A 56,333-nucleotide genomic window follows, 5' to 3' on the forward strand; every position below is an offset into this window, starting at 1 on the left:
ATCACCGGAACATTCACTGCCGTGCGGATGCGCGCGATCCATTCCCAATGCGCGGGTGGACGATAACCCTCCCGGCGGGTGCGCGCATGCACCACCAGTTCACAGGCGCCACCCGCTTCGGCAGCGCGGGCACAGGCCAGCGCCATGCGACGGTCGTCGAAGCCCAGGCGTAGCTTGGCGCTGACCGCCGCTCCGTGGCGCGCGCCCACGTTCGCTACGGCGGCGACGGCGCGCTCCACGCGCGCGGGCGTGCGCAACAGCGAGGCGCCGCCGTCGTGACGATTGACGGTCTTGGCGGGACAGCCGAAGTTGAGATCCAGCCGGGTCGCCCCCAGCGCGATCGCCTGCTCGGCGTTGGCGGCCAGCGCCTCGGGATCGGAGCCCAGCAATTGCAACGTGACCGGCGTATCGCTCGGAGTCTTGGGTCCGTGGTCGCCGGCCGTGGCGAGCTCGGGGCAGTGGCGCAGAAACACCCGTGGCGGCAGCCGGGCATCCACCACGCGCACGAACTCGGTCACGCACCAGTCCAGCGCGCCATCGGCACTGAGCAGGGCACGGGTGTCGGCGTCGATGACGCCTTCCATCGGCGCCAGGCCGATACGACCGGCATCGAGAGCGCGAGTGTCGAGGGGCGTGCTGAGAGAAAAGTCGGGTTGTGCCATGACGAGCTCCGGAAGACGGTCGCCACGCTAGCACAGCTGTCGCTCGACGCGAACGGAAAAATGGGCGGCGGCCTTGCGCCACCGCCTGTCAGATCACGCCTGGGCCGCCATGCGCTTGCGCTGCCGCAGGATACGGCGAACGGTGAAGGCGACGGAAAGCACGGCAAGAACCAACAGCCCCGCCGAGATGGGGCGCGTGAAGAACAGCGTCCAGTCTTCGTCGGCCATCAGCGCCCGGCGCAGATTGGTCTCGGCGATCGGCCCTAGAATCACGCCCAGCACCAGCGGCGCCAGCGGGTAGTCGAGCTTGGCCAGCAGATAGCCGACCAGGCCGACGCCGATCAGCAGATAGAGGTCGGTGATGCGGTTGTTGAGCGCCAGCGCGCCCACGGCGCAGCAGACCAGCACCACCGGCACGATGATCGACTTCGGGATCGCGGTGATGCGCAGAAACCAGCGCATGCTGAGCAGGCAGAAGACCAGCACCATGACGGCGGCCAGGAACATCGCCAGGAACATGCCGTAGACCAGATCGGCGTTATCCATGATCAGTCTCGGGCCGACGCTGATGCCCTGGACCATCAGCGCCGCCATCAGCACGGCGTCGACGGCACTGCCAGGAATGCCCAGCGCGATCATCGGAATCAGACCGCCGCCGGCGGTGGCCGAATTGCCCGACTCCGAGGCCACCACGCCGTCGGCGATACCGGTGCCGAAACGCTCCGGCGTCTTGGAGGCGCGCTTGGCCTGGTCATAGGCGATCAGGTTGGCGATGCTGCCGCCGGCGCCGGGCACCGCGCCGATCACCACACCGACCATCGACGAGCGCAGCAGATTGAGAGGCCGGCTCAGGACCTCGCGCATGACCGCCAGCGGTTGGAAGTGCAGCGTGCCGCGGATCAGCGCCTGCCCTTGGTGAAGCTCGGCCGGGTTCTCGACCTCGCCGGCGAGTTGGCTGACGGCGAAGATGCCGATCAGCACCACCAGGAAGGGAAAGCCCGCCGCCAGCACATCGACCCCGAACGTGAAGCGTGGCACGCCCATCATCGGGTCCTGTCCCACGGTGGCGATGAATAGCCCCAGCAGGCTCATCATCAACCCTTTGAGGATCGATTTGCCGACCAGGCTGGCGACCACGGTGATGGCGAACAGGATCAGCGAAAAATACTCCCAGGGCCCCAGCTTGACCGCGATCAGCGCCAGCGGCGGCGCCGCGATGATCAGCACGATGGCGCTCACCAGGGCGCCGAAGAACGACGCCCAGATGCCCAGGCCGAGCGCGCGGCCGGGCTCGCCATTGCGCGCCATGGGGTAGGCGTCGAAGGTCGTCGCCACCGAAGAGGGAGTGCCGGGGATGCCCAGCAACGCGGCGCTGATCAGCCCGCCCGAACAGCCGCCGACATAGACTGCCAGCATCGTCGCCACGCCCTGCAGCGGCGGCATGGAAAAGGTCACCGGCAGCGTCAGCACGATCGCCATGGTTACCGTAAAACCGGGGATGGCTGCGGCAATCACGCCTGCCACTACACCGATCATCATGCTGACCAGGGTGGCCAGCGAAAACAGTTGTTCGACGCTGGAAAGCAGCGCATCGGTCATCGGCATGGAGAGTCTCTTGTCCGTTGGTCTTGTTTGGTTCGGACTACCGGAGCGGGGCTACCAGAGGCGCCCCGGGGGCAGCGAAATCAGGAACACATGGCTGAATAACGCATAGAGGCCGAGACTGCAGACCACGGCGACAATGACGGCAACCAGCAGTCGGCGTCCGCGACGGGCGCCCAGGATCACCTGCACGGCGAGCAGGAACACCAGAGAGGCCAGGGCGAATCCGATCCACGGCATCAACAGCGCATAGAGGGCGAATGCCGCCAGGGTCGCGAAGGCCAGACGGCGCTGCAGGAACCATCGACCGACGCCCACGCTCGCGGTGCGGTCGGCGCGACGGAACGCCGCCGTGGATTGCGCCATGATCGCCAGGTTGAACACCACCAGGGCGCCGAGAACCAGCCTAGGAAAGGAGCCGGCTCCCAGCGGCTCCCACATCGAAGAAGGCAGTTCGCCGGCCTGTATGAACAGGGTGACAAAGAACACGGCCAGCGCTGCGTTGAACATAACGTTGGCCAGCGCCCTGCCACGCTCGCTGCTGACCTCCCGTCCGGAATGGGAGGCCGCTTCGGACTGATCGCTCATCGCGCCAGCTTCCCGGAGAGCCGCTTGATGGTGGCGTCGACCTCAGACAGATAATCGGTGTAGTCTTGTGGCCCCATGAACTCGACCTGTGCTCCGGCCCGACGCGTCTTCTCGATGAAATCAGGATCTTGGGACATCGCCTCGAAGTCGTCCGCCAGTGTCTGGACCTTGTCCGCATCGGTGCCCTTGGGCGCGACGATGCCACGATTGACGCTCAGCTTGAGATTGTCGTAGCCGAGCTCCTTGAAGGTCGGCACGTCGGGCGTGGCATCGACGCGTGCGTTGCTGCCGACGGCGAGGAAGCGCAGATCGCCGTTCTTGACGAATTCGAGGCTGGAGGAAATATCGCCGATGGCGGCGTCGACATGACCGCCGACCAGGCCACGAATCCGCGCGCCGGTGCCCTCATAACCGACGTAGCGGAACTTCGCCCCGATGGCATCCTCGATCATCGCCGCATGCACGTGGGGAATGCCGCCGAGGGTCGCACCGACACGAATCTCGCCGGGGTGCGCCTTGGCGTACTCGGCAAATTCCTCGAAAGTCTGCCAGTCGCTGTCGGCATTGACCACGAGGTATTGCGGCGAGGACGCCAGCGAAGCGATCGGCTGGAAGTCGTCCCAGTTAAGCTGGGTCAGCCCGGTGGCGTTGGCTGCCATCAAGCCCTCATGGATCTGGCCGATGGTGTATCCGTCCGGATCACGCCGGGCCAGCTCCTTCAGTCCCAGCGTGCCGCTGACGCCGGGCATGTTGATCACCGGCAACGGCTGGCCGATGTGCTTCTCCGCCGCGTTGGAAATGATCCGCATCAGCGTGTCGCTGCCGCCGCCTGGCGACCACGGGACGATGAACTCGATGGCATGATCGGGGTAATCGTCTGCCTGCGCGGTCTGAGCGAATCCGCCCGCCGTGAGACCGGCGGCGAGCGACACGATAGCGCTAGCGGCGGTAAGCAGTCGGCCGAAACGGCCCGTGGTTGCCTTGGCTAGGTTGTGATTGCGCATCTGTTGTCCTTGTTGATTGATATTGGAAAAGACTTGCAGTTCGTCGGGTCATTGGTTTACTGGGGTCGCGGAACCGGCGATCAGCCGAGCAGCAGCCCGCCATAGACCAGCCCCAGCAATACCGCCCACACGGGGTGGAGTCTGAATCGCCACAGCATCAGCGCTGCCGCAATGCCGATGATGGCGGTGTGAATCCAGCCGGCGCTTGCGACGCCCTCGCTGAGAAACGACCAGGTCAGGTAGGCCATCAGCACCATGATCACCGGCCTGACCCACTGGCTCATCGACTTGACCTTGATCGAGTCGCGGTAGCGGTAGAGCGTGCCCAGCGCGGCCAGCATCAACAGCAGCGACGGTGCCACGGTGGCGAAACTGGCGATCAGGCTGCCGCCGATGCCGCCGACCTCGTAACCGATGTAACCGGCCATCTTGGTGGCGATCGGACTGGGCAGCGTATTGCCGAGCGCCAGGGTCTCGGCGAACTGCTGCGATGTCATCCAGCCGTAATGACCGACCACCTCGTTCTCGATCAGCGGAATGATCGCCGGGCCGCCGCCATAGCCGACGATATTGGGGATGAAGAAGGCGAGAAACAGCTCCCAGTAGATCATCCGTCCGCCTCCGTCCGCGCTCGACGAGAGCGGTCGGGACGCAGCAGCGCGGCGATCAGAATGGCGGCGATCACCAGTCCCGGATGCACGTCGAGCCAGTAGATCAGACCGCCTGCCACCAGGCCCATGACCAGGGTGGCGATCCACCCCAGCGCGGCGCGGGATTTCTGCCAGAAGTCCCAGGTCAACTGCGCCATCATGATCATCACCACGGGCATCACGCCCTCGCTCATGCCCTGGATCCAGCGCTGATCGCGATAACGGGTGAACAGTCCCAGCAACAGCACCATGGCGACGATACAGGGCAGGATGACCGCCAGTACCGCATTGATGCAGCCCACCACGCCACCGACCCGATAGCCGATGTAGCCCGCCATCTTGGTCGCGATCGGCCCCGGCAGGGTATTGCCGATCGCCAGCACGTCGCCGAACTCCTCGTCGTTCATCCAGGCATGGCGGGTCACCGCCTCGGCGTGCACCAGCGGGATCATCGACGGTCCGCCGCCGAAGCCGAGCAGGCCGATGCGCAGGAAGGCCAGGAACAGTTGCCCTTGCGTGTGTACGGAACGTGTCGGCATGGTTCAGAGCACCGCAATGCTGGAATCGGTGCGTGGCTCGGTACCGCCGCAGTACACGCCGTTGGCTGGATCGCGCAGGATGATCTGGCCGCGACCGTAGGCGGTACTGTCGACGGCCATGGTGATCTGATGGCCACGTGCCGCCATGTCGCGGACCAGGTGCAGCGGATAGCCGGGCTCGATGCCGATCTTGCGTCCGCCCATCCACTGCCAGCGCGGCGCATCCAGCGCTGCCTGCGGATTGAGCCCGTAATCGACCAGATTCATCACCACCTGCAGATGGCCCTGGGGCTGCATGAAGCCGCCCATCACGCCGAATGGCCCTAGCGGCGTATCGCCGTGGGTCAGAAAACCGGGGATGATGGTATGGAAAGTGCGCTTGCCGGGAGCGAGCACGTTGACGTGGCCGGGGTCGAGACTGAAACCGTGGCCGCGGTTCTGCAGCGAGATTCCGGTATCCGGCACCACCACACCGGAGCCGAAGCCGTGATAGTTGCTCTGGATGTAGGAGACCATGTTGCCGGCATCGTCCGCGGTGGCCAGATAGACCGTGCCGCCGGCCTGAGGCTGGCCGGGCTCCGGATCGATCGCCGTCTCCTTGATCAGCCGTCGGCGCGTCGCCGCATAGTCGTCGCTGAGCAACGATTCCACACTGACGCGCATGTGCTCGGACTGGGTGATGTGATAGTGGCCATCGGTGTAGGCCAGCTTCATCGCCTCCAGCTGGCGATGCACCAGCTGCGGGTCGTCGCGCACGCTGGGATCGAATCCTTCCATCAATCGCAGTGCCATCAGGGCGACCATGCCTTGGCCGTTGGGCGGAATCTCCCACACGTCGTAACCGCGATAGTTGACCGAGATCGGCGCCACCCATTCGGGCCGATAGGCGGCCAGATCGTCGGCGCGCAGGTAGCCGCCGGTTGCCTGCGAGAAGGCGTCGATCTTCGCCGCCAATTCGCCGCGATAGAAACTCTCGCAGCGGCTTTCGGCCAGCGCCTCCAGGGTTCTGGCCTGGGCTTCGTTGCGATAGAGCTCGCCGGGTGCGGGAGCGTGCCCGTCGGGGGCGAAGGCGTCGCACCAGGGTGCTAGGGCCGGATCGTCGGAGTTGGCGCGGAATTCGGCCTCGGCGCGCTGCCACAGCTGGCTGATGACCGGAGAGACCGGGAAGCCTTCGCGGGCGATGCGGATGGCCGGCGCGAGCAAGGTGGCGAAATCGAGTTTGCCGTACTGTTGCGACAGCTCCGCCCAGGCGGCCGGGATGCCCGGAACGGTGACCGGAGTCCAGCCGTGCAGCGGCATCTCGTCGTGTCCGGCCGCCCTGACCGCTTCCGGTGTCAGGCGCGAGGGAGCGTGGCCGCTGGCGTTGAGACCGTGCAATTTGCCCCGGCCGCCGTTGTCGTTGGCCAGCCAGACCAGCGCGAAAGCGTCGCCACCGATGCCGTTGCCGGTCGGCTCGACCACGGTCAGTACCGCCGCCGTGGCGATGGCGGCGTCGATGGCGTTGCCGCCCTGCGCCAGCATATCGCGGCCGGCCTGGCTGGCCAGCGGCTGCGAGGCGGCGACCATGCCACGGCGGGCATAGGTAGCGCTGCGACGGGAGGGATAGGGGTTGTTGTGACCGAAGGCGAGCGACATGGCGGTTTCTCTGTTGTTATGCTGCTGATCGATGGGAATCGGTTATGATGTGAAAAATCGATTTTTACTATGACGTCGGATTCCCTCACGGGTCAACACCCGCTTGTCTCCATCCTCAAGCGCGACCGGGAATGCGTCGATGAATGACAACAATCGAACGTAAACGGCAGGAAATTTCGAATTCATGGCACTGCAGGAGCCGGCGGGAATGACCGCTGCCAGCCAGATCTACGCGGCCTTGAAGCGCGACCTGATCAATGGGCGCTTCACCGCGGGAGAGAAGTTGGCGATCAACGCGCTGAAGCAGCATTACCGGGTAGGGTTGAGCCCATTGCGGGAGGCGCTCAATCGGCTATCGGCCTATGGGCTGCTGGAGCAGGAGAACCAGCGCGGCTTTCGCGTGCCGGCACTGGCCAGGGCCGAACTCGACGATATCGCCCAGTTGCGTCAGCGCTTCGAGGGCCAGGCGCTGGAGCAGGCGCTGGCACGCGGTGGCGAACGTTGGGAGGCGGAGCTGCTGGCGGCCTATCACCGGCTCAAGCGTGCCGACGAGACGCCGGGCGATCTCGAGCACTGGGAGCAGATGCATCTGCAGTTTCACCGCCACCTGCTGGAACCTTGCGGTTCGCGCTGGCTGTTGCGCTTCATCGAGCAGTTGCACGACCAGTTCGATCGCTATCGGCGTATGGCCCCGGCCAATCCGGCCATTCGTTCGACATTGAACACGCAGCATGCCGAGCTGGTGGAATTGGCGCTGGCACGGCGCATCGAGGCTGCGCGTGACCTGCTGCACGAGCATATTCGGCTATCCTACGAAGTCGCCAAGGAGGCCTGTCGCGACGGCTGATTTGGTGCCGCAGATCATGAAGGCTCAGCGCCGCACCAGGCCCCCGCGCAACCGCCGTTCCAGCGCTTCCAGAGAGACGCTGTCGTCGGTGGGCCAGCCCAGGATCAGGGTGACGCCCTGGCTGTCGTAGTCCGCCCTTTCGACCGGAATGTCGCGCTCGCTCAGCCAGTGTCGTGCTTCCGCCTCCTGACTGAAGTCGAACTGGATGGCGCAGGCCCGGCGTTCGGTGAAGTCACGCCGGGGCAGGCTTTCCAAAGCCTTCATCACGGCCTGGGTATAGGCGCGGACCAGACCGCCAGTGCCCAGCTTGGTACCGCCGAAGTAGCGCGTGACCACGGCGCCGATTTGGCCCAGGCCGCTGCCCTCCAGTGCCTGGAACATCGGCCGACCGGCGGTGCCGCCGGGTTCGCCGTCGTCGGAAAAACCGATCGCGAACTGCTCCCCCGGCGCCCCGGCAATGAACGCCGAACAGTGATGACTGGCGTCGGGATAGGTTTCGCGCGCCTCCTTCAGTAGCCAGTCGAAGGCGGCATTGTCGGGTACATGGCAGAGCCAGCAAATGAAGCGACTCTTTTCGATCTCGATGCTGCTGGCATGTATTTCATGTAAGGCGAGGTCGGGGACTGGATACCGCATCAGGCCGCCTGGGGAGGGTTGCGCATCACGCCCATCACCAGCCCCAACACCTGCACGTCCTCGTTCTTCAGATAGATCGGCGGCATGCTGTCGTTGGCGGGTTGCAGCCGTACGCCGGATTTCTCGATGAACAGCTTCTTCAGCGTGACCTCCTGATTATTGATCAGGACGACGGCCGTTTCGCCATTCTCGGCGGATTCGTAGCGTTCGATGATGATGACGTCGCCATCGAAGATGTTGCAGTCGATCATCGAATCGCCACGCACGCGAAGGGCATAGGTATTGCGCCGCACCAGCCGGGCCGGCACGTGCACGGTGGCGTTGTCGAGGCAGGCCTCCATCGGCAGCCCCGCGGCCACTTGCCCCAGCAGCGGGATCTCGACCAGATCGGTGGCGTCGATGGGCTCCCAGTTGCCGTCGATCAGCGGCAGATTGGGTTGGCGTTGCAGATAGCTCGGAGCGGAAATTGTCATCGTCTTCTCCCGAGTGGACGGCCACATCATAGCAAGGGATCGGCGTACGGCAACACGCCGCTGAATCGATGTCGCACCGATCCGCGCATCGGTGCGGAATGACGACGCCGGCGGAACACGATGTTAGAGTGACGCCTTTCATCGAGCTCTTAAGGAGTGGTGGTTCGTGAACGTCGCGCTGGATGCCCGCCAACTTGCCTGTGAGCGCGACGACCGCTGGCTCTTCGAATCGCTGGACCTGCATGTGGGGGACGGCGATATCCTGCGCATCGAGGGCGCCAACGGCAGCGGCAAGACCACGCTGCTGAAGATGCTCACCGCACAGTTGTCGCCACAGGCCGGGACGCTGACATGGCATGGCCGGCCGCTGGCCAGGGCCCGCGATGCCTTCTTTCGCGCGCTGCTGTATATCGGCCATGCGCCCGGCGTGGCCGCGGCGCTGACCGCCGAGGAGAATCTGTCATGGTCCGCGGCGATGGCGGGCATCAAGGCCTCGCCGGCGGAGATCGAACGCTCGCTCGCCGCCGTCGGCCTCGCCGGTTTCGAGAATCTTCCCGCGCAACAGCTCTCCGCCGGCCAACAGCGCCGCATCGCGCTGGCCAGGCTGGAACTGATGAAGCGCCCCCTGTGGATACTGGATGAGCCATTCACCGCCATCGATCGTGACGGCGTGGCCTGGCTGGAGCGGCGCATCGCGACGCACTGCGAGGAGGGCGGCGCCGTCATTCTGACGACGCATCATACTTTTCAGGCTAACGATCGTGTAACATCGGTTGTCCTGGGAGTGGCCGATTGATGCCGAGATCCACGACAGGCATGAAGTTCACAGACGAGGAGCGATCGCTGGCGCCGGTGGCTGGAACGACGATCGGTCTGTCCGCGGTGTGGCGCGCTCAGGTGAAGCGAGAGCTGGCACTGGCGCGCCGACGCGGTGGCGATCTATTGAATCCGCTGCTGTTCCTCGCCCTGGTGGTCGTGCTGTTCCCGCTGGGCATCTCGCCGCAGCCGGATCTGCTGGCCGAGATCGCCCCCGGGTTGCTTTGGGTGGCGGCGCTGCTGGCCATGCTGCTGTCGCTGGATGCGCTGTTTCGGACCGATTTCGCCGACGGCAGCCTCGAACAGCTGCTGTTGTCGCCGCAGCCGTTGCCGCTGCTCTGTTTGGCCAAGGTCTTCGTCCATTGGCTGCTCACCGGCATGCCGCTGGCGCTGTGCGCGCCGCTGATGGGTGTGCTGCTGTCGCTGCCGGGGACGGGCTACCTGACGCTGGCGGCATCGCTGGCACTGGGCACGGCGAGCCTGAGCCTGATCGGCGCCATCGGCGCCGCGCTGACCGTGGGGCTGCCGCGCGGCGGCGTGTTGCTCTCGCTGCTGGTGCTGCCGCTTTACATTCCGGTGCTGATCTTCGGCGCCGGTGCCGTTCAGGCGGCGATACAGGGCGGTGGCACCGCGCCGGCCCTGGCGCTGCTGGGCGCACTGCTGGCGCTGGCTGTCGCCGCTGCGCCCTTTGCCATCGCGGGGGCGCTGCGCATCAGCGTGAACGGATGACCGGTGGCGCCAGCGGCACCGGAGAAAACTGAGGTAGCGGTTAAGGCATGTGGACCTTCATACACAAGCTGGGCTCGCCCAAGTGGTGCTATACGCTGTGCGGTCGGCTTCAGCCCGGATTCTGGGCGGCGGCGGCACTGCTGCTGTGCGTGGGCTCGGTATGGGCGTTGGGCTACTCCCCGCGCGATTACCAGATGGGTGACAGCTACCGCATCATCTATGTTCATGTCCCCTCGGCGATTCTGGCCCAAAGCATATTCATCGCCATGGCCGTCGCCTCGGCGGTATTGCTGGTGTGGAAGATCAAGGTGGCCGACATGGCGGCCCGCGTGATGGCGCCATTCGGCGCGGCAATGACCTTTCTGGCGCTATTCAGCGGCTCGCTGTGGGGCGTGCCGACCTGGGGCACCTGGTGGACCTGGGACGCCCGGCTGACTTCGATGCTGATTCAGCTGTTTCTGTACCTGGGCGTGATCGCGCTGCGCGGCGCCTTCGGTAGCGCCGACCAGGGCGCCAAGGCCGTGGCGGTGCTGACGCTGGTGGGCGTGGTCAACATCCCGATCATCAAGTATTCGGTGGTGTGGTGGAACACGCTGCATCAGCCGGCCACTTTCACCCTGACGCAGCCTCCGGCGATGGTGGCGAGCATGTGGATGCCGCTGTTGGTCATGGTGCTGGGCTTTTACTGCTTCTTCATCGCCTTGACGCTCTACCGGCTGCGCAACGAGATATTGAGACGCGAGTCACGTACCCGTTGGGTGCAGGAACTCGCCGACTGAGGCGTGGCCGGGGTCGTGCCCGGCTGCGCCAGGAGAACCGTGACATGGCCTTCGATTCGTTTTCCGCCCTGCTGGCGATGGGCGGCTATGCCAAGTATGTGTGGCCGGCCTGGGGGCTGGCGGCGCTGCTGTTGCTCGGATTCGTGTGCTGGGCGCGACACGAGCGGCGCCAGCTGTTCGAGCAGTTGAGACGACGGCGTCGCCGCGAGGCGCGAGCGGCATGAGAGCGAACCGCAAACGTCGTCTCGTCATCGTCGTCGGCCTGGTCGCGCTGGTGGCGGTGGCCGTCGGGCTGACGCTCTATGCGTTGCGCGCCAACATCAACCTGTTCTTCACGCCATCGCAGATCGCCGCCGGAGAGGCGCCCCACGACCGCACGATGCGTATCGGAGGCGTGGTGAAGAAAGGCAGTGTCGAGCGCAGTGGCGATTCGCTGCAGGTCGCTTTTAGCGTGACCGATTTCGCCAGCGACGTGCGTGTCAGCTACGACGACATCCTTCCCGATCTGTTCCGCGAAGGTCAGGGCGTGGTGGTCATCGGTCGACTTCGTGACGACGGCGAGTTCATCGCCCAGCAGGTGCTGGCCAAACACGACGAAAACTACATGCCGCCCGAAGTGGCCGAAGCGCTGAAGGCGACCGGAAATCTGCCGGATGGCAGCGTGCCGTCTTCCTGAGACGGCATCTTGGTATAAGGTGCGGGTAATTGCATGTTGATCCGAATTCTCCCCGAATTGGGACATTTCGCGCTGATTCTGGCGCTGGGAATGGCACTGCTGCAGGCGCTGGTGCCGCTGGCCGGGGCGACGACGCGCCGACCGCTGTGGATGGCGTTTGCCAAGCCCATGGTCCGGGGGCAATTCGCCTTCCTGGTGATCGCCTACCTGTGCCTGACCGCGAGCTTCGCGCTCGACGACTTCAGCGTCGCCTACGTCGCCGACAACTCCAACTCGCTGTTGCCCTGGTACTACAAGTTGAGCGCGGTTTGGGGCAGCCATGAAGGCTCGGTGCTGCTGTGGGTGCTGATTCTGGGAGGCTGGAGTTTCGCCGTGAGCCTGTTCTCGCGGCGCCTGCCGCAAGACATGCTGGCCCGCGTGCTCGGCGTGATGGGCTGGATCAGCAGCGGTTTTCTGCTGTTCATCCTGCTCACCTCCAACCCGTTCGAACGCCTGCTGCCCAACGTGCCGAGCGATGGCGCCGATCTCAATCCGCTGCTGCAGGACTTCGGCCTGATCGTGCATCCACCGATGCTCTACATGGGCTATGTCGGCTTCTCGGTGGTCTTCGCCTTTGCCATCGCGGCGCTGCTCGGCGGTCGCCTGGATGCGGCCTGGACCCGCTGGGCGCGGCCCTGGACCAACGTCGCCTGGGCCTTTCTGACCGTCGGAATCGCCCTGGGCAGCTGGTGGGCCTACTACGAACTGGGCTGGGGCGGCTGGTGGTTCTGGGATCCGGTCGAGAACGCCTCGCTGCTGCCGTGGCTGGCGGGCACCGCGCTGATCCATTCGCTGGCGGTGACCGAGAAGCGCGGCACCTTCAAGAACTGGACCGTGCTGCTGGCGATCTTCACCTTCTCGCTGTCGCTGCTCGGTACCTTCCTGGTGCGCTCGGGCGTGCTGACCTCGGTGCACGCCTTCGCCAACGACCCCTCCCGGGGCACCTTCATCCTGATCCTGCTCGGTGTCACCGTCGGTCTGTCGCTGTTGATCTTCGCCCTGCGCGCGCCCAGGGTGCAGTCGCTGTCGGGATTCGGCTGGCTATCGCGGGATTCGCTGCTGCTGATCAACAATATCCTGCTGGTGGTGATGACCGTGACGGTGCTGCTGGGTACGGTCTACCCGCTGCTGCTGGATGCGCTCGACCTGGGCAAGATCAGCGTCGGCCCGCCGTACTTCAACGCGCTGTTCGTGCCGCTGACGGCGTTGCTGTGTCTGTTCATGGGATTGGGGCCGCTGGCGCGCTGGAAACGCATGCCGGGGCGCGAGCTGGTGCGTCGATTGGCGCTGTCGGCGTTGCTGGCGGTGGTCATCGCCGCCGCTCTGCCGCTGCTCTATGGCGGCAGCTGGAGCCTTGGCGTGACGCTCGGGCTGCTGCTGGCGCTGTGGCTGGTGCTGTCATTGGTGCGCGACGTGCTCGACAAGAGTCGCAGCGCCCAGGGGCGCATGGCTGGGCTCGGGAAGCTCCGCCCTGCCTATTGGGGCATGGTACTCGGCCATTGCGGTCTGGCGGTGACCATCGTCGGCGTGGCGATGGTGACCCACTACAACGTCGAGCGTAACGTGCGCCTGGCGCCGGGCAAGAGCGTCGAGGTTGGCGGCTACCGCTTCGCCATGACGGATTTCAACGAGCACCGCGGGCCCAATTACGTCGCCGATACCGCGACCATCGAGGTGACGCGGCCGGGACGCTCCAGTTTCGTCATGCAGCCGGAAAAGCGCTTCTACCTCGCCAGCGGCATGCCGATGTCGGATGTCGCCCTGCGTCCCGGTCTGCTGATGGATCTCTACGTCGCCCTCGGTGAAGAGCTGGACGGCGGCGACTGGTCGTTGCGTATCCAGCTCAAGCCGTTCGTGCGCTGGCTGTGGCTGGGTGGGCTGATCATGGCCGCCGGTGGCATCCTTGCGGTGATCGATCGGCGTTATCGGCGCGAGTCGAAACGCTCGACGGTCGTCCGGGAGGACGCCGGCTCGGAAGCGATGCTCATCACCGCTGCTGCAGGGAAGGGAGCGCAATGAAACGTCGTTTGTTGCTGCTGATTCCGCTGCTGCTGTTCGCGGTGCTGGCGGTGTTTCTCTACCGCGGCTTGTCGAAGGACCCCGCGGCGCGGGACTCGGCGCTGCTGGCCAAGGCATTTCCGGCCTTCGATCTCTCGACCCTGGCCGACCCGGACAGGCGCCTGGATCGCTCACTGCTGCAAGGCCAGGTGACGCTGGTCAACGTCTGGGGCGAGTGGTGCCCGACCTGCAAGCAGGAGATGCCGCAACTGCTGGAGCTGGCCGAGCGCGGCGTGCGTCTGGTCGGCGTCGACTACAAGGATACCCGGGAAAACGGTCGCCAGTTCCTCGACGAGTTCGGCAACCCGTTCGAGGTCTCGCTGTTCGATCCCGAAGGCAGCCTCGGCTTCGACCTCGGCGTCTACGGGGCGCCGGAGAGCTTCCTGGTCGATGCCGAGGGCATTATCCGCTATCACCATACCGGCTACATCACGCCGCAGGACGTGGAGCAGGTGATCCTGCCCAGGGTGGAACGATGGCAATGATCCGCTGGCTGCTGCTGACCTTGCTGCTCGCTGCGGGCATGGCCCAGGCAGCGATCGAGGTTCAGGATTTCGACGATCCGTCGCTGGCCCAGCGTTATCAGGAGCTGACCTCGCGGCTGCGCTGTCCCAAGTGCCAGAACGAATCGATCGGCGCCTCCAACTCGCCGATCGCCGCCGACATGCGCGCGCATGTGGCACAACAACTGAAACGAGGGGCTAGTGACGCCGAAATCGAAGGCGCCATGGTCGATCGCTTCGGCGACTATGTGCTCTACGATCCGCGGCTCGAATCGCGGACCTGGCTGCTGTGGGGACTGCCTTTCGCGCTGATCGCGGTCGGCGGTGGCGTGATCGCCGTCTTCGTACGGCGTCGACGCCGTGGCCGTACCGCCGAGCTCGACGACGAGGAGCGCCGTCGCCTGGCCGCGCTGGTCTCCCGCCACGCCGACCCCGACGCTAGCAACAGGAAGCCCTCATGACACCACTATGGATCGGCATCGGCCTGCTGTTGCTGCTTGCGCTGTGGCTGACGTGGCTGCCGCTGCGGCGTGCCGCTGGCGTGCGGGATGCGCTGACGGCCTTCGAGGCGGACGATCGCAACAATGCCGAGAACGTCGCCATCTACCGCCAGCGGTTGGCGGCACTGGAGGCTGCGTTGGCGGAAGGGGAGATCGACCGGGAACGGTTTGCCGAGGATCGGGCCGAACTCGACCGGCGTCTGCTGGAAGACGCCGGTGGTGGCGGTCGTCGCCCGCTGGCCGCGGCCACGGCCGGTCGCTGGCTGCCGCTGCTGGCGGCGGCGCTGCTGGTCGGCGGTTCGCTGACGTTTTATGGCCTGACCGGGAGCCGCGACGATCTGGCGCTCTATCAGGTCGTGCAGCGGCTTTCGCACGCACCGCAGGAAACCCGTATCGCCGGGCTGGCGGCGGAAGCGCGGCGCCAGGGCGACAATCCCAAGGCGTGGGCCGAACTGTTTCCGCTCTACCGCGACGACGGACGGTTCGACAAGGCGATCGACGTGCTCGATCGGCTGATCGAGCTACAGGGACGCCAGCCGGCGTTGCTGGCGCAGCTGGCGCAGATGAAGTTCTTCGCCGCCGACCGCACGCTGACCGATGAGGTGCAGGCACTGGTCGACGAGACGCTCACCGCCGATCCGCGTCAGCCCACCGTGCTCGGGATGCTCGGCATCGACGCCTTCGACCACGCCCGTTACGCGCAGGCGATCGACTACTGGCGACGCGCCATGGCGGGTTATCAGGACGCCGAATCCGGCAAGGCGCTGCGCCAGGCGATCGACGTCGCCCGGCAGCGGCTGGCGGCCCAGCAGGGCGAGCCTGTTCCTTCCCGATAACCTCCGGGCGACTATTCCCTTTCAAAGCCCGCTTGCGCCAATGCCTGGCGGACCAGCCCGATCTTCCGGTCGCTGAACTGGCGATAGTCGGGGTAGGGCGTCAGCAGCAGCTTGTGCTCGGTGTCGATGAAGAGATCGTCGCTGCCGGCCAGTGGCGTGATCGTGCTTGGCAAGTCGTCGAAGCGGGCTTGGTTCGCCTTGCCGCCGATCCAGTGCCAGGCATCGTTCGGTAGCAGGGCAGGCGTGAAGCACAGCGCAATCCGGTCGAAGAAATGCTTGTCGCGAAAGCCGCGCCAATCCGCGTCGGGTGCCGCGATCTTGGCGGCGATGGTGACGATCTTGCGCCAATGGTTGGAGTTGTGGGCAATCAGCCGCTCGGCGGTGGGCATCTGTCGGTACTGCTCGATACCCTGTGGAAGATGGGGCAGGTAGAGCACCAGCCTTGGCAGCGTACTGCCCAACGTGTCGCTCATGATGGGATAACGGTCCGATGACGAGAGGAATCGGCAGTCTAGGGTGTGTCGACCCTATGCGCCACGAGCCGCGTTGCTGCGCCGAATGCGTCCGCGCAAGGCGCGGGACGCCGATAAGCAGCGGGCCCGGCGTGGCCTGCGTGGGGATGGCTGCGGGGGCCCGCCGTCCTGCTCGTTCTCGCCGCCGTCTTGCTGAAGGCCACGTTCTTCCACTGGGACACTGGATATCGAACAAACGCTGCCGTAGGCTCTGCCGGAACCTGCTCGGCCGCGGCGTGGCTCATGCCCGCCCGGCCGGGTCGAATCGGTAGCAGGAGTGTTTCCGCCCGCATGCGTCTCAAGTCCATCAAACTGGCCGGCTTCAAGTCGTTCGTCGATCCGGTGACGGTGCCGTTCGATGGCAACATGACCGCCATCGTCGGACCCAACGGCTGCGGCAAGTCCAACGTCATCGATGCCGTGCGCTGGGTGATGGGCGAGTCCTCGGCCAAGACGTTGCGCGGCGAATCGATGACCGATGTCATCTTCAACGGCTCCACCGGCCGCGCGCCGGTCGGACAGGCCTCGATCGAACTCACCTTCGACAACCGCGACGGCGGCCTCGGCGGCGCCTACGCCGGCTATAACGAGATCGCGGTCAAGCGCCTGGTCACCCGCGATGCCCAGTCCACGTACTTCCTCAACGGCCAGAAATGCCGTCGTCGCGACATTGCCGATATCTTTCTCGGCACCGGGCTGGGGCCGCGCTCCTACGCGATCATCGGCCAGGGCATGATTTCGCGGCTGGTCGAGGCGCGCCCTGAAGAGCTGCGTCACACGCTGGAAGAGGCGGCCGGTATCTCCAAGTACAAGGAGCGCCGGCGCGAGACCGAAAATCGCCTGCGCCGCACCCAGGAGAACCTCGAACGCCTCGACGACATCCGCGAGGAACTCGACAAGCAGCTGGAGCGGCTCAAGCGTCAGGCCGAGGCGGCCAAGCGCTACCGCAACCTGAAGGAGGAGGAGCGCCGGCTGCGGGGCGAACTGGCGCTGTTGCGGGAGCGGGCGCTGCGTGCCCAGCAGGAGGAAGAGGCCGCGCGGGTGCGCGACTACGAAACCCAGGTCGAGCGCGAAGTGCTCGGCTTGCGCCAGTGCGAAACGCGCCTGGCCGAAGGGCGCGAGACTCACGACGAGGTCGCGGCCGAGCTGGAGCGGCATCAGGCCGCTTTCTACCAGACCGGCGCCGACATCGCCCGGCTCGAGCAGTCGCTGGAGCACGCTCGCCAGCGCGACCAGCAGCTCGGTGCCGATCTCGAGAGCGCCCGGCGCGAACGCGATGCCCTGGCCCAGCTGGCCGCGCAGGATGACGAACGCCGGGAGACGCTGGACGCACGTCTGGAAACCCTGCTGCCCGATGTCGAGATCGCCGACGAGACCGTGTTGACACTGGAGGCGGAACTCGAGACGGCAGAGTCCGAAGCCCGGGAACGTCAGGCACAGTGGGAGAATTTCAGCGGGCAGGAGCGAGATGCCCGGCATCGTGCCGAGCGCGAACAGGAGTCGATTCAGCACCTGGAACGTCAGCTCGAGACGCTGGGCCGCGAGATCGAGCGCTATCGACAACAACAGGCCGAGTTGCCGGACGTCAGCGCACTCGAAGCCGAGCGCGAGGCGTTGCGGGAGTCGCTGGCGGTGCTCGACGAGCGCCAGCAAACCCTGGAGATCCGGCGCGAGGAGCGCCAGCAAAGCCGCGAGGAAGCCCGTCGCTCGCTGCAGCAATGGCAGGCCGAGCGCGAAAGCCTGCGCGAACGCCATCATCGTTGCCAAGGCGAGATCGCCTCGCTCGAGGCGCTGATCGAAGCGGCATTGGAGGACGGTGAAGCCAGCCTGGCCGACCAACTGGGCGATCACCCGCTGGCATCGGCGCCTCGGGTGGCCGAGCGGCTGGATGTCGAGTCCGGCTGGGAGCGCACCGTGGCCTGGGTACTGGCACCGTGGCTCAAGGCACGGCTGATGGATCTCGATGCCGCACGCGAGCCGCTCCAGCATCTCAACAGCGGCGAGCTGCCGGTGGTCGAGGCCTCCGGGACGACCGAAGCCGCGCCGGCGGATTCCCTGGCCGCCAGGACCCGGGGCGCTGGCGCGCTCGCCGCGCTGCTGGCGACGATCCGCTGCGCCGAGGATGCCGATGACGCCTGGCGCCGGCAGCCGATGCTGGCGCCGGGAGAGAGCGTGATCACTGCCGAGGGCCTGTGGCTGGGCCCGGGGTGGGCGCGTCGCCTGGGCCGGGACGATGTCGACAGCGACAGCGTGCTGCTGCAGCGTCAGCGTCGCGACAACCTGCAGGAAGAGCTGGTGACCCTGGATCGACACCTGGCCGAGTTCGATGAGCGTTTGCGCCAGTGCGAGGAGGCGATCGAGAACAACGAAGCGGCGCTGGAGTCCTTGCGCCAGGACGAGGTTCAGCTTTCGCGACAACGTCAGCAGCAATCGACCCAACTGGCGACGCTGGATGGCCGGCTCGAACATGTCGCCTCGCGTGCCCGCGATCTCGACGAGGCGCTTGGCGAACGCCGGGAACGGATGGAGACGTCGCGGCTGGAACTGGAGAGCGCGCGCGAGCGTTGGCAACAGGCGCTGGAACAAGTCGAGACGCAGACCTCGCAGCGCGAGGATCTCGAGGCGGCGCGGCGTCAGGCGCAGGAGCGTGTGAGCGCGTTGCGCCAGCAGCAGCAGCAGGCGCGTCAGCGGCAGCAGGAACTGGCACTGGAACGCCAGCGTCTCGAGACCCAGCGCGGCGAGCTAGAACAGCAGTCCGAACGCAGCCGGACGCAACTGGCGAGTCTGGACGAGCGCTGTGAACTGCTGATGGCCCAGCGCGAAACGCTCAACGAGCCGGACGACGAACAGCGCGAACGACTCGAGGTACTGCTCGAGCAGCGCACCCACCAGGAAGCCACGCTCAACCGCTGCCGGGACCGAGCCAACCAGATCGGCGAAAGCCTGCGTCAGGCCGAGATCGAGCGTCAGCAGCACGAACGCAATCTGGAAGGATTGCGCCAGCGCCTGCAGGAGGCCCGCCTGCAGGTACAGGCGCTCACGCTCAAGGCCGACGCACAGAAGGAGCAGTTGGACGAGCAGCAGCACGATGTCGATGCGCTGCTCGCGGCGCTCGACCCCAACGCCACCGAATCGGCCTGGCAGACCCGGCTGGAGGAGACCGGCGAGCGCATCCGCCGGCTCGGTGCCATCAACCTGGCAGCGATCGAGGAGTACGAGCAGCAGGCCGAGCGACGCGACTACCTGGAAGCCCAGCACGCCGAACTGAGCGAGGCGATCGAAACCCTGGAGCGGGCGATCAAGCGTATCGACCAGGAGACACGGACCCGTTTCCGGCAGACTTTCGATGAAGTCAATCAGGGACTGATGACGCTTTTTCCGCGAGTCTTCGGCGGCGGGGCCGCATGGTTGACGCTGATGGGGGAGGATTTGCTGGAAACCGGCGTGGCGATCATGGCGCGTCCCCCTGGTAAGAAAAACAGCACCATTCATCTGCTGTCGGGAGGCGAAAAAGCCCTCACGGCACTTTCCTTGGTATTTGCCATCTTCCAACTCAATCCGGCACCTTTTTGCATGCTCGACGAGGTCGATGCGCCACTCGACGATGCCAATGTCGGCCGCTATGCGAAACTGGTTAAAGAGATGTCGGAGAGCGTGCAGTTCATCTTCATCACCCACAACAAGATCGCGATGGAAGCCGCCGAACGCTTGATGGGTGTCACCATGCAGGAGCCCGGAGTGTCCCGTCTGGTTTCGGTTGGTGTCGACGAGGCGGCATCGATGGCGGAGGCCTCCTGAACTTGTCGAAAATAGCCAAACCGGCTAGCGACGTAATAGGATGTCTCTCATTAGGGAAAATTGAAGGGCGATTGCTGGTGGCCAAAAACTTTACTTGACAAAGAAAAAAAGTGGCCCATTTTTGAAAAATCACGCTATGCTAGGGCCGACATGCCTTAGGCATGTTGTCCTCTTCTAGCACAGTGGCACCGCGAACAGGCAAGACGACCCATGGAACTAAGAGAGTGGCTGATCATCCTAGGGCTGGTTTTGGTGGCGACCATCGTGATCGATGGCTTCCGTCGCCTTCAGCGCCAACGTCGGGTTCCGCGCCTTGATCGGGCGATCGGAGAGAGCGGAACGGACGCCGGATCCGAGACGGATCCGGAAGAGGCGGCCCGTGAGGCCGAGATCAACTGGGAACTGCCCAATGGAGGGGCCCGTGTCGTTCGGCCGGCGACGTTCGAACGCAGCGGAAGCGGCTCGGAACCGGTCAGGCCCTCGGCGCCGAAGCGCCAGGAGCGAATCCCGGACGAGGAACTGCAGCGCAGCGTTCTCAACCGCAAGTCGCGTTCCTCCTTCGCCGGCATGCAGAAGAACGTCAAGAGCGCCATGCGCGCTGGCGCCAAGCGTGTCAGCGAATCGGCCCAGTGGCTGAACCACAAGCGCGACGAGCCGGAACGCGGCGGCGAAGAGGACCGTGCCCCGCAGGCGGCTCGCCGTGATACGCCCGCGGCCGGATATGAAACGCCCTTGGCTGGTCATGAAACGCCTGAGGCTAATCATGAAGAGCCGAAGCCGAGCTCTCGCCAGCCGCTCGGGGAAACTCGTGTGGAGCCGCGAGTCGAGGCGGATGCGGTTCCGGAAGGCCTGCAGATCACCACGCTGACGCCGCATGAGGAAGATGACTGGGCTCCGCAGGCAGAGAGCGAAGCGCATGGGGCGGCCGATCCGGGCTATGTCGAGCCGCCTTCCACCGAGTCCGTGGCTCAGGTCGAGTCCGAGGTGCCGGTGGAAGAGCCGGCGCCGCGCCACGACGTGGTCACGCAGCACCCAGCGGTCGAACGCGCCAAGCGCCATCATGTCAGCGCCGCGCGGGCTCGCGAGACGCTGGCGCACGCCGAGGAAGTCATCGTCATCAGCGTGCTGGCGCGTACCGAGGACGGTTTCGACGGTACCACCTTGCTCAACCTGATGCTCGCTTGCGGGCTGCGATTCAGCGAGATGGGTATCTTCCATCGCTACGAAACCGAATCGAGCGACAGCGAACTGCAGTTCTCGATGGTCAATGTGCTCAAACCCGGCGTATTCGATCTCGACAACATGCAGAACATCGTTACCCCGGGTGTCACCTTCCTGATGCCGTTGCCGGGTGCCAATGATACTTCGGCCGCCTTCGAAGCGATGCTGGAAACGGCCATGGTATTGGTGCGCAACCTCGGCGGCGAGCTGAAAGACGAGAACCACAGCGTGATGACCGCGCAGACCATCGAGTTCGCCCGCCAGCGCGTGCAGGAGTTCGAGCGTCGTCATCGACTGCATCGTTACCAAGCCAACTGAGCCTTCAGCATCCAACTGAGAGCCTTCAGCGTCCAACTGAGAGCCTTCAGCGTCCAATTAAGAGCCGTCAGCGTTCGGTGTCAGCGACGGGGCCTTCGGGCCCCGTCGTCGTTTCCGTCACGGTTATGATCGTGGCGATCGGGCGGCGGCCTCTTGCGCCTTCCGCTACAATGCCTGTCACTTATTCGCAGCGATCGAATCGAGCATCATGAGCCAGATCCCCCCAGCGACCCGTCAGCGGGTCGAGGCCCTACGCCAGCAGTTGGAAGACGCCAATTATCATTACTACGTCGAGGACGACCCGCAGATCACCGATGCGGAATACGACAAGTTGCTGCGTGAGCTGCAGCAACTCGAGGTGGATCATCCTGAACTGGCGACGCCCGACTCCCCGACGCAGCGGGTGGGGGCACCACCGGCCGACCGCTTCGAGGAAGTGACTCATGCGGTGCCGATGTTGTCGCTCGACAATGCTTTCAGCGAGGAAGAGCTTCACGCTTTCGTCAGGCGGGCGGCCGACAAGCTGGAACGCGACGGCGAGTCGCTGGTTTTCTGCTGCGAGCCCAAGCTCGATGGCCTGGCGGTGTCGCTGGTGTACGAGAACGGTCGGCTGGTGCAGGGCGCGACCCGCGGCGATGGCCGCACCGGTGAGGACGTCACGCTCAATCTGCGCACGATCCATTCGATTCCGCTCAAGCTGCGCGGAAGATCGGTCCCATCCCTGATCGAGGTGCGCGGCGAGGTTTACATGCGCCACTCCGGCTTCGAGGCACTCAATCAGCGCGCGCGAGAGAATGGCGAAAAGGTCTTCGCCAACCCGCGCAATGCCGCCGCCGGCAGTCTGCGTCAGCTCGACTCATCGATCGCCGCCAAACGGCCATTGGAGTTCTGCGCCTACCAGGTCGCGCGGCTGGAAGGCGAGGACGATGCCCAGTCCCACTCCGATTACCTGAAGCGGCTGCGCCAACTGGGGTTCCGGACCAGCCCGTTGCTCGCCGTGGTCAAGGGGGCGAGCGGCGTGCTCGATTTCTGCCGTGAGCTGGGCGAACAGCGCGTGGGCCTCGACTACGACATCGACGGCGCGGTGCTCAAGGTCGACAGCCTACGCGATCAGCGCGAGCTGGGGTTCGTTTCCCGCGCGCCGCGCTGGGCCATCGCCTACAAGTATCCGGCGCAGGAGCAGACCACCACGCTCAACGACGTCGCCTTCCAGGTCGGTCGCGTCGGCACGCTGACCCCCGTGGCCAAGCTGGAGCCGGTTCAGGTCGCCGGGGTCACCGTTTCCAACGCCACGCTGCACAACATGGACGAGATCGAACGTCTGGGCGTACGTATCGGCGATACCGTCATCGTGCGCCGTGCCGGTGACGTCATTCCGCAGATCGTCGGCGTGGTCGCATCGAAGCGTCCGGCCGAGACCCGCGCCATCGAGCTGCCTAGCAAGTGTCCGGTTTGCGGCTCCCAGGTAGAGCGGCTCGCAGGCGAGGTCGCGGCGCGCTGCTCCGGCGGACTGTTCTGCCCGGCCCAGCGCAAGGAGGCGCTCAAGCATTTCGCCAGCCGGCGCGCGCTGGACATCGACGGCCTGGGCGAAAAGCTGATCGATCTGCTGGTCGAGCGCGAGTGGGTCAAGACACCGGCGGATCTGTTCCGGCTCGATGCCGCATCGCTGGCCGAACTGCCACGCCTGGCGGAGAAGTCCGCCAACAACCTGGTCAACGCACTGCAAGCGGCCAAGCAGACCACTCTGGCACGTTTCATCTACGCCATCGGCATTCGTGAGGTCGGCGAGGCCACGGCGGCCAACCTGGCGCGCCATTTCGGCTCGCTCAAGGCGCTGCGCGAAGCATCGCTGGAAGCACTGGAGTCGGTCGCCGACGTCGGTCCGGTGGTCGCGCGTCACATTCACACCTTCTTCCGCCAGGAACACAACCAGGAGACCCTGGACGATTTGATCGCCGTTGGCGTGACCTGGGAAGAAGCGCATATCGGCGAGCGTCCGCAGCCGCTGGCGGGGCAGACCTGGGTGCTCACCGGCAGCCTCGAGAGCATGACCCGCGACGAAGGCAAGGAACGGCTCCAGGCCCTCGGTGCCAAGGTTGCCGGCAGCGTATCGAAGAAGACCGCCACCGTGGTCGCCGGCCCCGGCGCCGGCAGCAAGCTGGATAAGGCCGAGGAACTCGGCGTCGAGGTGATCGACGAGGCCGCCTTCCTGGAGCGTCTGGCCGAATGGGAGGCATGAAATGAGCGGACGCTTCGTCGAGGTTCCCCATCGCATGTTGCCGGCGGAGACGCTGGATGCGCTGCTGGAAACCTTTGTCACCCGCCAGGGCTACGACACCACCGATGTCGCAACGGACATGCATGACTGGGTGCGGGATCTCAAGCGCCAGCTCGAGCGCGGCGAGTTGTTGATCGTCCACGACCTACAGACCGAGAGCACCGAGGTGATGACGCTGGCCCAGTGGCGCAGTTTCGGGCGGGATCTGGCCGATGATGAAGAAGAAGGTGACTAGCTACCGGTAGAAAGTGCTGGACGCTGCTGATCAAGCCACAATGGAGGAATTTCCCACCCTATGACACCTTCCAGAACGGCGCTGAACGATTGAGCGATGAACCGGGGCTTGCGACATGGATGTCGCAAGAGGCGCGTTGGGCAGGATGCCCTTTCGCGCCGACCCGAGTTCAGCGCTCGGGCGTTCAGGGTTTCGCCGTCTGTGGTGTCAAAAAGGGGAGCGCGAGGGGCTTGCCCCTCGCAATAACGAGCAAAAGGGTGGTTGAGGCTCGGTCAGTGGTAGGCTGATTCTGCTGGAATGCGTTGCCTCGGCAACATGGGATTTAGCGCCCAACCAAAACGGCGCCTCCGTTCTTGAGAACAGGGCGCCGTTTCCGTTTCCGCGGGGCTGCTACGTCAGGTAAACAGCATCGGCACCGCGATACTCGAAATCAGCAGGATCAGCGCACCGCCGAGTCGCGAGGAGATCTGCGCGAACGGCATCAGTTGCATGCGTTTGGCGGCGGAGAGCACGGCGACGTCGCCGGTGCCGCCCATGTTGGCCATGCACAGGCCGGCGGTGATCGCCGACTCGATCGGGTAGAAGCCGACCAGCTTGCCGACCAGGCCTGCGCCGAACGCCGCGCCGGCGACGACGGCGAAGACGATCAGCACATAGATGATGGAGATCGCATCGATGACCTGGCCGAGATCGGTATAAGCGATGCCGATGCCGAACAGCAGGGCGAAGGTCCAGTTCTTGGCGACGAACTGGAACCACTGCGAGGCCGCGTCATTGATGAACTCCGGCACGATGTTGGTGATTTTGAGCACGGCGACCAGAATGATCATCAGCGCGTAGGGATGCAGCGGGATGAAGTCACCCAGGATCTGACCGGCGACGAAGAAGGTCAGCGCGGCGACGACGCCGATGCCGAGTTTGGACAGGTCCAAGTTGCTCTCTTTCTCCTCGATTTCCACACCCGGCATCATCTGGCCGTTGCCGGTCAGGCTTGGCATACGCTTGGCGAGGCCATTGAGCAGGCCGGCGATGATGATCGCGAAGACGTTGCCGAGCGCCAGCGCCGGTACCAGGACAGAGATGTAGTAGCTGGCCGGTTGGCCAAGCAGCTGCTCATAGATCTGGCTCATCGGTACCGCGCCGGCACCCATGCCGCCACCCAGGATAGGCAGGGTAATGACCACCACCGCGTCCTGGGCCGAGAAGCCGAGCAGCCAGCCGACGGCAACGGCGAATAGCGCCGCGAACAGAACGGCGAAGATCAGCGGCAGAGCATAGCGCGAACCGACCTTGACCAGTACCCGAGAGTCCATGCCGAGGATGCTGCCGGTGATCAGCGCGGCGATATAGAAGTTGAGGAAGCCGCCACCTTTCATGAACTGGGTGACGTTATCAGCCACGCCGCTCGGCAGCCACTGGACATAAACCAGCGCGGCGGCGCCGAACAGGGCGAGAATCGCGCCGCCGCCGAGATAGCTTCTGACGATCGGCAGGCGATCGCCGATGAAGCCCAGCAACTCACCCAGCAGCATCATCACCAGCAACGCACCGATCATGCCGGTGGGGAGGGTGTCGGTCGCCATGGAAATGATCAGAGCGGCGGTGGCGATAGCGAAAAGCGGTAACGGAATGCCGAATATCGGCGTCGACAGCCAGTGGTGGCTCCGGCGCTCGGCTCCGGCGTGAACATGTTGTGTCACGGTTGAGGTCATGGTTGGTTCCCCAAGGATTCTCGCCCGAAAGGCGGCAAACGGAATTCACGCCCGAAGGGCAGTACGCGAAGAGGATAAAAGCTTGGCGAGGCTGACCAAATTTTCGGAAGTTATTTAAGCCTTTATAAAATATTGAAAGGCATCGTTCATCGAAGAGCACACAGATGGCAGAGAGGGTATACAACGTTGGTCTAAGATTGCTGGCGCCCCGGATCTCGATACATGGGCGTATCGAGGCGCGTATGCTGCGACGACACATTTTCAGGAACCGCTAGTGAAACGATTGCGATTGAGTGCGCAGATATTCTTGCTCGTCGCCAGCATGATCGTGCTGACGCTCGGGATGGCGTTTCTGCTGTTCAATTATCAACTCAGGGATAACCTGGAACGTGCCCAGGGCGAACGGGTCATGGGCCTCGCCGAGGTGCTCGCCGACCGCAGCGACATTCGTCAGGCGCTCGCGGCGCGTCCCATCGTTCACGATGCGGGCTCCGCGCTGCGCCTGCATGTCGAGGCACTGCGCGAGCGCCTCGGCGTCGATTTCATTACCGTGATGGATCGCGATCACCTGCGCCTGACTCACCCCAAGCCCGCGGAGGTCGGTCGCCACTTCCGCGGCGGCGACGAGGATCCGGCACTCGAGGGCGAATCCTACGTGTCGCGCTCGGAAGGTACGCTCGGTATCAGCATTCGCGGTTTTGCGCCGGTGCTCGACGCCGACGGCCGGGTGATCGGCGCGGTGGCCACCGGCGTGACCTTGAGCCGGGTCGGGCTGCTGCTGGCCGAAAATCGTCAGGTGGTGATGCTGGGGATCGCGCTGCTGATGCTGGTGGGCGGCCTCGGCGCCTGGTGGTTGGCGCGCTATATCAAACGCATTCTGCTGGGGTTCGAACCGCATCAGATCTCGCAATGGGTGCAGGAACGCCAAGCGCTGCTGGCGTCACTCCACGAAGGCGTGCTGGCGGTCGGTGGCGACGGCAGGATCACTCTGATCAACCCGGCGGCGCGCGAACTACTGGGCCCCGGGCCTGCGGGCAACGATGCGGAAGTGCCGGAGACGGCGCTCAGGACGCTGTTCGATGATCGGGCGGCGGCGCTCAACCGGCGCCTCACGCTCAACGGTCGGGCACTGATCGTCAACCGGGTGCCGATACGCGATCGTCACGATGCCGGCGGCAGCGTCGTCACGCTGCGCGATCGCAGCGAGGTCAACCGGCTCGCCGAGGAGCTGACCGGTGTCAGTCGGTATGCCCAGGCACTGCGGGCCTCGACGCATGAATTCAAGAACCGGCTGCACGTCATCCTGGGCCTCGTGCAACTCCGGGATCTCGGCCGGCTCGAGCGCTATCTGCGTGAACTCGACGATACTCTGATCGCGCCGGCGGCGGCGCGTGTCTCCGGGGTCAAGGATCCGGTGCTGGCCGGCTTCCTGCTGGCCAAGGGGAGCGAGGCCCGCGAGCGTCGGATCGAACTCGACATCGAACTGGAGAGCGACATCCCGACGGCGGCGGAAGAGGAGACCTGCCATCTGCTGGTGACGATCATCGGCAACCTGCTGGAAAACGCCTTCGAGGCCGTCGCCGGCCGTGACGATCGCCGGGTGACGCTGACGCTGAGCCTCGATGCCGGCGCGCTGTCGCTGCACGTGGCCGACAGCGGCGTGGGCATGAGCGAGACGGGCAAGGCGCGCGCCCTCGAACAGGGCGTCTCGACCAAGGGCGAGGGGCGCGGCTATGGCCTGGCGATGGTGCAGTCCCATGTCGAGTCCCGTGGCGGGCTGCTGACGATCTATTCGACACCGGGGCGTGGCACCCTGGTCGAGGTGACATTACCCTATGCCGTGGCCGTGACCCCGGTGACCGATGGAGTGATATGACGCATGCGTGTACTGGTGGTGGAAGACGACCCGATGGTGATGCGCCTCAACGTCGAGTTTCTCAATCGCATCGACGGCGTCAGTCTGGTCGCCCAGTGCGAGGATCTGCCGACGGCGCGCGACATTCTGGCCAGCGAGCCGGTCGATCTGCTGCTGCTGGACGTCTACCTGCGCGAGTACAACGGCTTGTCGCTGGTGCGTGAGTTGCGCCGACAGGCCCAGGGTGTGCAGATCGTCTTGATCACCGCCGCTTCCGAGATGGAAACCGTGCGCGAGGCCAAGCATCTCGGGGTCAGCGACTATCTGGTCAAACCGTTCGAGTTCCAGCGTTTTCAAAAGGCGCTGCATCACTGCCTGGAAACCCACCAGCGTCTGGCGGGTCTGCCGGCACGGGCGCATCAGCGTGACGTCGACGCCCTGTTCCGGCGCGATGTCGGCGCCCCGGCGTCACTGCGTCCGGGTGACCTTCCCAAGGGGCTCACCGCCAATTCGCTGGCCCAGGTCGCGCGCGCGGCGATTGCTCATTGCGATGGCGTCTTCACCACCGAGGCGTTGAGCGAGGACACCGGCATGTCGCGAGTGTCGGTTCGCAAGTATCTCAAGCACCTGGTCGATCGGGGCGTGCTCGAGGAATCCTTCCACTATGGCCAGATCGGCCGGCCTTCCTTCACTTATCGCTGTCTGGACGCAAAGGCATTGTCGCGCCTGGGCGCGTGATACCGGTTCGCAGCGTGGCCGGTATCAGTTGCCCTTGATCAGGTCGGCAATGATGCGTCGACCGGGATGCAGATGATCCACCAGTTCACGTTCGAGCGGCAGCGGATCATCGTGAATGCGCGAGGCGATCAGTTCGGCGCACAGGGGGGCGCTGACCATGCCGCGGGAACCGTGGGCGGCGCTGACCCAGAGCCCCGGATAGTGACTGCCGGGCGTGTGAAAGCGGCGCCGGGCGTCCTTGGCGAGCTCCGCATAGTCTCGCCGCCACTGAGTCGCATCCGGTAACGGACCGGCATAGGGGGTCTTGTCGGGGCTGGCGGCGCGCACGCTGGCGCGGCCCCGAAGCATGCCGGGCGTTATCTCGCCGAGACTTGCCATGAGCGACGGCGCCGTACGTGCCAACTCGTCGAGATTGCGTCGATGGTCGGCCTCGCTCACCTCGGCGTTGGTGTCGTTGGGCGAGAAGGTGGCGCCGAAGGTCAGCTCGCCACCACGCGGCGGCAGCACATAGCCCTCGGCGCACAGCACCTTGGATAACGCCACCCTGGCTGGGTCGGGGCATGAAAGGGTCGATATCTGGCCGCGAATCGATTGCAGCGGCAGCCCGTCGAGCCAGTCGCGACTGGCGTAACCGGTAGCGAAGACGACCTGATCCACGGCCAGCGTCGTGCCTGCCTGCTGGAGTTGCCAGCCGGTCTCGGTTTCCCGCAGCGATCGCAGCTCCGCCTGGCGGAACTCGATGCCCGGTTGCGACGCCAGACAACGACACAGCGCCACCGGATCGACCCAGCCGGCCTGGGGATAAAGCAGCGCGTCGGAGTCGATCTCGATGCCGGCCGCCCGAGAGGCGCCATATCGGTCGCAGCCAGAAACGACGGCTTCCGGCAGGGCGTGGTTGGCGAGGAACTGCTGCTGACGCCGCCGTTCCCGGTCATTGCCGGCCAACTGCAACAAGCCGCTGTCCGACCACCAGCGACGCCCGGGGTCGAGTCGGGCCAGCCAGCGCTGGGTATAGAGGAGCGCCGCCAGGTAGAAGCGGCTCTGCAGGTTGGCCTCGGCGGCCAGTTTGACGTAGAGCGCCGCTTGCGGATTTCCAGAAGCGCCGGCGGCAATGCCGGCGCGGTCGACCAGGATGATCTCGCTGCCGCGCCGTGTCAGGGCCTCGGCGACGCTGGCGCCGGCGATGCCCGCGCCGATCACCGCGACGCGCTCGGCGCGGCGCGGCGGCGGTGGCGTGAACCAGGGCGTGGCGGCGCGTGCCACGGGCCGTTCACGCGCTTGCCATTCGCCGCATAGCATCTCTCGCTTGCGACCGAAGCCGGGCACCTTGCGCCAGGCGAAACCGACGGCGGCCAGGCCACGCTTGACCGGCCCGGCACAGGTGAAGGTGGCGAAGGTCGTGCCGGGGCGGCTGGCCGCGGCGAGCGCCTCGAACAGCGGCGGTTGCCACATGTCCGGATTCTTGGCCGGGGCGAAGCCATCCAGGAACCAGGCATCCACGCTGCCATCGAGTCGCGCCAGGCAGGCGGCGGCATCGCCGAAGTGCAGATCCAGCGTGACCCGCTCAGCCAGTTGCAGACGATGCACGCCGGGCACCGCCGCTGGCCATTGCTCGATCAGGGCCTGCGCGCGCTCGGCCAGATCCGGCCAGCCGGCCCACACGCGAGCCAGCGAGTCCCGGGTCAGCGGATGTTTCTCGACCGAGATCAGATGCAGTCGGGCACCCGCGGGCGCAACGCGATCGAAGCACTCCCAGGCGCAAAGCATGTTGAGGCCGGTGCCGAATCCCGTCTCGCCGATCACGAAGGCGCGTGACGCCCGCCAGTTGGCCAGTCGCTCGGGCAACTCGTTGTGCTGCAGGAAGACGAAGCGGGTCTCCTCGCGACCATCATGACGCGAGAAGTAGACGTCATCGTAGCGTCTCGAAAAGGGGGCTTCGTGCTGTCCCGTATCGAGATGCCAATCGAGCTCGGCGGGCTCGATGCGCTGCCGGAAAGGATTCGAGTGTTCGTCGCTCATGCGCTTCTTCACCTCCTCGTCGGCCAGGTTCCTGACCGACTCTCCAAGAGGTGTTCATAAAATGATCAGTTGGCGCCAACGGGCGAGGCAATAGCGGATGAGCAAGACGTCCGCGGGATTTTAACAATGTTATCCACAGTCAGTGTGCAAAACCGGCCGCGCACCCACTGTGGATAACAACGCCGAATCAGGGCAATACGCGCTTGAACGGCTTGACCTTGACCTCGGCGTAAACCCCGGCGGCAACGTAAGGATCCGCGTCCGCCCACTGCTGAGCCGCCTCCAGTGACTCGAACTCGGCCACCACCACGCTGCCGCTGAAACCGGCCTCGCCCGGATCGTTGCTGTCGATCGCTGGCGTCGGGCCGGCCAGCACCAGGCGTCCCTCGTCGCGCAGCGCTTCCAGTCGCTTGAGATGATCCGGGCGCGCCTGCATGCGCTTTTCCAGACTGTTGTCGATGTCTTCACTGATGATGGCGTAGAGCATCAGGGACCTTCCTCCGATTGTGAACGGGACAGATGGCGCGCCAGGAACAGGGCCTGTCCGAAGACGAACAGCAGTGTCAGTCCCAGCATGCCGAACAACTTGAAATCGACCCAGGTGGCTTCGTCATAGTGCTTGAACACGTAGACGTTGAGTGCCGCCATGGCCAGGAAGAACAGCACCCAGGCGAGATTGAGCCGTCGCCAGGTGGCGGCCGGCAGCGTCACGGCCTTGCCCATCATGCGCTGCGCCAGCGTCTGGCCGCCGAACAGCGGCGACAACAAGAAAGCCACGCCGAACAAGGCATTGATCACGGTCGGTTTCCACTGAATGAAGGCCGGGTCGTGAAAGACCACCGTGGCGGTTGCCGAGACGATGACGATGATCGAGGTGATCAGCAGCATTTTCTCGACCCGCCGCTGGCGCCACCAGACGATCCCCAACTGTGCCAGGGTGGCGGGTATCAGCACCAGTGTCGCAGTGATGATGTCGCCACTGAAGTGATAGACGGCGAAGAAGATCGCGATGGGAAGAAAATCGAACAGCAGTTTCATGCACGCAAGACCTCTGGCGGGCGGTGGGGGCGCAATTGACCCGGCTCTCCGCGCCCCTCACCATAAGCGCTCTATTCTGACAAAGACGTCGTCCGGCGTCATGCCTATGTCCATTGCCAACGTCGATCTTCCTGTCCCGGGCTCTGCGCTGCCCGATGCGCTCGACCGTTCGCGCGGTATCGACCTTCACCTGCATTCGAACGCTTCCGATGGCGTGCTCGCGCCCGGCGATCTGGTCGATCTATGCCACGCTCGTGGATTGACCCATCTGGCGTTGACCGATCACGACACCCTCGAGGGTGTCGCCGAGGCGCGTCGCCGCTGTGAGCGCCACGGTATCCGGCTGTTGTCGGCCTCCGAGCTGTCGTGCCAATGGCGGGGGATCGCCATCCATGTCGTCGCCCTGTTGCCCCGGGGGGCGTCGCCGGCCTTCGAGGCGAAACTCGAGGTCCTGGCAGAAGCTCGTCGGACTCGAGCGCGGGAAATTGCCCACCGCCTGGAGAAGATCGGTCTCGACGATGGCCTCGCCCGGGCGCGCCGCGAGGCCGGTAGTGAGCGCCCACTGGGGCGGCCCGATTTTGCCGCGGCGCTGGTCACGGCCGGGCTGGTGCCGGACCGCAAGACCGCATTCAAGCGTTATCTGGGGGCCGGCAAGCGCGGTGACGTCAAGACCCACTGGCCGCTGATGGAGAGCGTGGTCGGCTGGATTCGTGACGCCGGTGGCGTGGCGGTGATTGCCCATCCGCTGCGCTACGGCATGACTCGGCGCAAGCGCGACTTGCTGTTCTCGGCATTCATCAAAGCCGGTGGCGAGGCGGCGGAGTTGGTCAGTGGTTACCAGAATCCGGACGCGACCTTCGATCTGGCCCGTCAGTTGGACTTTCACGGCCTTTACGGCTCGCTCGGCAGCGACTTTCACTATCCCGGCGGCGCGCTGGCGCCGGGGACGATCAGCCCGCCGCCGCGCTCCCACGTCAAGCCGATCTGGCGTCACCCGGCACTGCACGCCTTTGCCAGTGGCGCGTGAAGGCTGGCAGCGAATGACGCGGCATCTGTTACGCTTGCTGCGACGGTCTTTTTCAGGAGGGGACGAGATGACCCAATTCTTCCAGATCCATCCGCAGAACCCGCAGAAACGCCTGATCGATCAGGCCATTGGCATCCTGCGCCAGGGAGGAGTGATCGCTTACCCTACCGATTCCGGCTATGCGCTGGGTTGTTGTCTCGGCGAGAAGAAGGCGATCGAGAAGATCAAGTGGCTGCGCCAGCTCGACGATCGCCACAACTTCACTCTGGTCTGTTCGGATCTTTCGGAGATCGGTACCTACGCCAAGGTCGACAACAGTGTCTTCCGTCTGCTCAAGTCGCACACGCCCGGGCCCTACACCTTCATTCTCAACGCCACCAGCGAAGTGCCACGCCTGCTGCTGCATCCCAAGCGCCGTTCGATCGGCGTGCGCGTGCCCGACCACAAGATCACCCTCGCGCTGCTGGGTGCGCTGGGCGAGCCACTGATGAGCGTGACGCTGATTCCAGTCGGGGAAGAGCTGCCGATGACCGATGCCGAAGAGATTCGCGATCGTTACGGCGCCCATCTGCAACTGATCATCGACGGTGGTGCCTGCCATCTCGAACCGACCACGGTGGTCGATCTGCGCGAGATTCCGCCGATGGTAGTGCGCGAAGGGCGCGGCGATACCACGCCGTTTCGCTGAAAGGCTTTTACAACGCTGGCGCTTCGGGCACAACGCTGACGCTTACGCGGGCAGCGCTAGCGGAGCATTGCCGTCGGTGGCCGCTTCCTCGCCCACGCTCTCGTTCTCGCTCTCTTGCCCGGTGCTCAGGCGGAAGGCGGCCGCGCGATCCCGCTGCTGTCGGGCGCGGGAGTCGAGACCCCGGGTCGCCTGGAAGGTGTGTTCGGCCAGCGCGACGTTGCGTTGGGTGACGCCGTCGATGGCGACGATCGCCTGGTCGATCTGATGAATGCCGTCACGCTGCTGCTGGCAGGCGAGGGTAATGCTGTCGAGCAGTTCGCTCAGCTGCTCGCTGGAACGTACGGCGGTAGCCAGCGTCTGGCCGGCCTGGGCCAGCACGCCGGCGCCCTGGCGTACCTGCTGGTGAGTCCCTTCGATCTGCTCGCGGATGGTCCGCGCGGCCTCGGCCGAGCGCGCGGACAGACTGCGGACTTCCTCGGCCACGACGGCGAAGCCACGCCCCTGGGTGCCGGCCCGCGCCGCTTCCACCGAGGCGTTGAGTGCCAGCAGGTTGGTCTGGAATGCCAGCGAATCGATCATCGCGATGACTTCCAGCGAGGCTTGCGAACGGGATTGCGCTTCTTCCATTTCGGCAATCGCCGATGCCAGCTGTTCGCCGCTATGGTCGATCTGGCGCCGGTTCTCCGAGGCGAGCTGTCGACCCTGCTCGGCATGATCCGCGGTGTGAGACACCGTCGCGGTGATCTCTTCCATACTGGCCGAGGTCTGCTGCAACGCCTGCGCCTGGTCCTGGCTCTGAGTGTTGAGCGCCTGGCTGGCCTCGGTCAATTGGGCGGCATCCCGGCGTAGCGCGTCGCTCTCCTGCTGGAGCTGCTCGACCAGCGCATACAACGCTTCGTGCATGGCGTTGACGCCCGCCTTGAGCCGGCGCATCTCGCTGACGCCGTTGACTGGCAACTGGGCACTGAGATCGCCGTCGGCGATTCGTGCCAGATGCCGGCGGACATCGTTGAGCGGGCCGAGCAGATGGCGCCTGAGCATGATGAAGGTCGCGGCGATCGCGACGATGGCCAGCAACAGTGCCAGTAACAGGCCTATCTCCAGGGAATGCATGTTGCGTGCCATGTCGTCGGCGCCATTGGTGGCGCTGATATTGGCGCGCTGGGTCAGCTCGTCCAGGGCGTCGTTCAGTGTGGCGGTGAGTTCGCTGGCATGCTGGGCGCTTTCCTGGTAGCCCTGGACGTCCCAAGCCTTGAGGGTTGCGAAGCCGGGGAGAATGCCATCGTTCATCAGCGCCTCGAAGCTGGCATTCAGGTTGTCTTCACCGGCGGGCAGGGTGGCAAATTTGTCTTGCGCCTTTTTGAAGGTTGTTTCCGCCTGAGCCCAGGACTGCTTGGCGGACTTGACGCGCAGACGGTTGTAATCGGTCTGATAGCTGTTGAGCAGGGAGCGGGTTTCCATCAGGTCGGCATAGACCGCTCGTGCGGTACCGAGTCGTTCCACATTCAGTATATAGAGCGTGTCGAACGTCTGTTTCGCCTGCTTCATCGCCACATAGCTGCCGCCGCCGATCAGCGAGAGCATCAGCGCGAAGAGAATCAGCATGGCGATCAAGCCGCTGCGAAGGGTAAAGCGTGGAAATGGCATGACGAACACTCCGATGGATACGCACGGTCTGGCATGACCGGAGAGTGTGTCGTCTTCATGTCACAGCAAGATGACAAAACGTTACACGGCGCCGGCGCTATCTCAGCTCGGTCTTGCGTCACCTTCTGGCGCGTCGTCCGGTGCTTTTTCTTCAGGCGGTGCCTTCGGGTCGGGCGTCTCTTCGTCGAGCCAGGTGCCGCAGAGTCGGCAGTACTTGGCGTCGCGCTCATGGCCTTCGTGTCCACAGCCGGGGCAGGCTTCGTCGGAGTAGCGCTCTTGGTGGATCGAGCGGATCACTTCGGCGGAAAAGACCCCGGTCGGTACGGCGATGATCGAATAGCCCAGGATCATCATGAAGGCCGAGATGAACTGGCCGAGCGGTGTCACCGGGGCGATGTCGCCATAGCCGACGGTGGTCAGCGTGACGATGGCCCAGTACATCGAGCGCGGCATGCTGGTAAATCCAGCCTCCGGCGGTTCGATCAAATAGATGAGGGCGCCGAAGACGGTGATGATCAGCAATACCGTCAGCAGAAACAGCAGGATCTTGCGCTGGCTGCGCTTGAGCGCCTGGACCAGCATTTGGCCCTCGCCGACGAATTCCATCAATCGCAGGACCCGGAACACCCGCAGCACGCGCAGCACCCGCAATACCAGCAGCGACTGGGCGCCGGGCAGCAGCAGGCTCAACCAGGTCGGCATGATGGCGAGCAGGTCGAGGATGCCGTAGAAGCTGCGCAGATAGCGCAGCGGACGATCCAGGCAATATAGGCGAAGTGCCAACTCCAGGGTGAAGACGAGCGTAAACATCCACTCCACAACGTAGAAAAGCTCACCGTAGCGTTCATGCAGTCGGGGAACGCTGTCCAGAAAGACCACGCCGACGCTGAGCACAATGAGCGTGATCAGAACGATGTCGAACGTCTTTGCCGGGCGTGTATCGGATTCGAAGATGATCTGGAAAACCCGCTTGCGCAATGAAGGTGAGTCGGATTGCATGAACGAAGGCGCCTATCCTTGAGGTTGTGCGTGGTTCCGAGGGTAATCAGCCGGCCCGCTGCAGTGTCGACCAGGCCCGGGCGTCCCAGGGAATCCGGCCTTCGCGAAGCGTCGCCAGCAGGCGCTGGCCGGCATCCCGCAGGCTGGGCGAAGTGGCCATCAGATGTTCGAGGCGGCTCATGGCCGCTCGATGCCAGGCGTCATCCTGGCTGTCCTGCCACTGGTCGACGGCATCGATGACATCGTCGAGGGCGATCGTCGGTGGCGGCTCGGGATGCGGCCAGCCACGGCGAAGCGCGTTGGCCCTGCTCGCCTTGCTGTGGTTGGCCGGGCGGGCTGGCAGCGGAGGCTGGCCGCCACAGAGGCGCTCGGCCAAATCCCAGAGCGCCTCGGGATGACCCGATTTCAGTTCCAGCTCCAGTTCGCAAATGGGCAGCCTTGCCGCCCCGGCGCGAATCTCGCCCTGGTCGAGGGCAATCTCGATATCGACTTCGCCCTTCCGGAAACGCCACAGGCGGCGTTCGAAATCGGTGGCGAAAACCGGACGCAGGCGCTCGAGATCCAGCGCTTCCAGGGCTGGATGATGCAGCGCGCGCAGCCCATTCAGGTCGAGTCCGGCGGCACTGCGTTCGGTGTCGTCGATCGACCACTCCCATTCGCCGCGACTCGACAATCCTCCGTGGCTTTGCGCCGCGCTTTTCAGGGTCTGCAATCGTCGCTCTCCCATGCGCCGCACCCGCAGCGCCACGCGGGCCGATTCCAGCGCACCCTCGAGTGTATCGTAGTAGAGATTGCCGAGCGTGATCGACCGTGTGTCCAGGCCACTGAGCAGTGGATGCGCAAGCAGGCGTTGGGGCCCTTCGGAGGAAAGCATCAATTTGAGTTCGATTTCGTCGCTCATGCAGGTTCCCGCCGATGATCAATCGCGAAAATGGAGACAAGTGGCCGCCATGAACATGAATTTTTCATGACGCATCCGGGCGCAGTCATTATACTGGCGCCGCCACTTCCAACGCATCCAGGCCTCGTTATGGTGAGTACCAATCCGTTCTCGGCGCTGTTTGGACGTTCGCCGTTCCAGCCGTTGCTGGCCCACATCGTCAAGACCAGCGAATGCGCCAGCCAGCTGCTGCCGTTCTTCGATGCTGCTCTCGGCGGCGATTGGGAGGAAGCCCGGCGTCACCGAGAAGCGATCACCCAGCTCGAGCACGAAGCCGACGAGCTCAAGACCCAGCTTCGCCTCAATCTGCCCAATACCATGTTCCTGCCGGTGTCGCGCTCCGATCTGCTGGAGTTGATCAGCGTACAGGACAAGATCGCCAACAAGGCGCGCGACATTACCGGGATCATGCTTGGGCGCAACATGAACATCCCCGAGTCGCTGGCCGAACCGATGCGCGACTACCTGCGCACCGCCGTGGCCACGGTAGAACAGGCGCGCAAGGCGCTCGAAGAGCTCGAGGACCTGCTCGAATCCGGCTTCGGCCGCAATGTCTCCGACGTGATGCAGGAATTGATCCGCGAACTACACGAACTCGAGCATCAGGCCGACGATCAGCAGATCGCGATCCGGCGGCAGTTGTTCCAGCTCGAGGACGAACTGCCGCCGGTCGATGTGATCTTCCTCTACAAGATCATCGAATGGATCGGCGAGCTCTCCGACCGCGCCGAGCGCGTGGGCAGTCGCCTGCAAATTCTAACGGCCCGCTGAATACAGCGGGTCTTCGTTTTCCCAGTCTCTTCGTCACGCCACTCATAGCGAATTCAGCCTATGTCCATCATTGCGCAATACGGTGATGTCTTCATCATCCTCGCCTGTGTCTTTGGATTCTTCATGGCCTGGGGGGTCGGTGCCAACGACGTCGCCAATGCCATGGGTACCTCGGTGGGGTCCAAGGCGATCACCATCAAGCAGGCAATCCTCATCGCGGTGGTCTTCGAATTCCTCGGCGCCTGGCTGGCCGGCGGTCAGGTAACCGAGACCATACGCAAGGGAATCATCGATCCCCGGCTGCTCGAAAGCGATCCGCAGTTGCTGATCTACGGCATGCTGGCATCGCTGCTGGCGGCCGGATCGTGGCTGATGATCGCATCGTTGAAAGGCTGGCCGGTTTCGACCACTCACTCGATCGTCGGCGCCATCGTCGGTTTCGCCGTTGCCGGGCTGGGCGTGCAATCGGTCGACTGGGGCTCGGTGGGGACGATTGCGCTGAGCTGGGTGACATCGCCGCTGATTGCCGGGGTGATCGCCTACGTGCTGTTCCGTTCGGTTCAGGTGCTGATCTTCGACAACCCCGACCCGTTCGCCGCCGCCAAGCGTTACGTGCCCGGCTATATCTTTCTGGTCGGCTTCATCGTCTCGATGGTAACCCTGGTCAAAGGGCTTTCCCACGTTGGCCTGGATCTGAATTTCGGCGAGAGTCTGCTGTTGGCCGTGGCGTTCGGGGTGGTCATCATGATGCTGGGACTGCTGCTCGAAAACCGTATCAATCGCGGCGCCCGGCGCTCGCGCAGCAACTACGACTTCTCCAGCGTCGAGCGCATCTTCGGCGTGCTGATGATGTTTACCGCCTGTGCCATGGCGTTCGCCCACGGCTCCAACGACGTAGCCAACGCGGTCGGCCCGCTGGCCGCAGTCATCAGCGTGGTCGAGAGCGCCGGCAACGTGGGCGGCTCGTCGACCATGCCATGGTGGGTACTGGTGCTGGGCGGCGGCGGTATCGTCGTCGGCCTGGTGAGCTATGGTCACAAGGTCATCGCCACGGTGGGCTCCGGCATCACCGAATTGACCCCGAGCCGTGGTTTCGCGGCGACGCTTTCCGCGGCCTCGACCGTGGTTCTCGCCTCCGGTACCGGGTTGCCGGTTTCCACCACCCATACCCTGGTCGGCGCCGTGTTGGGCGTGGGGCTGGCTCGCGGCATGGCGGCGCTCAATCTGCGCGTACTCGGTTCGATCGTGCTTTCTTGGCTGATCACGTTGCCGGCCGGGGCGCTGCTGTCGATCATGTTCTTCTTCATGTTCAAGGGCATGTTCGGCTGATCGCCGATGCGCGGGCGTCCATGCCCGCCGCAGAAAACGCTCTGGTATAGTTAAGGCTCGATCGTTTCAAGCCTTGCCCACCTGCCGGAGCGTCACTTCCTTGGACTCGCGCTTTCCCTTCGTCGACTGGTTCCGTAATTCGTCGCCCTATATCAACGCCCATCGCGGCAAGACCTTCGTCATTCTGATCGAAGGCGAGGCGATGGCGTCGTCACGCTGGGATCAACTGCTGCAGGATCTCGCGCTGCTGCATACCCTGGGCGTACGGCTGGTGCTGGTCTATGGCATCCGCCCCCAGGTCAACCAGGCGCTCGAGGCCGCCGGTGTCACGCCCTACCGGGTCGAGGGGCGTTGGGTCGCCGACCGCCGGATCATGGAGCATGTCGAGCGTATCGCCGCGCGCCAGCGTCTCGATCTCGAAGCGCAACTGTCGCTGGGCCTGCCCAACACGCCGCTGCATGGCGTCGAGTTGACTGCCGTTTCCGGCAACCTGGTCACGGCGAAGCCGCTCGGCGTGCGCGAGGGGATCGATTTCGATCACGCTGGCGAGGTCCGCCGCGTGCGCAGTCAGGCGATCGAGAGTTTGCTGGCCGATGGCAACCTGGTGATCTTGCCGCCGCTGGGCTATTCGCGCACCGGCGAAGTCTTCGACCTCGATGCCTCCGAGATCGCCCAGCACGTGGCGATCGCGCTCAAGGCGGACAAGCTGATCCTACTCGGCGAATCGGCCGGGCTGCATGACGACAGCGGGCAGTTGCAGCGCCAATTGACACCGGGCGAGGCCGAGATGTTGCGTCAGCAGGCGGCACCGGGCAGCGAACTCTCGCGCCATCTGGGCGCCGCCTGCGAAGCGGCACGGCACGGCGTCGGCCGTACCCATCTGCTCTCCTGGCGGGATCACGATGCGCTGCTCGGGGAGCTATTCACCCGCGACGGCGTGGGCACCATGATCACGCAGAATCGCTACGAACAACTGCGTCAGGCCGTGCTCGACGACGTCGGCGGTCTGCTGGCGCTGCTCAAGCCGCTGGAGGCCAGCGGCATGCTGGTGGCCCGAACCCGCGAGCGGCTGGAGCACGAGATCGACGATTATGTCGTCATCGACCGCGACGGCATGGTGATCGGCTGCGCGGCACTGCACCGTCATCCGGACGCCGGCATGGGCGAACTGGCCTGTCTCGCCGTGCATACCGACTACCGCCGCGGCGCCCGCGGCGAAACCCTGTTGGCGGAAATCGAACGTCGGGCGCGTCGATCCGGCCTGACGCAATTGTTCGCGTTGACCACGCACACCACGCACTGGTTCTTCGAGCGCGGGTTCTCGCTGGCGTCGCTGGAGGCGCTGCCCGAGGTCAAGCGCGAGACTTACAACCAGGCCCGGCGCTCCAAGGTGTTGTTGAAGTCGCTATAAAGCGACACCTGGAAAGCGGGGTTTTATGCCGGGGCGTCTCCAAATGGAGACAATATAACTTGATGATAAATAAGCAAATTTACGGTTCTCGCCGAAATGTGCTGTCAAATGGCGACGTATTTCGGCCAATTTTCCCTCTCCTAGTCGATCCCTCTCGACCCTGGCCAGAAAGCATTCGCCGGCAATGAGTTCAAGCTATTGATTTTTAAAAATAAAACCAATGTTGGCACGGCTTTGGCACTAGTATTTACCGAGAGCGACGAGATGACATCTTGAATGTTGTTTCGGCGAATCTTGCTCAGGGGCCTCGACAACCCTGTGCAGGGTCCTAGCAAGGTTCGATAGTGTCTGCTCCATGCGATGTGTGACTTAGGTTGCGATGAGACGGGTGCGGCCTTCGGGCAGGGAGATGCACCATTCGGGCAAGGATGCCCCGGCAAGGATGCCTTCCCCCTCGCGAGAGGGGACCCATTCACGATCGGCCGCCTGGTTTTGAAAGCTAGGCGACCGCTCAGGAATCGAAGCAGGCGGTTCGCCGCCACGGAAGCCGACAGCCCCTGAATGGCTTATGTCGCCTCTCCGGCTTCGGGGGCCTTCGGGCCCGCAGGAACGCTTTCGAACAGCTGATTCAGGCAGTTTTTCAAGAGCGTTCTTTTGACCCTTCAGTTCCCTGCGTACCTTGGGCCGGCTCTGCCGGCCCTCTTTTTTGGTCGCTGCTTCGACAGGCTTCGAGCCGGCGAAGCGATGCTCTGGCCGGCACCATGACGAATTTCGGGAATAGGGCTTCGAGCGATGCTGGTACGCGGCGATAACGGGTCAAAAACGGGAACGATAAACAGCGGCAGCTCTACCCAGGCGGCGCGGCAAGTACTCCAAAGCCCCGCATTGGCGTTCAATAAAAATGTTATCCTTGCGAAACGATCCATGACACGAATGGGCCTCCTGCATAGAGCCACTCTTATGACCACTGAGCTCTCCCGACGCTGGCGTCCGCGCTCGCTGATGCAACTGGTGCTATTGGCGTTTCTCGTCGTGATGCTGCCCATCGCCGTGCTGATGTTCCAGGCCGGCCAGGCGCTGTCCGAACTCTCGTCTCTGGCCGACCAGAGCGCCCGACAGGCGGTGGAGGAGACTCGCCGCGCGCGCATGCTGAGTTCACTGGCGCTACAGATGGAGCGCAGCGCGCGCCAGTATGCGGTGATCGAAGAGGAGGGCCTGCGCGATATCTACAATCAGAAGGCGCAACAGTTCGGCGAGCTGTTGGCGCAGCACGAGCCGTTGATGCATGACAATCCCGATTTCCAGTCGCTGGTCGAGCGCTACCGGCAACTCAAGGTGCTGCCCGAGATGCCGGTTGCCAACATGGATGCCTTCCTGCAACGCTTTTCCGGTTTCGGGGCGGAATCCGACGCCGTGCGCGATGACACCAACCAGCTGATCGACGATCGTATCGCGCGCATTCGCGAGCAGGCCAACGCGGTCAAGACGCGTCTATGGATGCAGACCGCTGCGCTGGTTTCCGCCAGCCTGATGCTGATGCTGTTCTTTACCTGGCTGATCACGCGGCCGATCCGCCAGCTGGAGCGACGCATCTTCGGCTTGGGCAGCGGCGATCAGGCGGAAACGACGAAGCGCATTCAAGGCCCGGCGGAGCTGGTGCAGTTGGGCGATCGACTCAACTGGCTGGCCAATCGCCTGTCCGAACTCGAAGCGCAGAAACAGCAGTTCCTGCGTCACATGTCGCATGAATTGAAGACGCCGCTGGCAAGCATCCGCGAGGGCACCTCCTTGCTTTCCGACGGCGTGGCGGGCGAGCTCAACGAGCGCCAGGACGAGATAGTCCAGCTGATCGACGAGAACGGTCAGGAATTGCAGACCCTGATCGAGCAGTTGCTCGACTACAATCTGCTGCAGAACAGCCAGCGCATGAAAGTCTCGCGATTCGACGTTGCCACGGTGATCCAGGAGGTTCTCGCCAAGCACCGGCTGGCCTTGGACAACAAGGGAATGCAGGTCTCGAGCCCTCACCATCCGCTGGAATGGCAGGCGGACCGCGAGCGTACGGCCCGAATCCTGGACAACCTGATCTCCAACGCCATCGCCTACGGCGAGGATGGCGGCAGGCTGACGATACGCCTCGATCATCAGCGCGATTGGCTGGCGCTCGAGGTGGCCAACAGCGGCGAGCCGATCGCCAGCGTCGACCGCGAGCACCTGTTCGAAGCCTTCTATCAGGGTAGTACGAAACGCAAGGGGCCGCTAAAGGGATCGGGAGTCGGGCTGTCGGTGGCGGCGGACTGCGCGCGGCTGCAGCACGGCCAGCTGGCCCTGGTCGACGATGCCGAACTGCCGGTCTGTTTCCGGCTCACGCTGCCCTGGGCTGCACGCGGCTCCGATCGTGGTAACGACGCCAGCACAGCGGAAAAGGTGGTACTGGCCGACGACGCAAGGAAGGAAACATGGTCACTAAAGTGAAGAGCGCGCTGGCGTTCGCCGTCGTCATGACGCTGGCGGGTTGCCAGTCGCTGTCCGGTGGGGCATCGACGCCCCACGGCTGCGGCGACGTGCCGACATTCGCCGACAACGTCTGCTTGCTCGACTCCTGGGTTGCCTTCGGCCTTGAGGCGCAGCGCGGCGACGCTGCCTGGCGCCAGCAGGTCCTGTCCGAAATCGGCGCCAGCCGGGCCGAGCAGAAGGCGGCACGGGCGGTCGTGCTCTCCTGGGATGGCCCGAGTGAGTGGCGGCAGGCCTCGAATCTCTACAAGGCGACGATTTCCACGGCCCCGGCGCGTTTGCAGCCATTGCTGCAACAGTGGCTGAACGGCCTGGAGGAGCGGCGAGAACTCTACGCCCAGCAGGGAGCGGGCGGTAGCCGACAGGGAGGAAACAACGATGATACGCAGGCGCTGAAACGCGAAAACCGGAAGCTGAAGCAGCAGCTCGAGGAGATGTCGGACAAGCTCGATGCCTTGACCGATATCGAGCGAACCATTAATTCACGCGACTGAGCCATCCGTGCGGCGTCAAGGAGTGGCGGCGTACCGACGCGTCACATTGATCGTGGCAAGCCATCATCCGGTGGCGAACGAGAGATGGCAGGAGGTGTCCATTCCATGTCATTGAATACCGAAGTTTCCAAACGGCCGGTGAGAACGCCCGCCATGCAGCCGGGAAAGAGCGCGAACACGGCGCACATCCTGTTGGTGGATGACGACAAGAGCCTGCTCAAGCTGCTGGGCATACGCCTGGAGAGCCGGGGGTTTCGCGTCACCACCGCCGAGAGCGGTCGTGAAGCCCTTGGCCACATCGAGGAAGATACGCCGGACCTGGTACTCTCCGACCTGCGAATGGACGAGATGGATGGCCTGGCGCTGTTCCATGAGCTGCAGCGCCGCATGCCCGGCATGCCGGTGATCATTCTCACGGCGCACGGCTCGATTCCGGATGCCGTCAGCGCTACGCGACAGGGTGTATTCAGCTTCCTGACCAAGCCGGTCGATCGCGATGAGCTGTTCGAGGCGATCGACGAGGCACTCAAGCAGACGCCGACCACGAGAGGCGAGGGCGGTGAAGCCTGGCGCTCGCAGATCATCACCCGCAGCCCGCAGATGGAGCGCATTCTCGAGCAGGCCTACATGGTCGCCGCCTCCGATGTGAGCGTGTTGCTGACCGGCCCCAGCGGTAGCGGCAAGGAGCTGTTGGCCAACGCCATGCACCAGGCCAGTCCGCGGGCCGACAAGCCGTTCGTGGCGATCAACTGCGGGGCATTGCCGGAACAGTTGCTGGAGAGCGAGCTGTTCGGCCATGCCCGTGGCGCCTTCACCGGCGCGGTCAGCCAGCACGAAGGCCTGTTCCTGGCCGCCAACGGCGGCACGCTGTTCCTGGACGAGATCGGCGACATGCCGCTGACGCTGCAGGTCAAACTGCTGCGTGCGCTGCAGGAGCGCCAGATCCGCCCGCTCGGTAGCACCAAGTCGGTACCGATCGACGTGCGCATCATCTCGGCTACCCATCGCGACCTCGACCGCGCCATGCACGAAGGCGATTTCCGCGAGGATCTCTACTACCGCCTCAACGTGGTCAATCTCAAGCTGCCGCCGCTGCGCGAGCGCGCCGAGGACATTCCGCTGCTGGCCAAGCACATGGTGGCGCAGGTCGCCGCTCGGCATAAGCCGTTCGTCAAAGGCTTCTCGCCGGAAGCACTCAACCTGCTCGCTTCCAGCGCCTGGCCCGGCAACGTGCGCCAACTGGTCAACGTGGTCGAGCAGTGCGTGGCGCTGACCAGCACGCCGATGATTCCCGAAGCGCTGGTCTCCCAGGCGCTGGCCGCCGAGGAGAATGCGCTGCCTTCGTTCAGCGAGGCGCGTGCTAGCTTCGAGCGCAGCTATCTGATCAAGGTACTCAAGATCACCGAAGGCAACGTCACCCAGGCGGCGCGCATCGCCGGACGCAACCGTACCGACTTCTACAAGCTGCTGTCGCGCCACGATCTCGACCCCAGCAGCTTCAAGCCGAGCGCGGTGCCGGATCAGGAAATCTGAAGAGACAACACAGAGCGAAGAAGGAAGAGATAAGAAAGTACCAACGCCGTATACGAGAACGCCATCGTCGGCAAGCTGATCCGGCGGTGGCCAATCCGCAGCCGCTCTTCGCCAACGCGAGCCTGCTGACTCAGACCGAAATATCGATGTTGATGCCCTGAGCTGCCCCAATCTGCGGGGCGAAGAGTTGCAATCCGGCCACTGAGTAGGGCGCGTCGCTGGTTGACATGGCCAGTGTTCGGTCGAGTTTGGCGAGCTGTTTCTCAGCCTGGCGTAGAGCCTTCTTGCCATCTCGGTTCTCTTCGTCGAGAGCGCTCTTGAGCAGGGCGATCGCTTCTTTCAGGGATTTTCTGGCATCCCTGAGCAAGTCCAACAGTGCTTTATCGTCCGCTTCGGCAGTGGTCGCTGCTTGTTCCGGGACATGGGAATAGGCGACGCCGGAAGGAGGCTTCTCTTCACCCGCCTTCCCCGAACCCACCGGAGCGGGCGTCGTGCCGTCTGGCAGGCCGGTGGAAGCGGTCGTGGCACTGCCTGACATTAGGGAAGCTGCCACGCTCTTGGCAGATTGGGCACTCGCCAGTGCGGTGCCAATCTCTTGTGTCTTCGGAGCTGCGTTCAGGGCTGGCGCAGGCAGGGCCGTTGTCATGCCGCTGCCGCCCAGCCCCTTGGCGATGCGGTTAAATTCGCTGGCGATGCTCTTGAGTTCCTTGGCGATCGAGGCGAGTTGCTTGGATGAGGCGAACATCATCAACGACTTGAGCATCTCCAGACGTTGCTTGAGAAAACCGGCCTTGTTCATATCGACCTCGCGGGGCATTGCCTGGAGGCGCTGCAGGCCCTCTTGAAGTTCCTGGAAACGCTGGGCTACCGGGTCGGGCGTCGCTCCTTCGGTCTCGCCGCGCTGGACGACGGCAGACGCCTCGATGCGCTCCGAACTGTCCGTGCGTGGCGCAGAGTAGTAGGAATATGGGCCGATCTTCATGGGTATGCCTTCCTGGAAAGCTAGAACGACTCTATTTGAGAGCGTTATCGACAGCCCGACCGATTATTGAATGGTCATGCTCCGTATGGAGCCTTCGGAATACTGATTCAGCGCTTCAGCCGCCGCTTCACCTCCAGCTTCAGCCGCCCCTCGCCGAGACGGGCCGTCAGCGTCTGGCCGGGTTGGGTCTGGCTGGCGGCGCGCACGACCTGGCCGGCATCGTCTTGCAGGATCGAGTAGCCGCGACCGAGCACGGCGAGCGGGCTCACCGCATTCAGTTCGCGGGCGAAACCTTCCAGCCGCTGGCGTTCCTGACGCAGGCGGAGGCTTTGAGCCGCCTCCAGGCGCTGTCTGAGCTGGTCGATCCGTTCGCGGGAGTGACGCAGTGCGCGGCTCGGATCGTGCAGCGTGAAACGTCGTATGGTGGCGTCCAGATGCTGGCGTCCGCGCTGCAGGCGCTGACGCATTGCCAGTTGCAGCCGACGATCCAATGTCTGCAGGTGCCGGCGCTGTTGGGCCAGGCGCTCGCCGGGATGGCGCAGCCGCGCGCGCAGATGATCGAGGCGCTGGGACTCGGCATTGGCCCGGTGCTGCCAGGCGCGTGCCAGACGCTGGCGCTGCTGACGTAGCGTCGCTTCGAGATCGCGGCGGTTCGGCACCAGTCGCTCGGCGGCGGCGGAGGGCGTCGGCGCGCGTACGTCGGCGGCGAACTCGGCCAGGGTGACGTCGACCTCGTGACCGACAGCCGCCATCACCGGCAATTGGGAGTGGAAGATCGCCCGCACCAGATGCTCATCGTTGAACGCCCACAGATCTTCCAGGCTGCCGCCGCCGCGGGTGATCAGAACCGCATCGAACGGATCGCCGTCGAGTTCCTGGGCCTCGCTGCGGGCTTGGCGGTTGGTTCTCGCCTGACGATTAACTAAGGCCAGCGCGCGGATCAGCGCCGGCGGTGCCTCGCGGCCCTGCACCGGGACAGGAAACAGGCTCACCCGTACCATCGGCCAGCGCGCCTGCAGCACCGCCAGCACGTCGCGCACGGCGGCGCCGGTAGCGGAGGTGATCAGCGCCAGATGGCGTGGCGGATAGGGCAGCGCTCGCGCGTTGGCGAACATGCCCTCGGCCTGGAGCTGACGTTTCAGCCGCTCGTAGGCCGCCATCAGCTCGCCTTCACCACTCGGCTGCACCGCATCGACGATCAACTGGTAGTCGCCGCGGGGCTCGAAGATCGACACCCGCCCGCGCACCTTGATGCGATCGCCATCCTTCAATGGTGTTCGTGACAGGCCGGCACGGTTGCGGAAGAACGCGCAGCGCAGCTGGGCCTTGGCATCCTTCAGCGTGAAGTAGATGTGCCCGGAAGCGGGCCGCGCCAGCCCGGAAATCTCGCCCTCGACCCAGCAGTCGCCGAAGCCGCGCTCCAGCATCTGGCGGGCCTGGCGGTTGAGGTCGCTGACGGAGATCGCCTGTGGAGAAGGTCGTGACGTGAACGCGGACATGGACTTTCCGAGAACGATGACAAGTGCCGGGCAGCCTAACATGAAGCGACTCGCCGACGCTTGTTGGCACCCAAGAGCATTGAGCGTCATCGAGCAAATCACTATAATGCGCGATTAACTTTTCGCAGCACCCGCCGCGTCGTTCGAGCCAAACACGGCTTCCGGCGGTTGTTGCCACCGGCCCCTCACCACCTGCCAATTGGGTTTCCGACTATGCTACGTATGGCGCAAGAAGCTCTTACGTTCGATGACGTATTACTCGTACCCCGCTACTCGGATGTCCTGCCCAGAGACGTCGACCTCAAATCCCGCCTGACCCGCAACCTGACCCTGAACATTCCGCTGCTCTCTTCGGCCATGGATACCGTGACCGAAGCGCGTCTGGCGATTGCCATGGCTCAGGAAGGCGGCATCGGCATCATTCACAAGAGCATGTCGATCACCCAGCAGGCCGCCGAGGTCCGCAAGGTCAAGAAGCACGAGAGCGTCATCGTCAAGGACCCGGTCACCGTCGGTCCCAACGCCAAGCTGCAGGACCTGCTGGAGATGGCCTCCGAGTACGGCTATTCCGGCTTCCCGGTGGTCGAGGGCGAGACCCTGGTCGGTATCGTCACCGGGCGCGACATGCGCTTCCAGCCGGATCACAGCGATAGCGTCGAAGCGATCATGACCCCGCGCGACAAGCTGGTCACTGTGCTCGAAGGCACCCCGCTGGACGTGATCAAGTCCAAGCTGCAGGAAAACCGCATCGAGAAGATCCTGGTCGTCGACAAGGACTTCCACCTGCGCGGCCTCGTCACCGTGCGTGACATCGAAAAGGCCCGCACCTACCCGAACGCCGCCAAGGATGCCGATGGCCGTCTGCTGGTCGGCGCCGCCGTCGGCACCGGCCCGGAAACCCCGGACCGCATCGCCGCGCTGGTCGAAGCCGGCGTCGACGTACTGGTCGTCGATACCGCCCACGGCCATTCCAAGGGCGTCATCGACCGCGTGCGCTGGGTGAAGGAGCGCTACCCGGACCTGCAGGTGATCGGCGGCAACATCGCCACCGGCGAAGCTGCCGTGGCGCTGGCCGAAGCCGGCGCCGACGCGGTCAAGGTCGGCATCGGCCCCGGCTCCATCTGCACCACCCGCGTCGTCACCGGCGTCGGCGTTTTGCAGATCACCGCTGTCGCCAACGTCGCCGAAGCGCTCAAGCCGTTCGACATCCCGCTGATCGCCGATGGCGGCGTGCGCTACTCCGGGGATATCGCCAAGGCGATCGTCGCCGGCGCCAGCACCGTCATGCTCGGCAGCATGCTCGCCGGCACCGAGGAGGCGCCGGGCGAAGTCGAACTGTTCCAGGGGCGGACCTACAAGGCCTATCGCGGCATGGGCTCCATGGGCGCGATGTCCCAGACCCAGGGCTCCTCGGATCGCTACTTCCAGAGCAAGGACGAAGGCGTCGAGAAGCTGGTGCCGGAAGGCATCGAAGGCCGCGTGCCCTACAAGGGCCAGATGAGCGCCATCGTGCATCAGATGATGGGCGGCCTGCGCGCCTCCATGGGCTACACCGGTTGCCACAACATCGAAGAGATGCGCACGCTGCCGGAGTTCGTCAAGATCACCGGCGCCGGCGTGGTCGAGTCGCACGTTCACGATGTGCAGATTACGAAGGAAGCGCCGAACTACAGAGCAGGCTGATGCCTGCTCGAGAAGGAAGAAAGAAGAGATAAGAGGGAAGAGAAGAGGCGGGATAGGGCCGCCTCTTACTTCTTCATTCTTCCCTCTTGATTTCGAGGCAGTGATCCAGGCCTCGATGCTTGAGTCCACAACGGCGGTGTCCACTTCATGCAAGATATCCATTCGCACAAGATCCTGATCCTCGACTTCGGTTCCCAGTACACGCAGCTGATCGCCCGTCGCGTGCGCGAGATCGGCGTCTATTCCGAGATCCGCGCCTTCGATATCACCGAAGAAGAGATCCGCGAATACAACCCCAACGGCATCATCCTCTCCGGCGGGCCGGAGTCGGTCTCCGAGCTGGGCTCGCCGCGGGCGCCCAAGTGCGTGTTTGAGATGGGCCTGCCGATCTTCGGCATCTGCTACGGCATGCAGACCATGGCGGAACAGCTTGGCGGCGCCACCGAAGGCTCCGACAAGCGCGAGTTCGGCTACGCCCAGATCAGCGTCGCGGCGGAAGACGACCTGCTCGGCGGGATCATGGACCATGTCGGCCACGACGGCGGGGCACTGCTGGACGTGTGGATGAGCCACGGCGACAAGGTCGCCCGCGCCCCGGCCGAATTCACCGTCACCGCCTCTACGCCGAGCTGCCCGATCGCCGCCATGACCTGGCCGGAAAAACGCTTCTACGGCGTGCAGTTCCACCCGGAAGTGACCCACACCCTGCAGGGCCAGCGCATTCTCGAGCGCTTCGTGCTGGATATCTGCAAGGCCGAACGCCTGTGGACCCCGGCGCAGATCATCGAAGACCTGACCGAGCGCGTTCGCGAACAGGTCGGCGACCGCCACGTGCTGCTCGGCCTCTCCGGCGGGGTAGACTCCTCCGTCGTCGCCGCGCTGCTGCACAAGGCGATCGGCGACCAGCTCACCTGCGTCTTCGTCGACAACGGCCTGCTGCGCAAGAACGAAGGCGACCAGGTGATGGACACCTTCGCCAGCCACATGGGCGTCAAGGTGATCCGCGTCGATGCGGAAGACGAATTCCTCACCAAGCTGGGTGGCGAGAACGACCCCGAAGCCAAGCGCAAGATCATCGGCAACACCTTCATCGACGTGTTCGACCGCGAAGCGGCCAAGATCGATGGCGTTGACTTCCTCGCCCAAGGCACCATCTACCCGGACGTGATCGAATCCGCCGCCAGCAAGACCGGCAAGGCCCACGTGATCAAGTCGCACCACAACGTCGGCGGCCTGCCTGAGACCATGAAGCTCAAGCTGGTCGAACCGCTGCGCGAACTGTTCAAGGACGAAGTGCGCAAGCTTGGCCTCGAACTCGGCCTGCCCTACGACATGGTCTACCGCCACCCCTTCCCGGGGCCGGGCCTGGGCGTGCGCATCCTCGGCGAAGTGAAGAAGGAGTACGCCGACATCCTGCGCGAAGCCGACGCCATCTTCATCGAGGAACTACACAACGCCGACTGGTACCACAAGACCAGCCAAGCCTTCGCCGTCTTCCTCCCGGTGAAATCCGTTGGCGTCGTCGGCGACGGCCGCCGCTACGAATGGGTTATCGCCCTGCGCGCGGTCGAAACCATCGACTTCATGACCGCCCGCTGGGCCCACCTGCCGTATGAGTTGCTGGAGAAAGTCTCCAACCGCATCATCAACGAAATCAGCGGCGTATCGCGTGTGACGTATGACGTCAGCAGCAAGCCGCCCGCTACGATTGAGTGGGAGTGAAAATGCGTCTTTCAGGGACTATCGGTAGCGATCGGAAAAGCGGCGTAACTTTATGATTCTTATGAATTTACGTCGCATTACCTATCGGTGGCTATCGCCGGCCAGCAAAAAAAGTTGACGATAGCGCTGACGGTAAAAATCGAGGCCAAATTAAGACATTCTCGTTCACTATTCAGACTTTTACCGTCTTTGACGGTAAAAATCTTCTCAGGAAAGCTTGTTTTATGCGGCTTTCCGGGCATCAGCAGGTCTCCAGGTCCCTGACGGTAAAACCTGACGGTAAAGCCGTCAAAAGCCGGAGGAAACCTCGATGCTTACTGACGCTGCTCTACGAAATCTGAAGCCTAAGTCCAAGATTTATAAGGCTTCTGACCGGGACGGAATGTATGTGACGGTATCGCCCAGCGGTACCGTCACCTTCCGCTACGACTACCGGCTCCACGGCCGCCGCGAAACACTGACCCTGGGGCGCTATGGCCCGGGCGGTATCTCGCTGGCGATGGCGCGCGAACTGCTCCTGGAGGCGCGCAAATCCGTTCGGGCAGGCATATCCCCTGCGCTTGAGAAGCAACGTGATAAACGGCGCGTGAAGGCCATCGAGACCTTTGGTACGGCGATGGAGGTCTGGTTGGCCAATGCCAAATTGGCCGATAGCACCCGCGCCATGCGCAAGCACATCATCGACCGGGACATCCTTCCGGTCTTCCAAAACCGCTTGCTGACCGAAATTCTGCCCGAGGACCTGCGGGCCTTGTGCAATAAGGTCAAGGAACGTGGGGCGCCTGCCACGGCGGTGCAGATTCGCGACATCGTCAAGCAGGTCTATGTCTACGCCATCGCCCACGGCGAAAAGGTGGCGAACCCGGCGGATGCCGTGAAAGCCTCATCGATTGCGACGTTCGCGCCGAAGGATCGCGCCTTGTCGCCGCTGGAAATCCGATTGATGGTGCAGCAACTGGAGTTGGTCGCCACTTTTCCGACGATCAAGCTGGCGCTGCGCTTGATTCTGCTGACCCTGGTGCGCAAGAGCGAATTGATTCGTGCCACCTGGGATGAGGTCAACTTCGAAGCGGCGACCTGGACGATTCCGAAGCAACGGATGAAGGGGCGTAAGCCGCACGTGGTCTATCTGTCGAGCCAGGCGCTCGACATCTTCGTCACGCTGCATGCCTGCGCGGCCGGCTCAAGGTTCGTCTTTCCTGCGCGTAACGACGCCGAGCGATGCATGTCCAATGCGACCTTGAATCGGGTCACTCAACTCGTGGTGAAGGCTGCAAAAGCCAAGGGGCTGCGGTTGCAACCGTTCACCGTCCATGACCTGCGGCGTACCGGCTCGACGCTGTTGAACGAAATCGGCTTCAACCGCGACTGGATCGAGAAGTGCCTGGCCCATGAAGACGGGCGCTCCTCACGCTCGGTCTACAACAAGGCCGAGTATGCCGAGCAACGGCGGCACATGCTGCAAGAGTGGGCCAACCTGATCGACGCCTGGGGCGGCGGGCAGACCTATGTACCGAAGCTGATGCCAGACGACATGGCCGTGCCGGCGTTGACGCCGTCCATATAGTCCACTTCGCCATGGTTGTCACTTGACAACCATGGCGAGCATCCCGATACTGGAGATCAGCATGAGTCGTCCCTTTCACCCGAAGAAAGAGGTCGAGGAGGTGCTCCGATATGCGGAAGCGTGCGGTTGGCGCGTGGAAATGCGCAGTGGTCACGCCTGGGGCCGGATCTATTGCCCCTACAACGATGATGAATGCCGTTGTGGCGAGTTCTGCATCACCAGCGTATGGAGCACACCCAAAAATCCCAGTGCCCACGCACGAGCGCTACGACGCGTCGTGGACAACTGCACCGTCTACCGACGGGAGCGGAACGCCGACACCTCGCCGGAGGCCTGAGCGATGGCATACACCTTCACCCTGAAATACCGATTGGCAGACGCCGATAGCGATCCCGATGTCCTGGTGGAGCGCCTCGGAGAAGCTGGATGCGACGATGCCCTGGTGGGTATCGGGCAGCCGGGGCGTCTGGCGCTGGAATTCACGCGCGAGGCGGCCAGTGCGGAAGACGCGGTATCCAGCGCCCTGGCGGATGTGAAGCGAGCCATACCATCCGCCGAGCTGGTCGAAGCATCGCCGGACTACGTCGGTCTTACCGACGTCGCCGAGATGATCGGCGTCTCGCGTCAGAACATGCGGAAGCTGATGTTGGCCCACGTGACGAGCTTTCCGGCACCGGTCCATGAAGGCAGCGCCGCCGTGTGGCATTTGGCGGATGTCCTTGCCTGGCTGCAGGGCAGAGGAGGGTACGCTGTGGACGCCGGTGTGCTGGATGTGGCGGGCGTGCTGCTGCGGGTGAATGTGGCCAAGGAACAACGTCGCATCTCAACGGCTACGGCCGTGGCGCTGGAGGCCCTGGCCGGTTGATGGGGCATCAAGCCGATCAGCGGTTTACGTGGACCGATAAATGCTCACTCATGGTGAGCGATTTTACGGTTTCATAAACTTGGCTCATGTGACTAGCTGGAGTGGGCCCGCACAGGCCTGTACTGGCGTTGTCTGACATCCGGGCCAGGTGCCATCGTTTCATCACCGGATCGGGAGGCTTCTTTCCGAGCCTCGACCCAGGCTTCAACCTCGTCCAGATCCCAAACCACACAGCGGGCGGTGAGCCGGAAGCGCCGGGGGAACTCGCCACGTCTTTCCATTTCGTAGATGGTGCTCTCGGCGAGGGGCACGATCTGATGCAGCTCGCGGCGGCGAATCGTCCGGCGAAAGGGCAGGGGCGATGCTGCGGGAAATTGCGGCAAGGCGTCGTACGCTTCTGTCCCTGGATGGGGTAAAGCCGCTGTCGTCTCGGGTGGCCGGCGATCGTGCTCCGCCTGAGTGTCCATTTTCCGTTTTCCCATGGCGTGACGGGTCTGTCGCCATGGTGGCTATCGGTATCGATGGCGACAACTCGCTGTGGCGAAGCCCAGCGTAGATGAGGTTCGTATCCCGGCGTTCCGCCGTCGGGCTCACGGGCTTCGCCCCGTGCCTCGTGTCGAGTCACGGCCTCCGGCTTTGATCCCTGATAGCTCCGGCCCGATGGGCCTGCGCGCTCCGCTTGCCGCGTTGGGTAGGTGGCGGGTTGGGGCGGTCTTGCTGTTTCCCTTCACCGTATCACGGCGTTCTCGCCGTCAAGGGCTGCGCGTGCGCGATGCACGCTGGCGGCCACGGCCGTCTGCGACCCTGTGACGGCTTGCGCTGCGCCGTGCTGGCGCCGGTTCCGGGCAATTCCGCCCGAGCAACCGGAGCACGATCATGTCGCAACTTTCCCTCTCACTAGATACCTCGCCGTTGCTGGTGCGTGACGACCAGGGGCACTATCGGCCCGCGACGGTCGACCAGATTCTGGCGGCGGCACGTCAGGTCATCGACCAGAAGATGCAGCGCGGTGCGGCGTTCAGTTCCCCGGCGGTGGTCAAGGAGTACCTCCGTACCAAGTTGGCGGGGCTCGATCACGAAGTGTTCGCCGTACTGTTTCTCGATACGCGGCACCGGTTGATCGAATACGTCGAGATGTTTCGCGGCACCATCGATGGTGCCTCGGTGCATCCACGCGAAGTGGTCAAGGAAGCGCTGCGGCTCAATGCGGCGGCGGTCATCTTCAGCCATCCGCATCCGAGCGGGAATCCCGAGCCGAGCCAGGCCGACAGGACGATCACCAGCCGGCTCAAGGAAGCGTTGGCGCTGGTCGACATACGCACGCTGGATCATATTGTTGTCGGCGGCAACGATACGGTTTCGTTCGCAGAGCGTGGGCTGCTATAGCCAAGGGGCCTGCGCCCCTTTTTGCTGCGTCTGTCGGTCGTGGTTTGAAGTTGAATGGGCTAGCTTGCCGATCGGCTCAATCCATGGCCAGAAGCGTGCCTCAGCCTGATCATTAGATAGCAAAGCCGACACAACTTCGGATAATAAGCCTCATACTGCCAAGAGCGAGGGAGACAGGCATGAATTTTTTTAATGACAGTCCGATTGAGAAGCCAGAGGACGACCAATACGGTGTAACTGCGTTCTCGAGCGCCTTGGCGACGAGCCTGCTTGAGATGACCAATCCAGTCGGGACGACGATTGCTATCAACGGCCCATGGGGTTCGGGAAAAAGCAGTGCCGTCAACTTGATCCGAGGTAATCTGGAAGCCCGCAAGGACGATCAACTGACGATCGTCGATTTCAAGTGCTGGTGGTATCGCGGCGAAGAAGCGATTGCGTTGGCGTTCCTACAAGAACTCAACACTGCCCTGAAAAATTCGCTGGGTGATCACGTGAAAGGCTTGATTCCCGAGATAGGCAAGCAAATCCTGCAAGCAGGGCCGGTGATTGGCAGCGCTGTGGCACTGGCGACCACCGGTGGGGTTGGAGCACTGGTCGCGGGGTCTGCAGCGTTCACCAAACGCTTCTTCCGCGACAAGGATCCATTGGAAAGAACTTTCCGCAAGCTGTCTGAAGCGCTAGAAGAACAATCACGCCGATTTCTGATAATTATCGATGATATCGACCGACTTTCGCCGGACGAGGCTTTGGCCATCTTTCGACTCGTCAAGTCGGTGGGAAGGCTGCCCAACGTAATGTATCTGCTGGTGTTTGATCGCAACCTGGCTGATGCCGCTGTACAAGAACGCTATCCCTCGGAAGGGCCGCATTTCCTCGAAAAAATCATCCAGGCAAGCTTCGAATTACCGCCGCCTGCACAGAGCGATCTGAACAATGCGCTTCTCACCGCCGTACAAGATATCTGTGGTGAGCCGCCGGAAGAACATGTTGTCCGCTTCATGAACCTGTTTTACGACGTGGTGGTGCCATATATGACTACGCCAAGACACGTCACTCGTTTGGTGAATGCGATGAGTGTCACTTGGCCGCCAGTTGCCAACAATATCAGCCTTGCTGATTACGTTTCTCTGGAGACGCTACGGCTATATGAACCTTTGCTCTACAGCGCTATCAAGAATAATCAGGATATCCTCACTGGAGGAACGGAATTACAAGGAAATACGGACAAGGACATTAAATTCGCTCCGTTCCTGCCCAATCTACCGGAGGCCAAGCACGAATTAGTAAAGGTCATTCTTCAGCGGATGTTTCCATCCATGGAAGATGTCGGTTACTCGGCGGGGTTTCACGAAAACTGGGATGCCGAGCGGCGCGTCTGCCTGAGTAAGCATTTCGACACGTACTTCAAGCTTTCGCTTAGCGACGATACGCTTTCGGCAGAGGAAATCGGTGAGCTGCTGGACCGTGCTAACGATAGAGATTTCGTAAAACATCGATTGCTGAGGGCTGCGGCACAGATTAGAAAGGACCACAAGTCAATGGTGCCGGTGATTCTCGACGAACTGACCAGCCATGGCAAAGAAATTCAGAAGGAAAAAGTTCGGGACTTGTTCTGCGCTCTCTTCGAGGTGGCCGATGACATCACACTTAAAGGGGATGAGGAACGTGGTTTCGCCATTGCCAATACTCATCTCAGATTACACTGGCTGATCCGACGCGTGACCGAAGATCGTTTCACGCTGGAGGAAAAGTCCGACTTGTACTTGGCAGCAACCGAGAACGCATCTCTTGGCTGGCTTATCGACTTCGTGTCCTCTGCGTTCGATGACTACCACCCTCGTAACGGACGGGAGGTCAATCCCGCTACTTGCCTGGTAACTAAAGATATAGTTCCAAAGTTCAAGGAGCGTGCGTTAAACGCGTTGCGTCGTGCGGCAGGTACAGGCGAACTTCTTAGATCCGACACTCTCATGTTCA

Annotated in this window: 51 protein-coding genes (2 of these 51 running past the window's edge); 31 read left to right on the forward strand and 20 right to left on the reverse strand. The window is 63.7% G+C overall.

The window, feature by feature from the left end; genetic code table 11:
- From DOM57_RS04745 to DOM57_RS04775, 7 genes are all read right to left on the reverse strand, one after another.
- Positions 1–584 carry the 5' portion of a tRNA dihydrouridine synthase gene (locus DOM57_RS04745; RefSeq protein ID WP_110648184.1) on the reverse strand. It extends 424 nt beyond the left edge of the window, so 584 of the gene's 1,008 nt are visible here — the first part of the coding sequence; the start codon lies at positions 582–584; its stop codon lies off the left edge, out of view.
- A 171-nt stretch (positions 585–755) separates the two neighbouring features.
- Positions 756–2,267, reverse strand: coding sequence for a tripartite tricarboxylate transporter permease (locus DOM57_RS04750; protein ID WP_239496116.1), 1,512 nt, complete (start codon positions 2,265–2,267; stop codon positions 756–758).
- Positions 2,268–2,318: 51 nt separating this feature from the next.
- Positions 2,319–2,852: a tripartite tricarboxylate transporter TctB family protein gene (locus DOM57_RS04755; RefSeq protein WP_110648071.1), complete on the reverse strand. Its 534-nt coding sequence runs from the start codon at positions 2,850–2,852 to the stop codon at positions 2,319–2,321.
- Positions 2,849–3,856, reverse strand: a complete 1,008-nt coding sequence (locus DOM57_RS04760; RefSeq protein ID WP_110648072.1) for a Bug family tripartite tricarboxylate transporter substrate binding protein — start codon at positions 3,854–3,856, stop codon at positions 2,849–2,851. The genes DOM57_RS04755 and DOM57_RS04760 overlap by 4 nt, the downstream gene beginning before the upstream one ends.
- Before the next feature lie 80 nt (positions 3,857–3,936).
- Entirely contained in the window at positions 3,937–4,467 is a 531-nt protein-coding gene (locus DOM57_RS04765) for a chromate transporter (RefSeq protein WP_110648073.1), read from the reverse strand.
- Positions 4,464–5,045 (reverse strand): chromate transporter, encoded by a 582-nt coding sequence (locus tag DOM57_RS04770; RefSeq protein WP_110648074.1) that lies wholly within the window; start codon positions 5,043–5,045, stop codon positions 4,464–4,466. Before DOM57_RS04770 ends, DOM57_RS04765 begins: the two co-directional genes overlap by 4 nt.
- A gap of 3 nt (positions 5,046–5,048) precedes the next feature.
- Positions 5,049–6,680, reverse strand: coding sequence for a gamma-glutamyltransferase family protein (locus DOM57_RS04775; RefSeq protein ID WP_110648075.1), 1,632 nt, complete (start codon positions 6,678–6,680; stop codon positions 5,049–5,051).
- 184 nt (positions 6,681–6,864) lie between these two features.
- Here DOM57_RS04775 and DOM57_RS04780 point away from each other — a divergent pair, with 184 nt between their 5' ends.
- On the forward strand, positions 6,865–7,527 hold the full coding sequence (locus DOM57_RS04780) for a GntR family transcriptional regulator (protein ID WP_110648076.1): 663 nt from the start codon (positions 6,865–6,867) through the stop codon (positions 7,525–7,527).
- A 24-nt stretch (positions 7,528–7,551) separates the two neighbouring features.
- On the opposite strand, the gene DOM57_RS04785 is transcribed toward DOM57_RS04780, so the two are convergent.
- Positions 7,552–8,163 carry an IMPACT family protein gene (locus DOM57_RS04785; protein ID WP_110648077.1) on the reverse strand — a complete coding sequence of 204 codons (612 nt, stop codon included), beginning with the start codon at positions 8,161–8,163 and terminating at the stop codon, positions 7,552–7,554.
- Positions 8,163–8,636, reverse strand: coding sequence for a LexA family protein (locus tag DOM57_RS04790; protein ID WP_110648078.1), 474 nt, complete (start codon positions 8,634–8,636; stop codon positions 8,163–8,165). Before DOM57_RS04790 ends, DOM57_RS04785 begins: the two co-directional genes overlap by 1 nt.
- A gap of 166 nt (positions 8,637–8,802) precedes the next feature.
- On the opposite strand from DOM57_RS04790, the gene ccmA reads away from it, so the two are divergent.
- The 9 genes from ccmA to ccmI are packed head-to-tail and all read left to right on the forward strand — an operon-like array spanning position 8,803 to position 15,572.
- Positions 8,803–9,432, forward strand: coding sequence for a cytochrome c biogenesis heme-transporting ATPase CcmA (ccmA, locus tag DOM57_RS04795; RefSeq protein ID WP_110648079.1), 630 nt, complete (start codon positions 8,803–8,805; stop codon positions 9,430–9,432).
- Positions 9,433–9,452: 20 nt separating this feature from the next.
- Positions 9,453–10,181 carry a heme exporter protein CcmB gene (gene ccmB / locus DOM57_RS04800; RefSeq protein ID WP_110648080.1) on the forward strand — a complete coding sequence of 243 codons (729 nt, stop codon included), beginning with the start codon at positions 9,453–9,455 and terminating at the stop codon, positions 10,179–10,181.
- Between the two features lie 47 nt (positions 10,182–10,228).
- On the forward strand, positions 10,229–10,960 hold the full coding sequence (locus tag DOM57_RS04805) for a heme ABC transporter permease (protein ID WP_110648081.1): 732 nt from the start codon (positions 10,229–10,231) through the stop codon (positions 10,958–10,960).
- A 44-nt stretch (positions 10,961–11,004) separates the two neighbouring features.
- A complete protein-coding gene (ccmD, locus tag DOM57_RS04810) occupies positions 11,005–11,184 on the forward strand; it encodes a heme exporter protein CcmD (protein ID WP_110648082.1) in 180 nt (59 codons plus the stop codon).
- Positions 11,181–11,636: a cytochrome c maturation protein CcmE gene (gene ccmE / locus DOM57_RS04815; protein ID WP_110648083.1), complete on the forward strand. Its 456-nt coding sequence runs from the start codon at positions 11,181–11,183 to the stop codon at positions 11,634–11,636. The genes ccmD and ccmE overlap by 4 nt, the downstream gene beginning before the upstream one ends.
- Positions 11,637–11,669: 33 nt before the next feature.
- Positions 11,670–13,694: a heme lyase CcmF/NrfE family subunit gene (locus DOM57_RS04820; protein ID WP_110648084.1), complete on the forward strand. Its 2,025-nt coding sequence runs from the start codon at positions 11,670–11,672 to the stop codon at positions 13,692–13,694.
- Entirely contained in the window at positions 13,691–14,218 is a 528-nt protein-coding gene (locus DOM57_RS04825; RefSeq protein WP_110648085.1) for a DsbE family thiol:disulfide interchange protein, read from the forward strand. Before DOM57_RS04820 ends, DOM57_RS04825 begins: the two co-directional genes overlap by 4 nt.
- Complete coding sequence (locus DOM57_RS04830; RefSeq protein ID WP_110648086.1) at positions 14,209–14,697, forward strand: cytochrome c-type biogenesis protein; 489 nt, start codon at positions 14,209–14,211, stop codon at positions 14,695–14,697. Before DOM57_RS04825 ends, DOM57_RS04830 begins: the two co-directional genes overlap by 10 nt.
- Positions 14,694–15,572 (forward strand): c-type cytochrome biogenesis protein CcmI, encoded by an 879-nt coding sequence (gene ccmI, locus DOM57_RS04835; RefSeq protein WP_110648087.1) that lies wholly within the window; start codon positions 14,694–14,696, stop codon positions 15,570–15,572. Before DOM57_RS04830 ends, ccmI begins: the two co-directional genes overlap by 4 nt.
- 11 nt (positions 15,573–15,583) lie before the next feature.
- Here ccmI and DOM57_RS04840 read toward each other — a convergent pair whose 3' ends face one another.
- Positions 15,584–16,045 (reverse strand): DUF6942 family protein, encoded by a 462-nt coding sequence (locus DOM57_RS04840; protein WP_204352857.1) that lies wholly within the window; start codon positions 16,043–16,045, stop codon positions 15,584–15,586.
- A 330-nt stretch (positions 16,046–16,375) separates the two neighbouring features.
- On the opposite strand from DOM57_RS04840, the gene smc reads away from it, so the two are divergent.
- The 4 genes from smc (at position 16,376) to DOM57_RS04860 (ending at position 23,934) form a co-directional block, all read left to right on the forward strand.
- Entirely contained in the window at positions 16,376–19,882 is a 3,507-nt protein-coding gene (smc, locus tag DOM57_RS04845; protein WP_110648089.1) for a chromosome segregation protein SMC, read from the forward strand.
- Positions 19,883–20,092: 210 nt separating this feature from the next.
- On the forward strand, positions 20,093–21,421 hold the full coding sequence (gene zipA, locus DOM57_RS04850; protein WP_110648090.1) for a cell division protein ZipA: 1,329 nt from the start codon (positions 20,093–20,095) through the stop codon (positions 21,419–21,421).
- Between the two features lie 208 nt (positions 21,422–21,629).
- Positions 21,630–23,660, forward strand: coding sequence for an NAD-dependent DNA ligase LigA (gene ligA, locus DOM57_RS04855; RefSeq protein WP_110648091.1), 2,031 nt, complete (start codon positions 21,630–21,632; stop codon positions 23,658–23,660).
- Position 23,661: 1 nt separating this feature from the next.
- Entirely contained in the window at positions 23,662–23,934 is a 273-nt protein-coding gene (locus DOM57_RS04860; protein ID WP_110648092.1) for a YheU family protein, read from the forward strand.
- 395 nt (positions 23,935–24,329) lie between these two features.
- Here the strand turns inward: DOM57_RS04860 and DOM57_RS04865 are convergent, their stop codons facing one another.
- On the reverse strand, positions 24,330–25,646 hold the full coding sequence (locus DOM57_RS04865) for a 2-hydroxycarboxylate transporter family protein (protein WP_110648093.1): 1,317 nt from the start codon (positions 25,644–25,646) through the stop codon (positions 24,330–24,332).
- A 274-nt stretch (positions 25,647–25,920) separates the two neighbouring features.
- Here DOM57_RS04865 and DOM57_RS04870 point away from each other — a divergent pair, with 274 nt between their 5' ends.
- Positions 25,921–27,522, forward strand: a complete 1,602-nt coding sequence (locus DOM57_RS04870) for an ATP-binding protein (RefSeq protein WP_239496117.1) — start codon at positions 25,921–25,923, stop codon at positions 27,520–27,522.
- Positions 27,523–27,525: 3 nt separating this feature from the next.
- Positions 27,526–28,239: a response regulator gene (locus DOM57_RS04875; RefSeq protein ID WP_110648094.1), complete on the forward strand. Its 714-nt coding sequence runs from the start codon at positions 27,526–27,528 to the stop codon at positions 28,237–28,239.
- Between the two features lie 24 nt (positions 28,240–28,263).
- On the opposite strand, the gene mnmC is transcribed toward DOM57_RS04875, so the two are convergent.
- The 3 genes from mnmC to DOM57_RS04890 form a co-directional block, all read right to left on the reverse strand.
- Positions 28,264–30,258: a bifunctional tRNA (5-methylaminomethyl-2-thiouridine)(34)-methyltransferase MnmC2/FAD-dependent 5-carboxymethylaminomethyl-2-thiouridine(34) oxidoreductase MnmC1 gene (gene mnmC / locus DOM57_RS04880; protein WP_110648095.1), complete on the reverse strand. Its 1,995-nt coding sequence runs from the start codon at positions 30,256–30,258 to the stop codon at positions 28,264–28,266.
- Positions 30,259–30,445: 187 nt separating this feature from the next.
- Complete coding sequence (locus DOM57_RS04885; protein ID WP_110648096.1) at positions 30,446–30,745, reverse strand: YciI family protein; 300 nt, start codon at positions 30,743–30,745, stop codon at positions 30,446–30,448.
- Complete coding sequence (locus tag DOM57_RS04890) at positions 30,745–31,296, reverse strand: septation protein A (RefSeq protein WP_110648097.1); 552 nt, start codon at positions 31,294–31,296, stop codon at positions 30,745–30,747. Before DOM57_RS04890 ends, DOM57_RS04885 begins: the two co-directional genes overlap by 1 nt.
- Before the next feature lie 106 nt (positions 31,297–31,402).
- On the opposite strand from DOM57_RS04890, the gene DOM57_RS04895 reads away from it, so the two are divergent.
- Together DOM57_RS04895 and DOM57_RS04900 are read left to right on the forward strand one after the other, a co-directional pair.
- Positions 31,403–32,323, forward strand: a complete 921-nt coding sequence (locus DOM57_RS04895) for a PHP domain-containing protein (protein WP_110648098.1) — start codon at positions 31,403–31,405, stop codon at positions 32,321–32,323.
- Between the two features lie 67 nt (positions 32,324–32,390).
- Complete coding sequence (locus DOM57_RS04900) at positions 32,391–33,011, forward strand: L-threonylcarbamoyladenylate synthase (protein WP_110648099.1); 621 nt, start codon at positions 32,391–32,393, stop codon at positions 33,009–33,011.
- Positions 33,012–33,053: 42 nt separating this feature from the next.
- Here the strand turns inward: DOM57_RS04900 and DOM57_RS04905 are convergent, their stop codons facing one another.
- The 3 genes from DOM57_RS04905 to DOM57_RS04915 all read right to left on the reverse strand — a co-directional run bounded on the left by DOM57_RS04905 (position 33,054) and on the right by DOM57_RS04915 (position 36,558).
- Positions 33,054–34,658 carry a methyl-accepting chemotaxis protein gene (locus DOM57_RS04905; RefSeq protein ID WP_110648100.1) on the reverse strand — a complete coding sequence of 535 codons (1,605 nt, stop codon included), beginning with the start codon at positions 34,656–34,658 and terminating at the stop codon, positions 33,054–33,056.
- A gap of 102 nt (positions 34,659–34,760) precedes the next feature.
- Entirely contained in the window at positions 34,761–35,657 is an 897-nt protein-coding gene (locus DOM57_RS04910) for an ion transporter (RefSeq protein ID WP_110648101.1), read from the reverse strand.
- Positions 35,658–35,703: 46 nt separating this feature from the next.
- Positions 35,704–36,558 carry a CYTH domain-containing protein gene (locus DOM57_RS04915; protein ID WP_110648102.1) on the reverse strand — a complete coding sequence of 285 codons (855 nt, stop codon included), beginning with the start codon at positions 36,556–36,558 and terminating at the stop codon, positions 35,704–35,706.
- A 129-nt stretch (positions 36,559–36,687) separates the two neighbouring features.
- On the opposite strand from DOM57_RS04915, the gene DOM57_RS04920 reads away from it, so the two are divergent.
- The 6 genes from DOM57_RS04920 (at position 36,688) to glrR (ending at position 44,649) form a co-directional block, all read left to right on the forward strand.
- Positions 36,688–37,368, forward strand: coding sequence for a TIGR00153 family protein (locus tag DOM57_RS04920; RefSeq protein ID WP_110648103.1), 681 nt, complete (start codon positions 36,688–36,690; stop codon positions 37,366–37,368).
- A gap of 60 nt (positions 37,369–37,428) precedes the next feature.
- A complete protein-coding gene (locus tag DOM57_RS04925; RefSeq protein WP_110648104.1) occupies positions 37,429–38,697 on the forward strand; it encodes an inorganic phosphate transporter in 1,269 nt (422 codons plus the stop codon).
- Between the two features lie 100 nt (positions 38,698–38,797).
- A complete protein-coding gene (gene argA, locus DOM57_RS04930) occupies positions 38,798–40,108 on the forward strand; it encodes an amino-acid N-acetyltransferase (RefSeq protein WP_110648105.1) in 1,311 nt (436 codons plus the stop codon).
- 960 nt (positions 40,109–41,068) lie between these two features.
- Positions 41,069–42,583: a HAMP domain-containing sensor histidine kinase gene (locus tag DOM57_RS04935; RefSeq protein ID WP_110648106.1), complete on the forward strand. Its 1,515-nt coding sequence runs from the start codon at positions 41,069–41,071 to the stop codon at positions 42,581–42,583.
- Complete coding sequence (locus DOM57_RS04940; RefSeq protein WP_110648187.1) at positions 42,568–43,116, forward strand: hypothetical protein; 549 nt, start codon at positions 42,568–42,570, stop codon at positions 43,114–43,116. The genes DOM57_RS04935 and DOM57_RS04940 overlap by 16 nt, the downstream gene beginning before the upstream one ends.
- A 153-nt stretch (positions 43,117–43,269) precedes the next feature.
- A complete protein-coding gene (gene glrR, locus DOM57_RS04945) occupies positions 43,270–44,649 on the forward strand; it encodes a two-component system response regulator GlrR (RefSeq protein WP_110648188.1) in 1,380 nt (459 codons plus the stop codon).
- Between the two features lie 130 nt (positions 44,650–44,779).
- On the opposite strand, the gene DOM57_RS04950 is transcribed toward glrR, so the two are convergent.
- Together DOM57_RS04950 and xseA are read right to left on the reverse strand one after the other, a co-directional pair.
- Entirely contained in the window at positions 44,780–45,631 is an 852-nt protein-coding gene (locus DOM57_RS04950) for a hypothetical protein (protein WP_110648107.1), read from the reverse strand.
- A gap of 107 nt (positions 45,632–45,738) precedes the next feature.
- Positions 45,739–47,130: an exodeoxyribonuclease VII large subunit gene (gene xseA, locus DOM57_RS04955; RefSeq protein WP_110648108.1), complete on the reverse strand. Its 1,392-nt coding sequence runs from the start codon at positions 47,128–47,130 to the stop codon at positions 45,739–45,741.
- Positions 47,131–47,343: 213 nt separating this feature from the next.
- On the opposite strand from xseA, the gene guaB reads away from it, so the two are divergent.
- The 5 genes from guaB (at position 47,344) to DOM57_RS04980 (ending at position 52,967) form a co-directional block, all read left to right on the forward strand.
- Positions 47,344–48,813: an IMP dehydrogenase gene (guaB, locus tag DOM57_RS04960; RefSeq protein ID WP_110648109.1), complete on the forward strand. Its 1,470-nt coding sequence runs from the start codon at positions 47,344–47,346 to the stop codon at positions 48,811–48,813.
- Between the two features lie 147 nt (positions 48,814–48,960).
- On the forward strand, positions 48,961–50,535 hold the full coding sequence (guaA, locus tag DOM57_RS04965) for a glutamine-hydrolyzing GMP synthase (RefSeq protein ID WP_110648110.1): 1,575 nt from the start codon (positions 48,961–48,963) through the stop codon (positions 50,533–50,535).
- 310 nt (positions 50,536–50,845) lie between these two features.
- Positions 50,846–52,102 (forward strand): tyrosine-type recombinase/integrase, encoded by a 1,257-nt coding sequence (locus tag DOM57_RS04970; protein WP_110648111.1) that lies wholly within the window; start codon positions 50,846–50,848, stop codon positions 52,100–52,102.
- A 61-nt stretch (positions 52,103–52,163) separates the two neighbouring features.
- Positions 52,164–52,439: a hypothetical protein gene (locus DOM57_RS04975; protein ID WP_110648112.1), complete on the forward strand. Its 276-nt coding sequence runs from the start codon at positions 52,164–52,166 to the stop codon at positions 52,437–52,439.
- 3 nt (positions 52,440–52,442) lie between these two features.
- Positions 52,443–52,967: a helix-turn-helix transcriptional regulator gene (locus tag DOM57_RS04980; protein WP_110648113.1), complete on the forward strand. Its 525-nt coding sequence runs from the start codon at positions 52,443–52,445 to the stop codon at positions 52,965–52,967.
- A gap of 92 nt (positions 52,968–53,059) precedes the next feature.
- On the opposite strand, the gene DOM57_RS04985 is transcribed toward DOM57_RS04980, so the two are convergent.
- Positions 53,060–53,449: a helix-turn-helix transcriptional regulator gene (locus DOM57_RS04985; protein WP_420820213.1), complete on the reverse strand. Its 390-nt coding sequence runs from the start codon at positions 53,447–53,449 to the stop codon at positions 53,060–53,062.
- Between the two features lie 394 nt (positions 53,450–53,843).
- On the opposite strand from DOM57_RS04985, the gene radC reads away from it, so the two are divergent.
- The gene (gene radC, locus DOM57_RS04990) at positions 53,844–54,353 is read left to right on the forward strand and encodes a RadC family protein (protein WP_110648115.1); all 510 of its coding nucleotides are present in this window, start codon (positions 53,844–53,846) and stop codon (positions 54,351–54,353) included.
- A gap of 179 nt (positions 54,354–54,532) precedes the next feature.
- On the forward strand, positions 54,533–56,333 hold the 5' portion of the coding sequence (locus DOM57_RS04995) for a KAP family P-loop NTPase fold protein (protein ID WP_110648116.1). Its footprint extends 344 nt past the window's final position; only the first 1,801 of its 2,145 coding nucleotides appear in the window; the start codon lies at positions 54,533–54,535; the stop codon falls past the right edge of the window.

This window comes from Salinicola peritrichatus (assembly GCF_003206715.1).
GTDB classification, from domain to species: domain Bacteria; phylum Pseudomonadota; class Gammaproteobacteria; order Pseudomonadales; family Halomonadaceae; genus Salinicola; species Salinicola peritrichatus.

What these genes read in the sequence shown, in the direction of transcription:
- DOM57_RS04970 (WP_110648111.1), top strand. Translation starts at nt 50,846, where the DNA reads ATGCTTACTGACGCTGCTCTACGAAATCTGAAGCCTAAGTCCAAGATT.
- mnmC (WP_110648095.1), bottom strand. Translation starts at nt 30,258, where the DNA reads ATGAGCGACGAACACTCGAATCCTTTCCGGCAGCGCATCGAGCCCGCC.
- DOM57_RS04790 (WP_110648078.1), bottom strand. Translation starts at nt 8,636, where the DNA reads ATGACAATTTCCGCTCCGAGCTATCTGCAACGCCAACCCAATCTGCCG.
- DOM57_RS04900 (WP_110648099.1), top strand. Translation starts at nt 32,391, where the DNA reads ATGACCCAATTCTTCCAGATCCATCCGCAGAACCCGCAGAAACGCCTG.
- guaA (WP_110648110.1), top strand. Translation starts at nt 48,961, where the DNA reads ATGCAAGATATCCATTCGCACAAGATCCTGATCCTCGACTTCGGTTCC.
- DOM57_RS04785 (WP_110648077.1), bottom strand. Translation starts at nt 8,163, where the DNA reads ATGCGGTATCCAGTCCCCGACCTCGCCTTACATGAAATACATGCCAGC.
- DOM57_RS04985 (WP_420820213.1), bottom strand. Translation starts at nt 53,449, where the DNA reads ATGGGAAAACGGAAAATGGACACTCAGGCGGAGCACGATCGCCGGCCA.
- DOM57_RS04825 (WP_110648085.1), top strand. Translation starts at nt 13,691, where the DNA reads ATGAAACGTCGTTTGTTGCTGCTGATTCCGCTGCTGCTGTTCGCGGTG.
- DOM57_RS04895 (WP_110648098.1), top strand. Translation starts at nt 31,403, where the DNA reads ATGTCCATTGCCAACGTCGATCTTCCTGTCCCGGGCTCTGCGCTGCCC.
- glrR (WP_110648188.1), top strand. Translation starts at nt 43,270, where the DNA reads ATGCAGCCGGGAAAGAGCGCGAACACGGCGCACATCCTGTTGGTGGAT.
- DOM57_RS04920 (WP_110648103.1), top strand. Translation starts at nt 36,688, where the DNA reads ATGGTGAGTACCAATCCGTTCTCGGCGCTGTTTGGACGTTCGCCGTTC.
- DOM57_RS04890 (WP_110648097.1), bottom strand. Translation starts at nt 31,296, where the DNA reads ATGAAACTGCTGTTCGATTTTCTTCCCATCGCGATCTTCTTCGCCGTC.
- DOM57_RS04765 (WP_110648073.1), bottom strand. Translation starts at nt 4,467, where the DNA reads ATGATCTACTGGGAGCTGTTTCTCGCCTTCTTCATCCCCAATATCGTC.
- DOM57_RS04770 (WP_110648074.1), bottom strand. Translation starts at nt 5,045, where the DNA reads ATGCCGACACGTTCCGTACACACGCAAGGGCAACTGTTCCTGGCCTTC.
- DOM57_RS04935 (WP_110648106.1), top strand. Translation starts at nt 41,069, where the DNA reads ATGACCACTGAGCTCTCCCGACGCTGGCGTCCGCGCTCGCTGATGCAA.
- zipA (WP_110648090.1), top strand. Translation starts at nt 20,093, where the DNA reads ATGGAACTAAGAGAGTGGCTGATCATCCTAGGGCTGGTTTTGGTGGCG.
- DOM57_RS04940 (WP_110648187.1), top strand. Translation starts at nt 42,568, where the DNA reads ATGGTCACTAAAGTGAAGAGCGCGCTGGCGTTCGCCGTCGTCATGACG.
- DOM57_RS04830 (WP_110648086.1), top strand. Translation starts at nt 14,209, where the DNA reads ATGGCAATGATCCGCTGGCTGCTGCTGACCTTGCTGCTCGCTGCGGGC.
- radC (WP_110648115.1), top strand. Translation starts at nt 53,844, where the DNA reads ATGTCGCAACTTTCCCTCTCACTAGATACCTCGCCGTTGCTGGTGCGT.
- DOM57_RS04950 (WP_110648107.1), bottom strand. Translation starts at nt 45,631, where the DNA reads ATGAAGATCGGCCCATATTCCTACTACTCTGCGCCACGCACGGACAGT.
- ccmI (WP_110648087.1), top strand. Translation starts at nt 14,694, where the DNA reads ATGACACCACTATGGATCGGCATCGGCCTGCTGTTGCTGCTTGCGCTG.
- DOM57_RS04755 (WP_110648071.1), bottom strand. Translation starts at nt 2,852, where the DNA reads ATGAGCGATCAGTCCGAAGCGGCCTCCCATTCCGGACGGGAGGTCAGC.
- DOM57_RS04910 (WP_110648101.1), bottom strand. Translation starts at nt 35,657, where the DNA reads ATGCAATCCGACTCACCTTCATTGCGCAAGCGGGTTTTCCAGATCATC.
- ccmE (WP_110648083.1), top strand. Translation starts at nt 11,181, where the DNA reads ATGAGAGCGAACCGCAAACGTCGTCTCGTCATCGTCGTCGGCCTGGTC.
- DOM57_RS04760 (WP_110648072.1), bottom strand. Translation starts at nt 3,856, where the DNA reads ATGCGCAATCACAACCTAGCCAAGGCAACCACGGGCCGTTTCGGCCGA.
- DOM57_RS04860 (WP_110648092.1), top strand. Translation starts at nt 23,662, where the DNA reads ATGAGCGGACGCTTCGTCGAGGTTCCCCATCGCATGTTGCCGGCGGAG.
- DOM57_RS04905 (WP_110648100.1), bottom strand. Translation starts at nt 34,658, where the DNA reads ATGCCATTTCCACGCTTTACCCTTCGCAGCGGCTTGATCGCCATGCTG.
- DOM57_RS04865 (WP_110648093.1), bottom strand. Translation starts at nt 25,646, where the DNA reads ATGACCTCAACCGTGACACAACATGTTCACGCCGGAGCCGAGCGCCGG.
- DOM57_RS04805 (WP_110648081.1), top strand. Translation starts at nt 10,229, where the DNA reads ATGTGGACCTTCATACACAAGCTGGGCTCGCCCAAGTGGTGCTATACG.
- smc (WP_110648089.1), top strand. Translation starts at nt 16,376, where the DNA reads ATGCGTCTCAAGTCCATCAAACTGGCCGGCTTCAAGTCGTTCGTCGAT.
- DOM57_RS04875 (WP_110648094.1), top strand. Translation starts at nt 27,526, where the DNA reads ATGCGTGTACTGGTGGTGGAAGACGACCCGATGGTGATGCGCCTCAAC.
- DOM57_RS04780 (WP_110648076.1), top strand. Translation starts at nt 6,865, where the DNA reads ATGGCACTGCAGGAGCCGGCGGGAATGACCGCTGCCAGCCAGATCTAC.
- DOM57_RS04975 (WP_110648112.1), top strand. Translation starts at nt 52,164, where the DNA reads ATGAGTCGTCCCTTTCACCCGAAGAAAGAGGTCGAGGAGGTGCTCCGA.
- DOM57_RS04980 (WP_110648113.1), top strand. Translation starts at nt 52,443, where the DNA reads ATGGCATACACCTTCACCCTGAAATACCGATTGGCAGACGCCGATAGC.
- DOM57_RS04885 (WP_110648096.1), bottom strand. Translation starts at nt 30,745, where the DNA reads ATGCTCTACGCCATCATCAGTGAAGACATCGACAACAGTCTGGAAAAG.
- DOM57_RS04775 (WP_110648075.1), bottom strand. Translation starts at nt 6,680, where the DNA reads ATGTCGCTCGCCTTCGGTCACAACAACCCCTATCCCTCCCGTCGCAGC.
- xseA (WP_110648108.1), bottom strand. Translation starts at nt 47,130, where the DNA reads ATGTCCGCGTTCACGTCACGACCTTCTCCACAGGCGATCTCCGTCAGC.
- DOM57_RS04915 (WP_110648102.1), bottom strand. Translation starts at nt 36,558, where the DNA reads ATGAGCGACGAAATCGAACTCAAATTGATGCTTTCCTCCGAAGGGCCC.
- guaB (WP_110648109.1), top strand. Translation starts at nt 47,344, where the DNA reads ATGCTACGTATGGCGCAAGAAGCTCTTACGTTCGATGACGTATTACTC.
- DOM57_RS04820 (WP_110648084.1), top strand. Translation starts at nt 11,670, where the DNA reads ATGTTGATCCGAATTCTCCCCGAATTGGGACATTTCGCGCTGATTCTG.
- DOM57_RS04840 (WP_204352857.1), bottom strand. Translation starts at nt 16,045, where the DNA reads ATGAGCGACACGTTGGGCAGTACGCTGCCAAGGCTGGTGCTCTACCTG.
- DOM57_RS04925 (WP_110648104.1), top strand. Translation starts at nt 37,429, where the DNA reads ATGTCCATCATTGCGCAATACGGTGATGTCTTCATCATCCTCGCCTGT.
- ccmB (WP_110648080.1), top strand. Translation starts at nt 9,453, where the DNA reads ATGAAGTTCACAGACGAGGAGCGATCGCTGGCGCCGGTGGCTGGAACG.
- ccmD (WP_110648082.1), top strand. Translation starts at nt 11,005, where the DNA reads ATGGCCTTCGATTCGTTTTCCGCCCTGCTGGCGATGGGCGGCTATGCC.
- DOM57_RS04750 (WP_239496116.1), bottom strand. Translation starts at nt 2,267, where the DNA reads ATGCCGATGACCGATGCGCTGCTTTCCAGCGTCGAACAACTGTTTTCG.
- ligA (WP_110648091.1), top strand. Translation starts at nt 21,630, where the DNA reads ATGAGCCAGATCCCCCCAGCGACCCGTCAGCGGGTCGAGGCCCTACGC.